This window comes from Streptomyces sp. NPDC052236 (genome assembly GCF_044548015.1).
Lineage (GTDB): Bacteria > Actinomycetota > Actinomycetes > Streptomycetales > Streptomycetaceae > Streptomyces.
Window position 1 is genome coordinate 1 of record NZ_JBIUBL010000036.1, and the last position, 56,047, is coordinate 56,047.

Here is a 56,047-nt window from a genome sequence, read left to right on the forward strand (position 1 = left end):
TTCGACCCGAGAACCCGCGTTCCCCTCCCGTGACGGGGCCCGGAGCACACCGCACACAGAAGAAGACCGGCTCGAACGGCCAGACCCAAACCCGAGCACTCACTCACGCTCACCAGAAGTCACCACCGCTCATTACTTCGGCAGCAGTCCACAACCCCCAGCAAACATGATGTAGACGTGTCTATGGGTTCAACCTTTTACTGGAAACCGCTTGCCAAATAATCACCCTGACCTAAGCTCGGTGCGGATCGTCCGGAGCTTCCCTCGGGCTGTTTTCGGCGGCCAGAGTCGGCGACGTCGTGCCGGCGAGCACCGATGCGACGGCCGCACCGGCCACAGCTATGCGAGCGAACGAATTGACCATCGGTTCCTCTTTCTGTGCAGGACTTCGAAGCGGGGGCAGTAACCCGCTCGCCGTGCTTCAACCGGCAGTCACCGAAACCGTCACCCCATGCGGCCACGCCGACACGTTTACGTGCGCGCACCGGATGGTCGGCGGCTATCGGGCCCAGAGGACGATCACGGTGGGGCGCGGGCTGCTCGGTCGGCACGGTCCGCACGGTCAGCAGCACGGAGTACTGCTCGCCGGCCAAGCTGCGCAGGCTCTCTTCCGAGCCGACGGCACCCCAACTCGGTTACCCCATTTACGACCCAATCTTCTCTCCCGTGGAGGTACGGCCATGAGACCCGATCAGTTCCGCGAGGCGCACAAGGAGACCGCGCAGGAAGTGCGGTCGCCCGGCGACTTCGCCAAGCGGGTGCCCCGGTCGCCGCGCCGCCGCAACGTACGCAAGCTTGTGGTGGCCGGTGTCGTCGCGGCGGGCGTCGCGGCGGGCGTCGCGGTGACGCTGGCCATGGACGGCGATGGCACACAAGCGCGGCCCGCGGGCGAGGTGGATACCCCGGACGCGGTGGCCCATCCGGATCAGTCGCCGCCGCGGGAGCTGATCGCCGCGGGGAAAGTTGCCCTCTCGGCGTACTACACGCAAAGGGCCGTGAAGCAACCGAACGGGGACGGGATCGTCACGTATGAGTGGAGCCTGCTCAACGCTGCCACCAAGCGGTACGAGCAGACCAACTGGGCCTGGCTCGATGTCGCCCCCGGGATGCAGACCGCCGCGGTGCTGGAGCGCGATCTGCCCGTCAACCGCATCGGGTTGCTGAACCTGACCACGGGCAAGGTGGGGCGCTGGATCGAGGTCGACAAGAGCGTCGGAAGTGTGGAGTTCTCGCCGGACGGCAAGCACCTGGTGGCAACGACGTACAGCCTCAACCCGGACGGCCTCTTCAAGGACGCGTTGCAGCAGGTGAACGATAAGAAGCTGCCAGGGCCGAAGCCGAGCCGCACCGGCTTCTACGTCATCGATGTCGCCTCCGGCCAGGCGGACTTCACCGTGCGGCCACGCAAGAAGGACGACCGTGGGATCACCGACGGCGGGCGTCAGGACTTCAGCTGGAACCATGACGGCGAGCTGCTGTGGGAGCCCTGGCGCAACCAGGCGGGCAAGATCTACTTCGACAGGAACGGCAAGGAGATGCCGGTCCCGAAGCAAGAGGCGTACCTGAGCTACCCGGAGGCGGGCCTGTCCCCCGACGGGGGCCTCGTCGCCGGCACCATGACAGGGGAGGACGGCCAGATCGTCTCCGAGGTACTGGATGCGAAGACCGGCGAGCGGGCCGCACTCGTACCCGGCCAGCAGCTGGTCGCCTGGGCTGACAACAACCACCTCATCGCCTGGCACTGCGACCCCGAGCAGTGCGCCCCTGGCAAGGGCGAGTTCCGCAACCAGTTGCTCCTGGTCGGCCTGGACAGCAAGAAGGTGACCCCGCTCTCCGGCTTCCGGGAGGCGGACCTCAACTACGACGGACGCTGGACCCCGGTGTTCACCGAGCGCTGACCGTCTCCGCAACACCACCGGGCTGACACCGAAGTGGTGGATGTTGTGACGCAGGATGCGGCACAGCACTACGACGGCCTTCCACAGTGGCAGCGCGTACGGTCGGCCCGTTGCCTTCGCCGAGTCGGGGATCTTCCGCTCGACGCGGGTGAATAGAACGTCAAATCGATGTGGCCTCAGGCCAGTTGTACGGTGCAGGCACATCGGCCCCCTCGCACGCTCGTGTCGGTATTGACAACGCGCACGCTGCGCCGAGGGGGCCGATCCCGCGTCTGGCGATCAGGCCGACAAGATCAACCGGTTCTGAATAGGCTTTCAGGGCGAAGTCACGCCCAGTACACCCCGTACAGCACCGTCGCCCACCTGATCGGACGCGTGCGGGAAGCTACCGCGAGGAGCGGAAATCGTCGTTCTGAGAAACGCGACATTCACACTCCGCGTGAATGTCAAATACCGCGCAGCGGTATTTGCGGCTCCGCTACAGCCTGACTGCCCGACTATTCGTTGAACCGCTCAGACTTCACAGTGGCGCCGCCGCCGTTCCACGAGAGCCACATCTCGTACTGCTCGTTGAACTGGTTGCCTATGTTATAGCCCTTCTTGTCGCAGCCGGAGTCGCCGCCATCGGTAACGGTGAGACGCACCTGATTGGCACCGGCGTCATAAATCTGCACCAGCTCACCTGTCATGCCATGGCCGTCCGCTTTGGTGTCGCAGACCTGAAACACGTCTCCGTCATCGATGAACGTCATCTTGCCGTGACTGTTGCTGATGGTCTTGTTGGAGACGAGGACGGCGGCCTGAGCCTGCGACGCCGTGACGGCGAGTACCGATACGACGGCCGCACCGGCCACAGCCATGCGGGTGAACGTTTTGACCATTGTTTTCTCTTTCTCTTTTCTCCGCAGGACTGCGGAGCAGCTCGATCGGCGCAGAGCCTATGTCAGGGTGATCAGTTGGCAAATAGCCCTAAGTGGAACTCGCCATCCCACTCTCACTGAACGTGACAGAAGCAGGGGAATTCAAATGGGGCACAAGTTGGCGATGGTGCGATACAGGACATCGGGAATGAGGAAAAAATGAGCCCACGAACACGGCGGGTGTCAAAAAATCGCCCCTATGTGATCTGTGTCACACCTATCGCTGGACTGGGGTAGTGCACCCATCCATCCGCCCATATCGCGGCCACAGTGGCCACGCCGTTGACCGTCTGGCCCAGCCGGCCCAGCCGCCGGCGGCCCGCAACGGGTCGGGGCGATGCCTCTCGAGGTCGGCGCGGATCGGCAGCTCGCATCCCGGCCGCCCAGGTCGACGAGGCGTTGGGTCAGGTGCGCCATTGCCTGCTCGTCATCCTCGTTGGAGTGGCAGCCCGCCACGGCAGATGAGCCCTCAAGACCCTTGTTGCCAAGGCAATCCACCGGTCCTGCCGCCCCGTCGAACGGGCGCCGGCATCGTGATCAATTCAGGCTCAGTGGCATTGGATCACGATGAACCGTCGGCTCGGCCGGGACTGTGAGGCCGAACCTGCGTACTCCGAGAGCGTGATCCGAGAGCGTGATCCGACTCGCGATGATGTCGTACCTCGCGAAGCGAGCGACCGGCGAACAGCGGGCGGAGTGCCGGTGATTGACGACTTCGGCGACCGCGGGGACGGCACGGCCACTGCGCATACGGGCCGCCGGCGGCTGGGCCGGCTGGGCAGGACCGCCAACGGCGTGGGTACCGTGACCAGCCGGTATGGGCGGATGGGTGGGTGCACTACCCCAGCTCAGTGGTAAACGTGACGCAGATCACATAGGGGCGATTTTTTGACACCCGCCGTGTTCGTGGGCTCATTTTTTGCTCATTCCCGATGTCCTGTATCGCACCATCGCCAACTTGTGCCCCATTTGAATTCCCCTGCTTCTGTCACGTTCAGTGAGAGTGGGATGGCGAGTTCCACTTAGGGCTATTTGCCAACTGATCACCCTGACATAGGCTCTGCGCCGATCGAGCTGCTCCGCAGTCCTGCGGAGAAAAGAGAAAGAGAAAACAATGGTCAAAACGTTCACCCGCATGGCTGTGGCCGGTGCGGCCGTCGTATCGGTACTCGCCGTCACGGCATCGCAGGCTCAGGCCGCCGTCCTCGACACCAACAGGACCATCAGCAACAGTCACGGCAAGTTTACCTTCACCGATGACGGAGACGTGTTCGAGGTCTGTGACACCAAAGCGGACGGCTATGGCATGACAGGAAGGCTGCAGGAGTCCGGCAGCAACGACTACGTTCTCACCGTTACTGATGGCGGCGACGCCGGCTGCGACAAGAAGGGCTATAACATAGGCAACCTGCGGGAGTACCAGATGTCTCTCTCGTGGAACGGCGGGGGCGCCACTGTTAGGTCTATATGGTTCAACGAATAGTCTGGCAGTCAGGGCTGTAGCGGAGCCGCAAATACCGCTGCGCGGTATTTGACATCCACGCGGAGTGTGAATGTCGCGTTTCTCAGAATGACGATTTCCGCTCCTCGCGGTAGCCTCCCGCACGCGTCCGGTCAGAACCGGTTGATCTTTGTCGGCCTGATCGCCAGAAACAGGATCGGCCCCCTCGGCGCAGCGTGCGAGGGGGCCGATGGGCCTCCGGACTCCGTCCTGCTGGACGGCACCCTCGCGGCGTGCGACCGCACCGGCGAAGTACGCGACGGGTCAACTACTCGGCCAGGCACCGTCGCCACGGCGTGAGTGACCCACGCCGTCAAACGCCGGCCCTCGCCTGCACCCTCACTTCTCAGGGCACTGTTGTTGGTCGCCGGCTTCGGCGAGATGGCGCAGGACAGCGGCCAGTACGGGGTCCTGCTCGGCACCGGCCCGGACCGCGGCGAAGACATTGCGTACCGGCGCATGGCCCGTGGTCGGGCGGAGGACCAGGCCCGGCCGGTGCAGCGGCTGGACGAGCCGGGGGACGAGTGCCACGCCCGCGCCCGCCTCGACCAGGGCCGCGAGGGACTGCCAGTCGTTGACCCGGTGCCGGATCTCAGGAGTGAAGCCGCCCGCCGCGCAGACGGACCGGGTGACCGCGCCGCAGCAACTGCCGGCGTCACCGACGATCCACAGGTCGGTGGCGAGGTCCCGCAGCGCGACCCGTTCCAGCCCGGCGAACCGGTGGGCGGCGGGCAGCGCCACGTCCAGAACGTCGGTGAGCAGATCGATACGGGTGTAACGGCGGTCGGTATGCGGCGGCGCCTGCTCGAAATCCACCGCCACGGCCACGTCGATCTCCCCGCCGTCGAGCCGGGTGAACAGATCGGGCGGCTGGGCCTCCACGACGGCCACGGCGAGGTCCGGCCGCTCCTCGGCGATGGCGCGCAGGGCAGCGGGCAACAGTCCGGACACGGCGCTGGAGAAGGCGCCGACGGTGACGGAGCCCCCGCGCCCGTCACCCCAGCCCGCGAGATCCACCCGGGCCCGCTCCAGCTGGGCCGCGATCAGATCGGCGTGCCGCAGCACCAACCGTGCCTGACCGGTGAGCCTGACCCCGCGGCCCTGCCGCTCGATCAGCGGCACGCCCAACTCGCGCGAGAGGGCCGCCAGCTGCTGGGACACAGCGGAAGGAGTGAGGTGGAGGGCTTCGGCCGTCCTGGCCAGGCTGCCGCGTCTGGCCAGCTCGCGCAGGGCGCCGAGCCGGCGCAGGTCGATCATAAAGGTTCCACTGATCGGATCCATGCGGAAAGATTAACTGGACCTGTTGGGTCGGCAGCCCTCACGATCATCTCCATGACGACCGAGAAGGCTTTCCTGATCCTGCACGGGTGGCAGAACCACCGGCCCGAGGGGCACTGGCAGCATTGGCTGGCCGGTGAACTGACCCGCCTGGGCCACCGCGTGGACTATCCGCAGCTGCCCGACCCCGACGACCCGGACCTGGAGAGCTGGCTCGAAGAGCTCCGCCGCCGCCTCGACGCCCTGGCCGCGCAGGGCGGGGAGCGGGTCGTCGTCTGCCACAGCCTCGCGGTACCGCTGTGGCTGCATGCGGTGGCCCGTGGCCCGGAGTCCATGCGCATCGACGTCGACCGGGTGCTGCTGGTCGCGCCGCCGTCGCGGGAGGTGCTCACGAAATACGAGGAGGTCGCCGGCTTCGCTCCCCCGGTCCTGCCCACGCTGCCCGCCCTGCCCGGGACCGTGCGGCTCGTCGGCACGGACGACGATCCGCACTGTGCGGGCGGTGCCGCCGAACACTACGGTCGCCCGCTCGCCCTCGACACCGACACCGTCCCCGGCGGCGCCCACCTCGACCTCGACGCGGGCTACGGTCCCTGGCCCGCGGTCCTCGCCTGGTGTCTCGACCCGTCCGTACGCATCGTGGGGAACTGATCAGGGGAATGAGCGGGCAGCGGCCAGCGCCCCCAGCCCGAACAGATCCGCCGCGTTGTGCCACAGCACCCGCTCCAGCTCCGCCGCTGTGAACCCCGCGTCCCGGATCACCCCCAGTGACACCGACGGGTCGATCAGCGTCGAGTCCGTCCCGAACAGCAACCGTTCCACCGGAACCCCCGCCTCCCGCGCGTACGCGACCCGGCCCGCGTCGGTGACCGTACGGCAGTGTTCGAGGTAGAGCCGGTCGCACGCCGCCGCCGCGTGTGCCGCCTCCCGCCACGCGTCGCCGCCCGCGTGGCCCATGATGATCCGCAGGCGGGGCCGGCTCGCCAACAGCTGGGGCAGCAGCGCGACCTCAGGACCCCAGGTGTGGAGCAGCAGCGGGACCCCCGCCTCGGCGACCAGGTCGAAGGCCTCCGTCAGCTGCGGGGAGCCGATCAGGCGGCCCGGATAGTGGGTGTGGATCTTCGCTCCGACGAATCTGCCGGTGTCCAGGCAGCGCCGCAGATCCTCGGCGCTCTCCTCGATGCGGTTCGGGTTGACCACCGCGTAACCCAGCAGCCGTGGGTGTACGGAGAGCACCTCCCGCAGCGCCGCGTTGCCCGCCACCGCGTCGTACACCACCGCCTCGGCGGACGACACCACCTGCAGATCGATGCCGTACCGGTCCATCAGCCGGAGGTTGAACGCGGCGTCGCCCGTGTCCATGTGGAACGGCCAGGGGCCCACATGCGCGTGCACATCGATGATCGGCATCAGCCCAGCAGCTCCTCGATGTTGCCCCCGGCGATCGCCGCGCGGTCGGCCTCCCCGATGGCCGCGTACCGCAGCCGCAGGGTCTGCGGCGAGATGTCCATGAACGGCGTGCGCGAGCCGAAAACCAGGTGGCGCGCCCCGGCCGTGTCAACGACCCGTTCGATCCCGTCGGGCGACGACAGGAGCCGGGTGGTGGCCCGGAAGCCGGGCTCGTCCCGCGTCAGGAGCAGGAAGTCGGCCAGTACATAGGAGTGCACATCCAGAAAGATGACCTCGGCGCCTCGGCCCGTCAGCGCCGGGCCGAAGCGGCGGGGGTCGCCGCCGTGGAGGAGTACGAGCCCCTGGGCGACGGCCTGCTCGATCACATGCCGGTAGCCGGGGAAGCCCGGCTCCACGTCCTGTTCCTCCGTGAACAGCCGCAGGAAGCGCACCCCCTCGGCGGCCAGCATCTCCAGCCGCTCGTCGGCGGCGAGCGCGTCGCGCAGATCCACGGTGCCGACCGGCAGCAGTTCGGCACAGCCGCTGAGGTCCTTGACCGTACGGGCGTTTCCCGCGGCGTCATCGAACAGCGCGCCCATGGTGGACATCGCCAGCGCGCGTGCCACGGGGGAGGCGGCGAGGCGGGCCCGGACCTCGGCGAGGCCGAGGTCGGCGTGGTGTCGGGGCCACGGCCCGTACAGCACGTCGACGTCCCAGCCGATGAGCTCCTCGGGCGCCGTCCGCAGCCAGTCGTAGCCGCTGTCGCCGGTCATCGGGTCTGGCCGCCCTGGTCGTGGACCGTACGGATCGCGCGCGCGATATGCGCGACATCGGCTTCGCTGTACGCCTCGTTCCAGGGCAGCGCCAGCAGCGTACGGCCGATCAGCCGCTCCGCCTGCGGGCACAGCCCCGGCGGATATCCCGGCAGCGCCGGATTGGCGTACAGCGGGCGCTCCAGATAGCCGGGCATCGCCGGTACGCCTTCGGCCTCCAGGCCCTTCGCCCAGCGGGCGTTGTCGTCCACCAGGAGTGGGAACAGCCACCAGGCATGGCCCGGCAGCGGCTCCGGTGCCGTGACCCCGTCGAGTCCGCCGAGTCCGCCGAGTCCGTCGAGTCCGTCGAGCGCGGCGATCAGCTGGACCGCCCGCTCGCGCCGTCGCCGTACGACCTCCGTCACCTTTGCGAGCTGCGCGCGCGCCACCGCCGCCGTGAGCTCGGTCATCCGGTAGTTGAGCCCCGGCTCGCGGTGGATCCGCCCCTCCGAGCGGTCCCAGCCCTTATCCATGAACAGCCGCATATGGCGCGCGAGAGCCGGGTCCGCGGTCAGCGCGAGGCCGCCGTCGCCCGCCGTGATGTGCTTGTACTGCTGAAGGCTGAAGCAGGCGATGTCCCCGACCGTGCCCAGCAACCGGCCCGATCCGTCCCGGCCGAGCCAGGCCTGCGCGCAGTCCTCGATCAGGACGAGCCCGTGCCGGTCGCAGATCGCTCTGAGCGCGTCGATGTCCGCGGCGGCGCCGAAGAGGTGTACGACGATGACGGCCTTCGTCCGCGGGGTCACGGCCGCTTCGACCGCGGCCGGGTCGAGATTGCCGTCCTGTGGTCGTACGTCGGCGAATACGACCCGCGCCCGCTGGGCGAGCACCGGAGCGACCGTACCGAAGTCCGAGAGCGGGGTCGTGATGACCTCGTCGCCGGGGCCGACCCCGGCCGCCGCCACCGCCAGATGCAGCGCGGCCGTGCCCGAACTGCACGCGACGCTCTTGACAACAGTGCCGTGCGGGTCCGGAAAGTAGAGCCGGGTCAGCTCCTCCTCCAGCGAACGTGCTTCACTGCCGAAGGCGCTGCACAGTACGGCCGAGTCCAGAACGCGCAGTACCGCGGCCCGTTCCTCGTCGCCGAACGTACGGCCGCGCGGACCGAGAACTGTGGGCAGCGGCATTTCCCGTTCGGGCATCGGGGCACTATCCTCTCCGCAAGTATGCGGTTATGGCCTGGGCCGAAATTAGGGCCGCGGTCGCCAGGCGTCAACCCTGCGTGTGTCGGGGCGCGTCACGGGGCCTCGGAGAACCGGGATTGTGGGCCCGTTCACAAATACCCCAGAAGCACCTCAGGAGAACGGAGACCGGCCGATGGCTCTCACGGTCGGCGTGATAGGGCCCGAGGACCTTGTGCACAAGGTCGTCGCGGTCGGCGGCTCAGCGGGGGCGGACCGGCTGCTGGCGCTCCCGTACCGGCATGAGGACGAGACCCTTGACGTGGTCGGCGGGGCGCAGTCCGAGGTGGACGCCCTGCTCTTCACCGGTGTCGTGCCCCATACGCTCGCCGCCGCCGCCGGTCTGCTCGACCGGCCCGCGATGTACGTCCCGTACAACGGCGCGACGCTGCTGCGGGCCCTGGTCGAGCTGCTCCGCCTCGGCCACGACGTCTCCCGTATCTCCATCGACACCCTGCGCCGCAGCGAGGTCATGGAGACCCTCACCGAGGCCAAGCTGCCCACCGAGCATGTGCACGTGCTGCCCTACCGGCCGGGGCTGACCTCGCAGGACCTGGCCGCGTTCCATCTCGGCGCGCGTGACAAGAAGGAGACCAGGGTCGCCCTCACCTGCCTCGGCTCGGCCTTCCACCTGCTCGACCACGAGATGCACGCCGTACGTCTGGCCCCGTCCCGGCACTCCATACGCTCCACGCTCCAGGCCCTGCTGCTTGCCACCGCCGGGCAGCGCAGCGGGGACGCGCAGGTCGCCCTCGGCATCATCGACCTCCCGGCTGCCGACCGGGAACTCGCCGCCGACCTGCGGGTACTGGGTGGCAGCCTCGCTGATCTGCACGATGGGCAGCGGCTGGTCGTCACCACGCGCGGCGTTCTGGAGAAGGTGAGCGAGCAGTTCACCCGGCTGCCGTTCCTCGATGACCTGGCCGCCCGCCACGGCACCGCCCATGTGGGCTTCGGCCTCGGCCGTACCGCCGCGGAGGCCGAAGCGCTGGCGAGGCGCGCGGTCAACCGCGCCCGGTCGGTCGGTCCGGTCGCCGGTGTCGTGTCGATGACCGACGATGTGGACATCGTGATCGACGGGGAACGGACGGCGGAGGCGTCGGCAGCGGCCGGCTCGGCGTCGGGTGGGGGCCCGGAGAGCAAGGTGACGCTCGCCCGCCGCGTCGGACTGAACCCCAGGACCCTGGACCAGCTGCGCGAACTGACAGCGCAGGACCCGGAGGCGGGCATAACCGCGCACCGCGTGGCCGAGCATCTGTCCGTTCAGCAGCGTACGGCCCGCCGCATTCTCAAGCGCCTCGAACGGGCGGGTGTGGCCGTGCCGACGGGCAGCCGTGAGGCGGGCCGGACGGGGCGTCCGCCGATCGTCTACCGCGTACGCCTCTGAGCCGGGGTTCTGAGCCCGTGGTTCCGTACTTACGGTCTGGGCCGTAAGTTGGCCGTTGAGTTGGCCGTGAATTGGAGGAGCCGCGTGCAGATCGCCTCGGTCCACACCCGTATCGTCAGGGCCCCTTACCGGCGCCCGTTCGTCATCAGCAGCGGCACCAGTCCCGAGCTCATCAGTCTGGTCGTCGAGGTACGTACCGCCGACGGCGAATCCGGCTTCGGCGAGGCGTCGCCGATGACCGCGTACACCGGCGAGACCCTCGCCGGGCTCGAAGCGGCCCTCACCGAACACGTCGCGCCCGCGCTCATCGGCCGCGACCCGCGCGATCTGGCGGGGGCGCACGCGGCCATGGACGCCGCCATTCGCGGGCAGCATCTCGCGAAGGCGGCGCTGGACATCGCACTGCACGACGTGGCGGCGCGGGCGGCGGGGTGGCCGGTGCATCTGCTGCTGGGGGGCTGCGTCCGGCCGCGCGTGCCGACGGCCTGGGTGGTCGGTCTCGGCACCCTGGAGGAGATGGTGGCCGAGGCCGCCGCGTACGCCGCACGGGGGTTCGTCCACATCAAGGTCAAGGGCGGGGAGGACCCGGAGCTGGATGTGCGGCTGGTCCGTTCCGTACGGGAGGCGGTCGCGGAGTCCGTTGAGCTCTCCCTGGACGCGAATGAGGGCTACGACCCGGGTACGGCGGGCCGGACCGTCTCGCGGCTGGCGGATGCGGGGCTCGATCTGATCGAACAGCCGCTGCCGAGGTGGGACTTGGCGGGGATGGCGATGCTGCGCAGCCGGGGTGGGGTGCGGGTCATGGCCGACGAGAGCGTGTACTCGCTGCACGACGCGCTGGAGATCGTGCGGCGGGGCGCGGCCGATGTCCTCAACATCAAGATTCTGAAGGTCGGGGGCCTGTACCGGGCGCGGCAGATCGCGGCGGTCGCGGAGGCGGCGGGGCTCGCCGTGAAGATCGGCACGATGCCGGAACTGGGGGTCGCGACGCTGGCGGCGGCGCATCTGGCTGCGGCGCTGCCGAACGCGACGGTGGCGGCGGATTTGGTGGGGCCGTTGCTGGTGGGGGAGGAGCCGTTGGCGGGGGCGGCGTTTGCGGGGGTGGGGGATGTGGGGTGGGTGGACGTGCCGGTGGGGGCGGGGCTGGGGCATGACCTGTAGGTGGGTGGGGGCCCTTCGGGGGGCGGGAGCGTTGGGGTGCTGCGCGGGGCCTTGTCGGGGCGCTGCCCCGAGCCCCGCGCCTCAATCGCCGGCGGGGCTGAGTTTTCCGCCGGAGGGGCTGAGTTTCCGCCTGCGGGGCTCGGTTTCCCGCTGGCGAGGCTGGTTGCTCCCAGGGGCGAAAGTTTCTTAAAGCAAGTGCGCCGCCTCGCTCACCATCGACGTGACCCGGCGCGCCAGCGCGCCCGCCGGGCCCGTTCGTTGTTCCAGCGTCAGCAAGTCCCTGACCGCCGCCGCCGTTTCCTCGTCCGTCGTCGCCGTCGCCACCAGCAGCGACACCAGGTGGTCCACCAGCCAGTCGCGCAGCTCATCCGCCGGAGGCTGCTTCCCCTCGTCCAGCCAGATCAGTGACGCCGCCTCCACCGCCGCGATCCATGTGCGCACCATCATCCGCAGTCGCGGTCCCGGCCGGTCCGGGCGCAGATGGACGAGGATCTGTTCGGCCGCCGCCCGCCTGACCTCGTCGACGATCGCCGTCGCCCGCGACGTCGCGACGACGCTCCCGCCCCGCAGCAGCGCGCTGAAACCCGCGTCGTGCTCGTCCACGAAGACGAGATAACGGCTCAGCACCCGCGCGAGCCGCTCCGTCGGCGGGCCCGCCGGGGGTTCGGCGAAGCACCGTTCCAGTTCGTCGGCGGCCGATCGCAGAGCCGCCTCGTACAGCTGCTGCTTGCCGCCGGGGAAGTAGCGGTAGACGAGGGGCCGGGAGACCCCGGCCGCCTCCGCCACGTCGTCCAGTGAGACCTCCTCCGGCGGCCGGTGCGCGAAGAGCGTGAGCGCGGCGGCGAGGAGCTGGGTACGGCGCTCCTCGACGCTGAGCCGTCGGTACGCACGGGTCGCCGGAGCGGGACTGGTCATGCTCCGCAGCGTAACCGCACTGTTCGGCAAGGGCGTGCGGAGAGTCACGGGGAGGATTACGCCAGCAGGCCGGAGCTTTTCCACAGCCTGCGGCCCGGCCCCCGCAGCATCCCGATGTCGTCCAGGAAGTCGGTGAGCCGCTTCGCGCCCGACCGCATCACCTCGCGCCGGTGGCCGCTCGCCCGTACCTGGGCGACGGCCTCCCGCCGGTCGAGCCCGACGTTCTCGTACACCCCCGGATTGACGAAGCAGATCGAGAAGACCCGCGCCGCCTCGCCGCAGCTGAGCCGGGTGAACTCCTGCTCCCAGCGCGGCGCGGTCACCATCTGGCGGCGCAACTCCTCGCGGGCGTAACGGACATGGCGGGCCTCTTCGATCACATGGATACGGGTGACGCCGCGTACCAGGGTCTGTACGCGCTCGTCAGGGAAGGTCAGCCGCTGCATCCAGTCGAGTATCTCCTCGCCGAGCAGCGTCGCCGCGAACGAACCGGGTGTGGTCGAGATGGTCTTCAGCAGGCGCGCCCTATTGTGGTAGCGCCGCTCCACCGGATACGCGGGGGCCCCGCCCTTCTGGATCATCCGGGCGAACATCATCGAGTGCCTGCACTCGTCCGCGATCTCGGTGAGTGCGTACCGCACATGTGCGCTGGTCACGGGCTTGTCGTAGATGTGCCTGACCAGCAGCTGCATCAGGATGATCTCGAACCAGATGCCGAGCGAGGCGAGCGACGCGGCCTCGTGCCGGGACAGGTCCATCCGCTGTTCCTCGGACATCGTGCGCCAGAGCGGGGTGTCGTAGAGGGAGACGAGTTCCGGCGGCCAGAACCACTTGCCCTCTTCGGGCGGTGACTCCCAGTCGAGTTCCTTGTCGGGATCGAAGGAGTGATTGGCAGAGGACGCGAGCAGCCGCTCGGCGACCTGTTCGCGGTCCCGGAGCGGGCCGAGTGCGTCGTGGAGCAGCTGTAAGTCGCGTTCGGTCGCGGTCGCTGGCGGGGTCGTCGTCATGCGGGGAGCACCTCGTCGCTGGGTTACCGGCGGTCATGCTTATGAGACCCCCTGTCAGTAAGGCCGTCAATCCCTTGTGCGCGGCTTGTTGACTCCGCGTCTACCAACGTGTGAGCTCGTCGGCGGCGGGAACGAGGTCCGCAGCGTGAACGCCTCCGCGTCGGGCCCTGCTTCCGCACATGCGGCAGGCGTTCCTCCGCCTCCGCCTCCAGCTCCACACACCACCGAGACCGCATGCCGCTCCGCCGCCACGGCCATTTCAAGGAGTGCGCTGTCCGCTCCCCGCGCCGCGACCAGCTGAAGGCCGACCGGGCAGCCGTCGCCCGTGAAACCGGCCGGGATGCTCGCCGCCGGATGCCCGCTGAGATTGAACGCCCAGGTCAGTGCCGTGGAGTAGGTCTCACCCGGCCCGTCGTGGCCGTGCGGGCGGTTCGGCGTTGCGGGGGTGAGCAGCAGGTCCGTGTCCGCGAAGAGCGCGTCGAGGCGCCGGTTGTTCTCCGCGCGCACCGCCGAGCCCGTGCCTGGCTCTCCGCCTCGGATCGCCTGCCACGCATCCCCCGGGTTGAGCAGCGCGAACGGCCGCTCCTCCAGTCGTACGACACCGGCCGCCGCCAAACGGTCCACCGCGCCCCGCGCGACCGCCGCCACCTCCGGGTCCGTCCGCGCGAAGCCCAGGTCGGCGGACCAGCGCGCCCGTACGGGAAGCGGCACCGGAACCTCCGCGTAACCGTCGAGCACACAGCGCAGATACGCCCGCGCCTCCGCCGCCGTGCGCGTCAGCACACCCCCCGAGGCCAGCCCCGTCCGGTCCGGCGACGGCAGCAGCCCGTTTGTCGTCTTCAGGCCGAACACCCCGCACCACGCCGCCGGTATCCGCACCGATCCCGCCCCGTCGCTGCCGGTCGCCAGGCCCACCATCCCCGCCGCGACCGCCACCGCCGCGCCCGCCGACGAACCCCCGGGCGTACGGTCCGCCCGCCACGGGTTGACCGTACGGCCGTGCGCGCCCAGGCCCCACGTCTGCCAGTACGTGCCGGGGCCGGGCACCGCCGTCGAGCCGACCGGGACCGCGCCCGCCGCGATCAGCCGCCGGGCCGCGTACGCGCGTATCCCGGACGGCCCCTTCACCGCGAACGGCACTCCCGCAAGGGGGAGTCCGGGGTCTGTCTCGCTGGTCAGAGCCTCCTCGGCCCATACCTCGATGAAGGCGCTCAGCCCCGGGTCCAGCCGCGCGATTCGCTCCAGCGCCTCAGCCACTGCTTCCGCCACCGTCATACCCGTCAGTCTCGCAGCGCCGCCTCCATCACCGCCCGCGCGATCGGAGCCGCGCTCCCGCCCCCGCTGACATCGGCGCGGTGCCCGTCCCCGTCCTCGATCACCACCGCGACGGCGACCGCCGGCTGTCCCGCGTCATCCGCCCGCGCCCAGGACACAAACCAGGCGTACGGCCTCTCCGCGTTGCCGATGCCGTGCTGCGCCGTGCCCGTCTTCCCGCCGACCGTCGCCCCCTTGATCGCCGCGTTCTTGCCGGTGCCGTCCTCGACCACCTTGACCATCAGCCGCTGGAGCTGCTGCGCCGTGGCGGGGTTCATCGCCTGGTGGTACGACTCCGGGGTGTGCTGGGAGACCGTGTCGCCGTCCGATGTGGTCACCCGCTCCACCAGATAGGGGCGTTGGAGGTCGCCGCTGTTGGCGACGGCAGCCGCCACCATCGCCATCTGGAGCGGCGTCGCCGTGGTGTTGAACTGCCCGATCGAGGAGAGCGCCAGCTGATCGACGCTCATACGCGTGTCGAAGTGGGACTCCGCCACCCCCGAAGGGATCCGCAGCCGACGGTCGTTGAAGCCGAACCTGCCCACCGTGTCCACCATGGCGGTCAGCCCCGTCTTCACCCCGAGGTGCGCCATGACGGTGTTGCACGACCACTGGATGGCGTACGTGAGCGAGGCGTTTCCACAGTTCCGCGCCTCATTGGGGAGCCTGGTCGCGGTCCCGGGCAGGACATACGGATCGGGCGTGCCGGTCGGCGCGTCGACATCGCTCACGACCCCCGCGTCCAGCGCCGCCGCCGCCGTCACGATCTTGAAGGCCGAGCCGGGCGGATAGCTCTGCCGGAGCGCCCGGTTGAGCATGGGCTGATGGGGTACGGCGTTCAGCCTGGTCCAGGCGTCCGTGACCCGCCGCCCGGTGCCGGAGAGCAGCCCGGGGTCGTACGACGGGCTGCTGACCAGCGCCAGGATCCGGCCGGTCGTCGGCTCGACGGCGGCGACCGCGCCCCGTCTGCCGCCGAGCCCGTCGTACGCGACGCGCTGCATCGACGGCCTGATGGTGGTGACCACCTTGCCGCCGGGCCGTCGGCTGCGGCTGATGTCGTTCCAGAAGGGAATCGGGGTGAGCAGAGGATGCGTACCGGAGAGGAAGGAGTCCTCGGTGTTCTCGATGAGGCTTGTGCCGTACGTCTGCGAGGCGTAACCGGTCACCGGCGCGTACAGCGGACCCTCGGTGTAGGTGCGCTCGTAACGCAGCTGCTGGCCGGTGTCCTTGGAGCCGGTGACGGGTCTGCCGCCGACCAGGATGTCGCCGCGAGGCTCGGCGTAACGGGCGATGACGGGGCGGCGGTTGGCCGGGTTCGTGTCGAGTGACGTGGCCTCGATCACCTGTACGCGGGCGGCGTTGAGCAGCAGCGCGATCAGCAGCAGCAGACTCAGCGCGGCGGTCTGCTGGATGCAGCGGATCACCGTCTGTCCTCCAGGCTCTCCTCCAGGCTCCCCTCCACGTTCTCCGCCACGTTCTCCGCCACGCTCTCCTTCACGCTCTCCTTCAGGAACGGGGCGATGATTCCCGGCTCGACCGGGTCGGGGTGGGGCGCGCGGGCGGAGTCGCTGACCCGGATGAGCAGCGCCACGATGATCCAGTTGGTGACGACGGACGAGCCGCCCTGCGCGAGGAACGGCATCGCCATGCCGGTGAGCGGGATCAGGCCCATCACGCCGCCCGCGATGACGAAGACCTGGAGGGCGAGGATCGAGGCGAGGCCGGTGGCGAGCAGCCGTCCGAAGGGGTCGCGCAGGGCGAGCCCGGCGCGGTAGCCGCGGGTCACCAGCAGCGCGTAGAGCAGGAAGATCCCGCTGAGGCCGATCAGCCCGAGTTCCTCACCCGCGGTGGCGAGGATGAAGTCTGACTTGGCGGCGAAGCCGATGAGGATGGAGTGGCCGAGGCCCAGTCCGGCGCCGAGCATCCCGCCCGCGGCGAAGGCGAAGAGGGACTGGGCGAGCTGGCCGGGGCCCTGGCCCGCCTCGATGCTGGCAAAGGGGTTGAGCCAGTCCTCGACCCGGCTGTGCACATGCGGTTCGAGGGAACCGACGGCGAACGCCCCGGCCGCCGCGAGCAGCAGGCCGACGGCGATCCAGCCGGTCCGGCCCGTCGCCACGTACAGCATGATCACGAAGAGTCCGAAGAAGAGCAGCGAAGTGCCGAGGTCCCGCTCCAGGATCAGTACGCAGACGCTGAGCAGCCAGATGGCGACGATGGGGCCCAGTACCCGGCCGGTGGGGAACTGCAGTCTCCACATCCTGCGGCCCGCGTACGCGAGCGCGTTGCGGTTGGCGGCGAGGTACGCGGCGAAGAAGACGGCGAGCAGGATCTTGGCGAATTCGCCGGGCTGGAAGGAGAAGCCGCTGACCCGGATCCAGATCTTCGCGCCGTTCACGGCGGGGAAGAGGATCGGCACGAGCATCAGGGCGAGCGCGGCGGCGACCGAGAGATACGCGTACCGCTGGAGGAGCCGGTGGTCGCGCAGCAGGACGACAGCCGCGATGAACAGCGCGACGCCGAGCGTGGACCAGACGAGCTGGGCGGGCGCGGCCCGGTCGCCCGGGGTTTCCAGGTCGAGGCGGTAGATCAGGACCAGGCCGAGGCCGTTGAGGAGGAGGGCGATGGGGAGGAAGAGCGGGTCGGCGTAGGGGGCGCGGAAGCGGACGGCGAGATGGGCGAGGAGCGCCAGGACGCCGAGGCCCGCTCCATAGCCCGCGGCGTCCGGGGGGACGGCTCCGTTTTTTGCCAGGCCGACGTCGATGTAGCCGTAGACGGAGATGAGGACGGCGCAGACGAGGAGCGAGAACTCGACACCCCGGCGCTTGGGGAGGCGGAGCTCGGGCGGGGGAGCGTCCGCCGTCATTGCGGTCATGCCACGCAACGTAGCAAGTGGTATGACCTTAGTTGCGCTTATCGCACCTTATGTCCCCGTGGCCTCTGTCCTTGCGGCCTCGGCTGTCCTTGTGGCCTCAGCGCTGGTACGGGTTTCCCTGGCCGGGCTGCGGCTGCTGCTGCGGCTGCTGCTGTCCGTACCCCTGGCCGCCCTGGCCGTCCTGCCCGCCCGCGGCCTGCAGCTGGAGCTGCTCGCCCTGCTCCTTGGTGATGTTCTGCTCCGCCCCGCAGAACGTGCACTGCGTCGCGTACTTCGTGGAGAAAGGGAACAGCGGAATGAAGAACAGCGTGAACTTCGTGACCCGCTTCCTGAGCGTGTGTGCGGAGGGGTTGCCGCAGTGTCCGCAGACCAGTGTCAGTATCGCGAGCTGGTACAGGTATCCCTTGGTGCCAAAGATGATCATGTTTTTGGTCCCTCCCGGGTCAGTGCCTGCCGGCACAGGGCCAGCAGCTTCTCGTCCGTAAAGATGTCATGGCTGCCGTACCCGCCGTCTATCGCGTTATGACGCCGTACGGAGGCGAGCTCGGCGCGCAGGACCCGCTCGGCCCCTTCGGCCACGTCGTCGGCGGAGGCGGCCAGGCGCTGCGCGGTCGCCACGCGGGTGTGCGGCAGCTCCTCCCAGGCAGCGAGCAGCACCGGCCACGCCCGCTCCGGATCGCCCGTCACCCGCCACAGCGCGATCGCCGCGTCCACCCGGGTCCACGGCTCGGCCGCCCCCAGCATGCGGCTCAGCGCGGGAGCCGCCGGTGCGCCCGCCGGGCCCAGCGCGCCGAGCGCCGTCGCCGCCGACCGGCGGGCCGCGGAGTCCGCCGCCCCCAGCGCCGTACGCAGCACGGGCAGTACGGCCCCGACGTCACCGTCGATCGCCCACAGTGCCCCGGCCGTACGCGCCATGAGCGCCACCGATGAGCCCCGGCTCCGCAACAGCGCCCGCAGCTCGGGCACGGCTTCCCGCGCGTCGGGACCGAAGGCGGCGAGGGTCCGCAGCACCGACTCGGTCACCCACTCCCTGCGGTACTCGGGCGCGCCCCGCAGTATGCGCAGCACCTCCGGCACCGCGTCGGCGGCGTGCAGCGCGGTCAGCCCGTACAGCAACGGCACGGCCCGGTCGTAGAGCTGCGCGTCCAGCGGTATCCCGCCGAGCGCGCGGCGCAGGGCGGGCGCGAGCGGCGCGGCGACCGCGCCCAGGTGGTCCAGCGCGTACCCCAGGTTGTGCGGGGCCTCGGGGCGCTCCAGCACCAGCGCGAGCACCGGCACCGCGCGCCGGTCGCCCGTCCGCGCCAGCGCCGTGAGGGCACTGCCGAGCGTGGGCGGCCCGCTCGCCCATGTGCGCACCCAGGCGGCGGGGTCCGCCGCCACCCGATCCGCGAGCGCGTCCGCGGCGGGTCCGGCCAGCGTGAACAGCTCCTCCAGAGCGTCGGCGGCGGCCTCGGCCAGCCGGGGCTCCGGGTCGGCGAGCTGCTCCCCGATCAGCCCGACCAGCTCTTCGTACGCGCCGCGCCAGGTCCGCAGCAGCCCGCCGCTCATCCGTACGGCGTCGATGCGCTGGCCCCAGTCGGGGCTGCACAACTGGTCGGTCAGCAGGGCTATTCGGTCGTCGACGCGATCGCTCAGACCGGAGTGGAGCGTACGCAGCAGGTCGGCTGTCCAAGGGGCGGGACGGCTGCCCTTCTCGACGTCCGTGTCGGTGTCGCGCCGCTCACGCAGCTGCCCCACGAGGGTCGGCGCCGACGGCCGGTCGGCGGCCGGAGCCGTCACCACGGGCTCGGCGCGCAGCTCGCGCAGCAGGCTCGTCACCACCGGTACGACATCGATGGGCAGTTCCTCCGGCACACAGCGGGCGAGCTGCGCGAGCGCGGCCAGCCGCAGCCCGGCGCCGTACGACACCCGGGTCAGCCCGGAGAGCCATTGCACCGCCTGGGGTGCGAGCCGCCCGTGCCGCAGCGCTATCCGGCCCGCGGCCTCGACGCACGCGAACCGCACCTCCGAGTCCGGCTCGGCGCGCAGCCGCTCCCGCAGCAGGTCGAGCACCAGCTCGGGATCGTCGTGCAGCGTAGCCAGGGCGAGGGGCGCGGCGAGCCGCACTCCGCGGTCCTCGGCGTCGAGCAGCCCGAGGAAGACGTCGGCGCCCTCGGTGACGGCGGACGCGGCCATCGCGTAGTTCGCGGCGTACTCGAACTCCTCGTCCTCGGGGTTCAGCTCGTCGTCGCCGTCCAGATCGATGCCGCCGATGCTGGTCAGGAGCTCGACTATGCCGCCGCGGTCCTGGACCGCGGGATTCGCCACGAGTTCGAAGAGGAACGGAATGCAGGCGAGCGTGGAGTCGTACACATCGCCCTGGTGGTGCACCGCGCCGTACATCCCGTCGAGCGCCGACTCGCGCTCGGCCGGGTCCGCGGAGGCCAGTCCGCGCAGTAATGCCGGCACGTTGTTCGCCTGTCCGTAGGCGTGCCTCAATACAGTCCAGTCGACCTCGTCGATCCCCCCGAACACGCCTGCCTCCTTTCAGAATCAAGAACGGTGCGCTAGGGGAGAGTGTGCACCACAGCTCCGACATCGCGGGGTTATTGCCTCGAAGCCTGTGGACTGTTCCCATGGTCGGGGGTGAGGCATATGACAGGACTCCGCGTCACACCGGCGCACATTCAGGGCCGGGACCGGCTGTACGTCAGTCTGCCGAACGGCCGGAAGGTCGCCTGGTACGACCACAGGGAAGACGGAGGCAGCGGGCGCGTCAGCCTCGTCTCGGAACGCCATCGCGACGATGTGCTGGCGGCCCTCGCCCCGTATCTCACCGGCGAGGTCACGATCGGCCCGCCGCCCGTCCCGGGCGCCGACGACCTTGCCAGGCTCTCCCTCCACCCCGACGACGATCTGGCGCCCAACCGCCCCGGCGAGGCGCTGCACGCCGAACTGGACGACCTTCCGGACCGGCGCGGCTTCGGGTTCGCGTCCGGGCTCGCGTCCGGGTTCGGCTTCCGGACGGACCCGCGCCGCGCCGAGCTGGCCGCGCAGGAGCTGCTGGGCGACGCGCTCGACCAGCTGGAGGGCGCGGGCTGGCGGCTCCTGCACTCCGTAGCCCTGCCGGGTGCCGAGCGCATCGACCATCTCGCCATCGGACCGGCCGGTGTGCTGGCCGTGCACACCCTCGCGGCCCGCCGCCTGCGCGTACGGATCGCCGACCCCATGGTCCGGGTCGGCCATGGCGAGCCGAGCCCCCGGCTGCGGCTGGCCCGCCGCTGCGCGGGCCGCGCCGCGCTCGCGCTGACGGCCGGAGTGAGCCCGCTGCTGGCCGTGGTCGGCGCGGCGCGGGTGGAGGTGGAGGGGGCGCCCCCGGAGGACGTACGGATACTGCGGGAGGACGAGGTGCCCGAGCAGCTGGGCAGGCTGGGCGGGGTGCTCAAACCGGCGGACATCGAGGCGCTGTACGCGACGGCGCGGGACCGCCGCACCTGGCTGCGGGTATAGCGGGTATAGCGGGTATAGCAGGTATAAGCGGGTATAACGGCGCGCTCAGTGGTCCTCGGGGAGCCTCAGCCGCAGCACCGTGGTCACGCTGTGCCGCGTGGTGCGCTGCTCCACCTCGGCCATCAGCAGCCCCGGTTCCACGGCCCGGTACTCGACCTCGCCGACGCCGACCGCCATCGCTGTCCCACTGCCGGTACTGGTCGCCGCGGCCAGTGCGGCGGCGGCCTCGGCCCGTAGGGCCGGTGGGAGCGGGCTCGACACCACGGGGGTGTCGTCGTCCGGCACCACCAGTACCAGCGCGTTCGGCCGCGTCTGCGGCCCGGTGAAGCCGACCACCGCTCCGTCGCGGGCGTTGGTGTGCCGAAGCTTCCGCCACGCGCGCGTGCCGCCCCGATACGTCTGGTCGACGCGCTTGACGACCAGCCCCTCGACCCCGAGCGCGGGCAGGGACTCGAACCAGGTGACCGCCTCATCGGCGTCCCGCGTCATCGGCACGGGTTGCAGCGGCGGCCCGAGCGGGCTGAGCAGCGCGACCAGCCGCTCACGCCGTTTCCCGTACGCCGAGAGCCGTAGATCCTTGCCGCCCTCGGAGAGGAGATCGAAGGCGGCGTAGGAGGCGGGCAGCCGGCGCGCGAGGGCGGGCGCCCGGCCGGGGGTGGCTGCCGCGCGCTTCTGTACGGCGGCGAAGTCGGTACGGCCCTCGGTCCAGACGACCACCTCGCCGTCGAGGACCGTGCCGTCCGGCAGCTGCCGTGCCGCGTCCGCGAGATCGGGAAAGGCGGCGGTGACGATCCGCCCGGAGCGGGCCTGGAGCAGCACCTTGGCGCCGATCCGGAAGATCACCATCCGGTGGCCGTCGAACTTCGGCTCGTACGCCAGGCCCGCCCCGCGCGGCAGCACATTCACCGACTCGGCGAGCGCGACCTTCACCGGCGGCCGGAGCGGGACATTCATGGCGCACTCACGGCAGGGGCCTGGCCCGGTTGAGATTGATGAGCGGGCCGAACAGGTCCCCGTACCGGGCGAGCCGCGGCGCGATGTCGCCGAGCCGGAAGACGAGATTCTGCCGCGCCGTGACGTCTTCGACCTCTTCCCAGGTCACGGGCGTGGATACGGTCGGTTCGGTGCGGGCGCGCAGGGTGTAGGGCGCGGCGGTGGTTTTCGCGGCGGCGTTCTGGCTGTGGTCGACGAAGACCTTCCCGGGCCGCAGGGAGCGGGTCATCCGGTGCAGGATCAGCCCTGGCAGCGAGGCCTGGCCCTCGACGGCCAGACTCTTCGCGTACGCGGACACCCGCTCGGAGGGTGTGGGCTCCAGTGGCACAAGGAGATGCATGCCCTTGGCGCCCGAGGTCTTGGCGTACGCGTACAGTCCGTCCGCCGCCAGCCGGTCGCGCAGCCAGAGCGCCACGTCGCAGCACTCGGCGATGGTCGCGGGTGCGCCGGGGTCGAGGTCGAAGACCATCCGGTCGGCGATGGCGGGCTCGTCCACGCGCCACTGCGGCACATGGAACTCCACCACCAGGTTTGCCGCCCAGATCAGCGTCGGCAGATCCTGTACGACGACCTGGCGCGCGTTCTTGTCCTCCGAGCGGGGCACGGAGACGGTCCGTACCCAGGAGGGGGTCCCGGGCGGCGGGTTCTTGGTGAAGAACAGCTGGCCGTCCGGCCCGTCCGGATACCTCAGGAAGGACACCGGGCGGTCGCAGATGTGCGCGAGGAGCGCGCCCGCGGTGGTGGCGTAGTAGTGCAGTATCTCGCCCTTGGTGGTTCCGGTGGCGGGGTGGAGGACCTTGTCGAGATTGGTGAGCGCGAGGCGTCGCCCCTCCACCTCCGTGATCGGTGTCATACGATGAGAATCCCACTATTCCGGGCGAATCGGATGAAAGGGATGGATGGAACGTGCGATCCATTTGGAACGGCGCGATCTCGTTCGGCCTGGTCAGCATCCCGGTCAAGTTGGTGAACGCCACCGAGAGCCACGCCGTTTCCTTCCGCCAGATCCACACCGCCGACGGCGGCCGGATCCGCTACCGCAAGGTGTGCGAGGTGGAGGAGAAGGAGGTGCCGTCGGCGGAGATCGGCAAGGGGTATGAGGACGCCGATGGATCGATCATCCCGATCACCGACGAGGACCTCGCGCAGCTGCCGCTGCCCACGGCGAAGACGATCGAGATCGTCTCCTTCGTACCGGCGTCGAGGATCGACCCGCTCCAGATGGACGCGGCGTACTACCTGGCGGCCAATGGCGTCCCGGCCGCCAAGCCGTACACGCTCCTGCGGGAGGCACTGAAGCGCAGCGACAAGGTCGCGGTCGCGAAGTTCGCTCTGCGCGGCAAGGAGCGGCTGGGGATGCTGCGCGTCGTCGGCGATGTGATCGCCATGCACGGCCTGCTCTGGCCGGACGAGATCCGCAGCCCGGAGGAGGTCGCCCCGGACACCGAGGTGAGTGTGCGGGACGCGGAACTCGACCTGGCGGACGCCCTGATGAACACGCTCGGCGAAGTGGACCTGGAGTCGCTGCACGACGACTACCGGGAGGCGGTCGAGGCCCTGATCACGGCAAAGGTGGAGGGCGGCGAGGTGGCCCCGGAAACGGCGCCGGCCGAGCGCGCGGGCGGCAAGGTCATCGACCTGATGGCCGCGCTGGAGAAGAGCGTGCGGGCGGCGCAGGAGGCGCGCGGCGAGGAGGGGGAGGCGGCGGCCGAAGGGGAGGGTGCCGAGGTCAGACCGATCAAGGGGCGCAAGCGGGCGGCGCCGAAGGCCCCGGCGAAGAAGACGGCCGCGGCCAAGTCCACGGAGAAGAAGGCCACCAAGGGCACGAAGGACACGACGGCGGACGCGAAGACGGACGCGAAGACGGACACGAAGACCGGTGCCGCCAAGAAGGCCACCCAGAAGAAGGCCGCCCCCAAGAAGCGCACCTCGGCCTAATTCGCTTCGTCGCGCCGCAGGAGGCTGTCGACCACAGCCTCCAGATAGCTGTCGCGCTCCGCCCCGACGGGCAGCGCCTCCGGTACGGCATGGCTGAGCTGCGTGTGCCCGAGATAGCTGGTGTACGCGAGCAGCCCGCGCTGCCGCGCCTGCTCCGCCGGGAAGCCGAGCTCCTCGAAGGCGTGCGCCACGTACCCCACGCGGCGTTCGGTCACCCGCCGCAGTACGACGGCGACCTGGGGGTGGTCGGCGGTGGCGAGCAGGGTGACCTCAAGGGGATCGCGCGCGGCGGAGGCGGTCGCCCCGGCGAAGAGGCTGCGAAGCCGCGTCTCGGGGTCCGGCTCGGACTCCATGGCGGTGATGATCTCTTCGGTGCGGAGCTCCTCCCACCGGGCGAGGGCGGCGTCGATGAGCGCGTCGCGGTTGGTGAAGTGCCAGTAGAAGCTGCCCTTGGTGGTCCCGAGCCGCGCGGCGAGCGGCTCCACGGCGACGGCGGCGAGCCCGCGCTCCCTGATGGCGGCGAGCGCGGCGTCGGCCCAGTCGCGCGCCGTCAGCCTCGTACGCCTCTGCGCTGCCTGCGCCTGTCCCGCCCGCTCTTGCGCCATGTCCGTACGCTACCGTACGGTCCAGGTCAAACATACGCCACCGTACGGAGGTACGGAATGCGCACGCCACGCCCGGCCGCGACGGACATCCCTCCCGGAGCCACACTGGCCCACCAGGCATTCGACCGCCGCCCAGACTTCGCGGACGCCTGGCAACTCCCGCTGCACCCCGGGATGGACCGCGCCCCCGAGGCATGGCGGAACGTCCTGCCGTTCCCGGTCATGGCGAGGTCCCCCACCGAACTCCTCCTCGGCGAGGACGCGGGCCACCTGGACTTCCGCGCGTCGATCCTGATCGAGAACGACACAGTGACGCTCTCGACGGTGGTACGGATCCACAACCGGCGCGGCAGGCTCTACTTCGCGGTGATCCGCCGCGTCCACCCGCCGATGGCCCGTCTGATGCTGCGGCGCACCCACCGCCGCATGGCGCTCGGGACGCTCAGGAACTGAGTGCGCGCGCCACCAGTGGCATCCCGGGCGTCTGATGTCCACCACTGGCCAGCATGCGCACCTCGCCGCGTGCGCTGATCTCCGCTCGTACGATCCCGGTCTCGTCCTCGTAGATCGGGTACCCGCCGGCTCCCGACCGTTCGGTACGCCGGACGACCACGACGTCGTCCTCCCCGGCGAACCCTCGAAATACCAGCTCGTAGCTTTCCGGGTAATGCATGGGAGCCTCCCGCAAGGCTCTGCAGAGGCCTGAAGCGCCGCTTCACCTTTCGCCGCTGCCAACTCCTCCCATGGTGGCGCAGGCATGCCTGTAGCGCCTCATGGGGACGCGGGCCTTTGGGAATCGTCCCGGATCACCCTTCACACCTGGCACTTCATGCCGCGCCGACCACCTCAGGCAGTCTTCGGCTTGGCGAAGGTCCACAGCGCGCTGTCACTGTCCGTGCAGGGGTGGATCTTGAGGGGCGCGTCGGTCGCGCCGTCGAGGTAGTTGCCCGGGCCGGAGAGCACCAGGCACAGGTTGTTGCTGGAGTAGCTGCGGATCCAGTACTGGTTGCCGGCCGCGTCGTCGACCTGTTTGTCGAGCCACCACAGCTGGTTGTCACTGGTGGTGCCGTCACAGACGAACTCACTGACGAAGGTACCGGCGGGCTCACCCTCGTAGTTGGGCAGGTCCATGCAGAATCCGTCCGTGGTGTTCCGCATCTGGAACAGACTGCTCTCGTTGGGAGCCTTCTTCGTGTAGCGGACCTCCAGATTCCACAGCTGGTTGTCCTCGTCGGGCGGAAGGCACGCGGAGTCGTTGACCGGACCGGTCACGGCGCCCTTCTCCCTGCCCAGGATGTCGGCGCAGTGGCCGGTCTTCACGTTCATGATCTGCACATGGGCGAGGCTCGCCGGGTCCGGGGGCGTCTTGGCTTTCGGCTTCTCCGACGCCCCGCCTCCGCCGTTGCCTGCGGACTGTTTCTCGTTCTGTTTGTCGTTCTGCCCGAAATACTGGGGGGCGATCAGGACTGCTGCCGCGATGACAGCCACTCCTGCGGCCCCCATCAGAATGAAACGGCCGCGGCGCTGTCTGGTGTTACCGGGAACGGCTCCGGGCGCAGGCAGGGGGAAATGCACGGTTTCTTGGACGTGGAGGAGGGGGGCTGCGGCTGCCGGTGCTGGTGCTGGTGCTGGTGTGCCGGTGGGTGCGGTAGGTGCGGTGGGGAGCACCATGGTCGGCTGGTACTGGCCCGCGGGAGTGACGGCCTGTACCACCGGTGGCGTGGGCAGGCCCATGGTGGCCGAGGCTGAGGTCAGGGCGTGGCGGTAGGCCGGGTGATCCACGAGGGACGCCTGCGGCTGGCAGCGCGCGACGATCTCATCGGGACGCAGACGTACTCGCGGATCGCGGGTGACGCACGCGGAGATCAGCTCCGCGAGGGCGGGCTCCACACCGTTGAGATCCACGCTCTCGTGAACAGCGCGGTAGGAGATGGCGGCGAAGAGACCTTCGCCGTAGGGTGCCCGCCCGGTGGCCGCGAAGGCGATGGTCGCGCCGAGGGCGAAGACGTCACCGGCCGGTCCGACGTTGTTGTGGGTGAGTATCTCGGGCGCGGTGTAGCCCGGGGTGCCCATGGAACCGACCTGGGTCAGAGCGGTCTGTTCCGAACCGCGGGCTATGCCGAAGTCGATGAGCTGCGGACCGGTCGCGGAAAGTATGACGTTCTGCGGCTTGATGTCGCGGTGCCACACCCCATGGGTGTGGATGTCGCCCAGCCCCTCGGCCAGGGCAGCCAGCAGCGCCCGGCACAGATCCGCAGGCAGCGGGCCGTCCGCGGCGACCGCCGTGTCGAGAGTCGGCCCGGGGACGTACTCGGTGGCCAGCCAGTACGGCGGAGCGGATATCTCGGAGTCGATGAGGGCCGCCGTGTACGCACTGCGCAGCGTCCGGAGTGTCTCCACCTCACGACGAAATCGCTCTAACGCCTGCGGGTTGTTCCGGAACTGATCGCTGATCACCTTGACGGCGGCCGGGCGCCCTCCGGGGGACCGGCCGAGATACACACTGCCCATCCCGCCGGAGCCCAGACGGCCGGCGAGACGGTAGCGGCCGATCTCCATCGGATCAGATTCATCAAGCGGTTGCACGGAATGGTCTCCAAGGAGCTACAGCAGGCCGCCCAGCTCAAAACATGCCACAGCCCGACAATCAACCCAATCGACGTTGCCGCACCGCACGGTTCACCGGCCAACTCGTACCGACGCCGCCACCGTCAGCACGACAGCTGACACAGTATTACGACGGCCAACTCCACGGCGAACTGGTCCGTTTGGTGATCCGCCGTGCCGGGGGGCGCCGGATCCACGTCGTCCCGCACGGGGCTCAGGACGCGGCACAGCCCTACGGCACCCGTACGGGCACCAGGTTTCCCGGATTGTCGAGCCATATCTGCCGGCCTTGCGGCGACACAGCCAGGCCGTACCGATCGAACCCTGGCTCGCCCTGTTGCTTGTACCAGCGCATGACGGCCTCGGCCTCATTCCACAGCCGACGCGGGCCGGACTGCACGATGTCGTACTCGGTGCGGTCCTTCTCGAAGTCGGCAGTAGCCCATGACGTTGCGGCCATGTCGAACAGCCACAGCCGGTAGGCGCCCTTCTTTCCCCACACGGGACGACAGAACAGGTCCGGCACCTGCACGCCGAGCGTGAACATGTGGACCCAGTCGCCCATGTCGTCGGGCGACAGGGCCGACACGCTCTGGTCGCCCCGCGCCGGCCACTCCTCCCCGTCGAGATAGGCACTCGTCGGCGGGAACGTCTCGCGCTGGTCCCTCAGGCGCATGAACGCCGAGGACATCAGGAACGGGCCGGACGCCGTACCGACGCGCCCGATGCTGCTGTACTGGCCTTACTCCCACGGCGCACCTTCGCGCGCGCCGTGCGGCCGGGGCGTACCACCGACCAGCGGCAGGAAGAGGACCGGACGAGCGGTCCACTCGAACCGGACGTCGCCGCATGACACAGCGAACACGTACGCCGAGACCGGTTCCTCGAACGCGGACCCGATCAGGCGAAGCGACAGGGCAGGACTGCATGCGGTGAGGTGTCGGCGAGCTGGGATCGAGCGCCCACCACTCGCACAGATAGCCTGCGATCACCTTCCCGACCATGGCCGTCGCCGTCAGCTATTTCCGGCGCGGGCCCGAACGGGGCCGGTATCCACGACCTGAAGAAAACTGCCCCACTTCTCGACCTGTCGCGCTACCTCGTCGTACTCCTGCGCAATGGGCGAGATCATTGAGCGCCAAGGGTGTGAGCAGCGCGCTCGCTTTGGGCGCCGGGCGCCACCACCAGCCCCTGGGCCCGATCCGACACCGCGATAACTGATGACTGTGCCGTTCGCGTTCAACAGCCTCGGCAGCCATAGACCTGCGCACGGTACGCGCAACGAGCGCCAGCCGATTGAGGCTGCTGGGAGCCCACGCGACGGAGACGCGCTGACCCGGCTTTCCGATCTTCCCCGGCGTGGCATTGAACGGCGGCCCCCTCCGCTCCGTATGCACCGTAGCGGGCGCGAATATAGGGAGCAGCCGTGACGATGATGCAGAATGGTCGGGCCGCCAGACGGCAGACCATGCGCGCGATCCAGCCCCGGCGTTCGCCGGCGGCCCTGCTGCTCGTGCTCTGCTGGGGCGGTGCGGCGGCCGTGATGGCGCTGTGGTGGCAGAACACGGCGACCGTACAGATGACCACCGCCGAGTGGCTCATCGGCGCGGGCCGGATCACCGGGTTGCTCGGCGGGTACACGATCGCGATCGTGGTCCTCCTGATGGCCCGCGTTCCCGCGCTCGAACGCCGCGTGGGCTCCGACCGGGTCGCCCGCTGGCACGCTATGAGCGGGCGGTACGCCGTCAGCCTGATCGTCGTGCATGTCGTGCTCACCATCTGGGGTTACTCCGTTCAGGGCGGCACCCCCCTCGTGGAGCAGACCGTCACCGTCGTGGTCGACTTCCCGGAGATGATCAAGGCGACCGTCGGCACCACGCTGCTGCTGTTCATCGGCTTCATCTCCGCCGGGGCGGTGCGCCGGCGGATGCGTTACGAAGTCTGGTACTACCTGCATCTCACCACCTACGTGGCGGTCTACCTGACCTTCTGGCACCAGCTCGCCAACGGCTCCGAGTTCGTCGCCAATGCCACCGCGCGCACCGTCTGGTACGTGCTGTACCTGGCGGTCGGCGGCCTGCTCCTCTGGTACCGCGTGCTGGCCCCCATCCGTCTCAACATCTGGCACCGCATGCGGGTCGACTCCGTCGTGGACGAGGCCCCCGGCGTCGTATCCGTACTGATCAGCGGGCGGCGGCTGCACCGGCTCGGGGCCGAGTCCGGGCAGTTCTTCCGGTGGCGGTTCCTCGCCAAGGGGCTGCGCTGGAGCGCCAATCCGTACTCCCTGTCCGCCCCGCCCCGGCCGGACCGGCTGCGGATCACCGTCAAGGCCGTCGGCGGGCACAGCATGGCGCTGTCCAACCTGGAGTCGGGGACGCGGGTCTGGGCGGAAGGGCCCTACGGGGCCATGACCGCCGCCCGGCGCAGCCGGGGCAAGGTGCTGCTGATCGCCGGCGGGGCCGGGATCACCCCGCTACGGGCGCTCTTCGAGACGCTGCCCGGCAACCCCGGCGATCTGACGCTGCTCTACCGGGCCAGCAAGGTCGAGGATCTGGCCCTGTGGGGCGAACTGCGGGAGATCGCGGAGAGCCGCGGGACCCGGCTGATGTACGCCGTCAACAGCCCCGGCGGCATACGGCCCGAGATCACCCCGCAGCGGCTCAAGGAACTGCTGCCCGACATCGAGGAACACGACGTCTACCTGTGCGGCCCACCCGGGCTCGCCGAGGAGTCGTACGAAGCCCTGCGCACGGCGGGTGTGCCCGCACGCCGTATCCACCACGAGTCCTTCGAGATGTGAGGCAGCCGCCGTGAAGAGGAAACACCCACTGCGCCGGATCATGATCGGTGCCGCCGCCACCGTGTCCGGGGTCGTACTGCTGCTCGCCCTGAAGATGCCGATGTCCGAGATATCCGGCTCGTCATCGGTCCAGGCGGGCGGCGCGCTGCCGCCCGCCGCCGCGGCCGGTGCGCAGACCGTCCTCGGGGACGTCGCCAAGACGCAGTACGGCGAGGTGCAGGTACGGCTCACCCTCGGCGGTGGCCGGATCACGGCCGCCGAAGCGGTCAAGGCGCCCAACTCCGAAGCGCGCAGCCAGCAGATCAGCGCCGATGCGATTCCCAAGCTCAACGCGGCGGCGGTCGCGGCGCAGAGTGCGCAGCTCGACGCCGTGTCCGGGGCGAGCTATACGAGCAAGGGCTACCTGGAGTCCTTGCAGAGCGCCCTGGACAAGGCCGGTGTCGGCGGTGGGGGAGGAGCAGGTGCCGGGGACGTTGAGGCCGGAGGGGCGGCTACGCCTCCTCCTGTCGCCGCGCCTGAGCCTGAGCCCGAACCTGTTGTTACTCAGCCTCCTCCTCCCGTGGAGGAGGAGGCCGAGGCTGAGCCTGAGGCGGACGGGGGGAATCAGACCGTCCTCGGCGACGTCGCCGACACCCAGTACGGGCCCGTCCAGGTCCAGATCACCCTCAGCGGCGGAAAGATCACCGCCGCCGAGGCCGTCAAGACCCCGAATTCCGACGCCAACAGCCGCTCCATCGCCGCCAACGCCGTGCCCCAGCTCAACCAGGCGGCGGTCGCGGCGCAGAGCGCGCAGCTCGACGCCGTCTCCGGCGCGAGCTATACGAGCCAGGGCTATATGGAGTCCCTGCAGAGCGCATTGGACAAGGCCGGTGTCTGAGCCCGCGCAGTTGACGCGGCTGCGTCACGTCGAGCACACCATGGGCACGGTGTTCTCGTTCGATGTCCGCTTCCCGGCGGACGGCGGCGGCGAGGCACGCGTACGGGCCGGGCTCGACGCCGCCGTGGCCTCCCTCAACGATGTGGACGAGGTCTTCTCCACCTACCGCCCCGACAGCCAGATCAGCCGCCTGGGCAAAGGCGAACTCACCGTGCCGGACTGCGCCGCCGAGGTCGCCGAGGTCCTTGGCCTGTGCGAGGACGCCGAGCGCGAGAGCGACGGCTGGTTCACCGCCTACTACGCGGGCGCCACCGACCCCACCGGCCTGGTCAAGGGGTGGGCCGTCGAGCGCGCGGTGCGCATGCTCGCATCGGCCGGGGCCAGTGCCGTCTGCCTCAACGGCGGCGGCGACATCCAACTGCACGGCGGGCCTTGGCGGGTGGGTATCTCCGACCCGCTGCACGCCGGCGGGCTCGCCGCGGTGGTAGAGGCCCACGGGGCACACGAGGCCTACGACAGTCTCGCCGTGGCCACCTCCGGCCCGGCCGAGCGCGGCTGCCACATCATCGACCCCCGTACGGGCACTCCCACCGGCGCGCCCGGCACCGGGCTCGCCTCGGTCACCGTCGTGTGCCAGGGGCTGACACAGGCGGACGCGCGGGCGACAGCCGCGTACGCCATGGGGAGCGATGCGGCGCGCGGCTGGCTGGAGGAGCTGCCGGGGGCGGAGGGGTTCGCGGTCACTGTGGACGGTTCCACCTGGCAGACCAGTGGTTTCGCCCGGCACACCGCGAAGTTGAGGGTATGACCCCCACCCCCGGCCGCTCGGTTGTCAGCCCGCCAGACCGTTGATGCGGTACTGCATGACCCGGTAGTTCTGGTTGTCGTACCACTGGCTGACCGCGATGTGGAAGTTGGCGAACGTCGAGCCGGGGTAGATGAATCCGCCGTACGGGCTCGCGACGGCGTTCCCGGTCTCGTTGCCCGGTGTCGTCGGGACGATCATCGTCTGCTCCGGGATGATCGTCAGATTGCTGGTGGGCAGCGGGAAGACCTGGGCCCGCATGGACAGGACGTCCATGTTCAGCCAGGTGAAGGCGTACTTGCCGCCCATCGCCCGGAAGCAGATCTCGCCCCACTTGCGCCGCGCGCTGATCGAGGTCGGGTAGTTGCCCCACGCCCAGACGCCGTTCGCCCAGCCCCAGGGCTGATACGCGGCCGGGTTGCCGACCTGGTCATGGCGGACCCGGTGCAGCAGCAGGTCCGATGCGATGTCCCGGTTGAAGACGGTGGACAGGACGTAGCAGTAGCCGTCGTCGGCGACCGCGTACGTCTTCTGCTGGTACTGGCCGCCGTACTGGTCACCCGGCCACTGGCACAGGTACTCCCACGTCTCACCGTTGTTGGTCGAGCGCCAGAAGTCGGAGTGGTGGGTCTGGTAGAGCACGCCCCGCAGCAGATGCATATACATCGTATTGCCGATGGTGAACACGTCCGAGGGTATGGCCGTGGTGCCGCCCGTGTGCGGTTCGGGGACGAGGCCGACCGCGTGCGATCCGCCGACGCTGCCGTTGATCACGAGCCGGTTCAAGTCGGTGGTGCCGCTGGCGCGCAGGGCGACCGGGGCGCGCCAGTCCGGGCCGCCGACGCCCTCTCCGTCGAAGGTGTCCCCGCAGACGAAGAGGGTCGTGCCGTTGGGGCAGCGGACGGGTATGCCGAGGTCGGTCCAGGGCGAGGCGTACGCGCCCGTCTCGGCCGGGCCGGTGACGTTCCTGATTTTCGTGCCGGTGATGGCGGCGGCGCCCGCCCGCGCGGGTGTGGCGGACAGGCCGACCGCCGCCGCTGTGGTGACGCCCAGACCGGCCGTCAGGAGCGTACGGCGGCTCGGGCCTACCGCGTTCTGAATCGGTGGAACTGTCATGCAGACTCCTCTGTCGGTCGGTCGGATGACTACAGCGCTACGTCTCCACACAGGTGGACGGCGACGCCCAGCTCCGCGAACAGCGCCGCTTTGGCGCGCAGTGCCTTGTCCGCGGTCTCCGCGTCCGGCGCGTACGCCACATTCAGATGGTTGGCGCGGTGCCGCGCCATGAGCTGGTCACGGCTCACCCCGTGCAGCTCCGCGTGCATGATCGGCCACTGCGGTGTCGTCGCGTCGAGCCGTCGCCGCGTCTCCTCTGCCGGCAGCTCCACCGCTGTCGCCCGCCCCAGATCGACATGGAGCACACCGTCCATCAGGAACACCCGCGACCACACCAGTTCGCCGGGCTTGGAGACGCCGCTGAGTGTGCCGCCGCCGAGCGGGAAGAACATGGGGGGCTGGCGCATGCTCCACGACTTGTCGTAGCCGCCGTGGTGGGAGGCGGGGACGGCGCCGGAGATCTCGAAGACCCAGATGAACCGGCCTTCGTACTCCTCGCCCCAGCGGATGTCGTGCAGCGTGGTGGCCGGGTCCAGGCCCATGGCCGTCCAGATGCGGTTCGTGACGAGCGAGTCGACCGCCACACCCTCGTCCACCTCGTTGAAGTGCGGCAGCGGGACACCCGCGTACAACTCCCGTACGCCGTCACGGCTGCGCACCGGCGGACGCTCGACGTTGTTGAGCAGACCCTCCGCCAGATCGCTCGCCGGGACGGTGTCCTTGAGGCCCTGCTGATACTGGATGCCTACGGCGTCGAGCCCGAAGTCGTCGGCGATCCGCAGCGCCGCTGTGTACATCTTGAACTGGCTGTGCAGCTGTGCGTCGGTGAGCTCGGTGGCCTCGTCCGTGCCGGTGTGGAAGGTCATGCCCGCCGCGTCGAGCCACGCCCGTACGGCGCTCGCCTCCTCGTCCGAGACCCGCTCCATCTCCGCCACCAGGGCGCTCTGCGACAGGCGCTCCTTGTAGATGCCGAGCGGGTTGAGCAGCTCGTCGTCGAAGATGGCGTTGTACATGCCCATGCAGCCCTCGTCGAAGACGCCGATGATGGCCTTCTCGGTACGCAACTGCCGGGCGAGGGCCACGCCGAGCTCGGTCTCGGTGTCGTCGGGGAGTGTGGTGAGAGGGCGTACATGGCTGGTGTCGTGCGTGAGGACGCCCGTCTCCAGCCAGGTGCGCAGGCCGTCGCGCGCCCAGTCGTCGGTGAAGTCGACGCTCCACAGCACGGAGTACGCGCGGCCCGCCTTGGTCAGGCTGCCCGCGAGGTTCAACAGGCCCACCAGGCCTGGGAATTCGCCGCTCCAGTTGGCGACGATCAGGATCGGGCCGCGGTGGTCGCGCAGCCCGGCGAGCACATGGTGGCTGTACTGCCAGACCCCCTCCACAACGATCAACGGGGCGTCGGGCGGCACGTTCTTGAAGACCTCGATGCCGAGGCGCTGGCTGTCGATGAAGCCGTGGCCCTTGACCAGGTCCAGGTTGTGGGCGCGGTGGACCTTCCGGCCGAGGGTGGCGAGCGCCGCGGTGAGGTCGGTCTCCAGTTTTTCCTGCGTCGGCCAGCAGGTGATGTTGGCGCTGGGGCGCAGGTCGCCGCTGGCGACGGTGTAGACGGTGCCGGGCTCGGCGGCGGGGGGCCGGTGCGGTTCGGGCAGGGTGTAGGGGGTCGTCATGCCAGTCTCCGTAGGTGTGCCTGGATGTGCGTGTGCCTGGGTGCGGCCTGGTGTGGGGGAGTGGGTGGTGGTGGCGGGCGTCAGCGGTCCTGCATCGCCGCCAGCGCGTGTACGGCCTCCCGGGTCTGCGGGTACAGCCGCCGGTAGAGCCCGTACAACTCCTCGTAGCGCCCGGTGTGCGCGGGCCGGGGCATCACCGTTTCGCGCACCGGGTTCCACGCGTCGATCGAGGCGTCGCCGACGAGTTGCGCCGCCAGCAGCGCGCCGCCGTAGCTCGCGCCGATGGTCGTGGAGCGCAACTCCTGCTCCCGGCCCGTGATGTCGGAGATGATCTGCGTCCACAGCGGTCCCTGCGTACCGCCGCCGACGGCCACCACCCGGCGGATGTCGCCGCCGACGGCCTCTATGACCTCGATGTTGTGGCGTACTCCGTACCCGGTGGCTTCGAGCGCGGCCCGGTACAGATCGCCGCGGGTGTGGGACAGGGTGAGCCCGGCGATGACGCCGCGCGCCTCCGGGTCCATGACGGGTGTGCGCTCGCCCGAGAAGTACGGGAGCATCAGCAGGCCGTTCGCCCCCGGTCCCGATGCCTCCGCCAGCCGCAGGAGGCCGGTGTGGTCGGCGGCGCCGAACAGGTCGCGCAGCCAGTTCGTCACCGCGCCGGAGGTGGCCATGCCGCCCGCCAGGTTGCTGGTGCCGGGCAGCGCGCCGACCGTGCCCCACAGGGACGGGCTGGTGAGCGGCTTCTCCACGGTGTGGATCAGGAACATGGTGGTGCCATACATCAGCATCAGATCGCCGGTGTGCTGGGCGCCTACGCTCAGCGCCTCCGCCCAGGCGTCGATGGTGCCGGTGGTGACGGGGATGCCGGCCGGCAGATTCGTCTCCCGCGCCGCCTCGGCGGTGACCGTGCCCGCCGCCTCGCCGGACCAGCGCAGCGGCGGCAGTTCGATGCCGGGGGCCACCTCGCGGGCCCAGGGGGCGTACCAGTCGCGCGCGGCCGTGTCGTACAGCGGAGTGCACTGGCTGGCGGAGTGGTGGTCGAGCACATAGGCGCCCGTCAGCCCGCGGACCAGCCAGGAGCTCGGCATATAGAGGCGGCGCGCGCGGGCGTAGAGGTCCGGTTCCTCCTCGGCGACCCAGGCGATCTTCGGCCCCGCCGCCTGGGTGGTCAGCCGTGAGCCTGCCCGCGCGGTGATGGCCTCGGGGCCGAGCCGCCGTTCCAGCCGTTCGATCTGGGGGACGGAGCGGGTGTCGACGCCGTAGAGGATCGCGGGGCGCAGCGGTACGTCGTCCTCGTCCGTCAGCAGTACGCAGGGGCCCATGCCACTCACGCCGACCGCCACCACGGCGGCGTCCCCCGGCGAGGTCAACTCGCGGGTGAGCTCGGTGAATTCCTGCCACCAGAGGGAGGCGTCCATCTCGAAGCGGCCGGGGCCCGGCCGGGAGGGGGTGTGTTCCCGTACGGCCGAGCGGAGCAGTACGCCGTCCAGACCGACGAGTACGCCCTTGCTGCTGGAGGTGCCGATATCCACACCGATGACTGCGTTGCGAGGCATGAGTGGCACCGTTGCAGAAATCGATTTCACGGTCAAGAGGGCGCCCCAGAATGGCCCCAGTCTGCGGCTGATGCCGTCTCGACCCTTGACACCCTGAGGGCTCGCTCCTACCTTTCGCTGAAATGGATTTCAGAGCGGTTTCGACGCGGAGCGCTCCCGTACTTCACCCCTGAGGGCAGACAGAACGATGACAACGTTTGGACTCGACGGCATCTCCCGCGGGAGCCGCGCCGTAAGCCGATCCATCAGCGCCGAGAACCCCACCGGCGCCAAGTCGGCCGGCGGAAGGGCCACCGAGGGTACGGGCGCGGTCGCGGCGAGCAGGCTCGGTCCCGGCTGGAAGATCTCGCCCAGCATCGACATCCCCGCAGGCCGGACCGTTACGCTCGCCGACATCGAGGGCCCCGGCACGCTGCGCCACCTGTGGTGCACCACCGCGCCCCACCAGGCCTGGCGCTCCACGCTGTTGCGCATGTACTGGGAGGGCGAGGAGAACCCGGCCGTCGAGGTGCCGCTCGGCGACTTCTTCTGCAATGGCTGGAACACCTTCAGCCAGGTCTCCTCCGTGCCCGTCGCGGCCAACCCCAGCGGCGGCTTCAACGCGTACTGGCCCATGCCGTTCCGCCGCGCGGCGCGCATCACGCTGGAGAACCTGTCCGCCGAGACCGTCACGCTCTACTACCAGATCGACTACGAGCTCGACGAAGTCCCCGACGACGCCACGTACTTCCACGCGCAGTGGCGGCGCAGCCATCCCGTGCCGTTCGGTGAGGAGCACACGCTGCTCGACGGCGTCACCGGCGCCGGGAGTTACGTCGGCACCTACCTGGCGTGGGGCGTCAACAGCCCCGGCTGGTGGGGTGAGGGCGAGGTCAAGTTCTTCCTGGACGGGGACGAGGAGTTCCCCACGATCTGCGGCACCGGAACCGAGGACTACTTCGGCGGCGCGTGGAACTTCGACGTACCGGGCCAGGGCTACACCGCGTACACCACGCCCTATCTCGGGCTGAACCAGATCCTGCGGCCGGACGGGCTGTACTCCAGCCAGCAGCGCTTCGGGATGTACCGCTGGCACATCCTCGACCCGGTCCGCTTCTCCGAGGACCTGCGGATCACGGTCCAGAGCCTGGGCATCGGGCCCGGCCAGGGCAACGGACTGCCGCACCGCTACCGCCACACCAGCGACGACATCGCGAGCACCGCGCTGTTCTACCTGGACGCGCCGAGCTCCACGTCACGCCCGGCCACGCCGGACCTGCTCACCCTCGAAGTCGACTGACCTCTCCCACTCCGTCCCCTCCCACCACTCCGAACAGGAGCGCACAACCATGCTCCAGCACGGCAATGACGCCGAGCGCCCGGCACCGTCCCGCCGACGTTTCCTCACCAGCATGGCGGCGGCCGGAGCAGCCGCTGCCTCCCCGGCCCTGCTCACCGGCTGCGGCACCGCCCAGGCGAAGGGAGGCACCCTGCGGTTCTGGAACTTCTACGGACCGCAGCGGTCGCCCGACCCCGCCGTCAACGCGCAGTCCAAGTGGTTCACCGACATGGTCGCCCAGTGGAACGACACCCACCCGACCAAGATCGAACTGGTCTACCTTCCCCAGCCCACCTACCTCAACGGCTTCAAACTGCCCTCCGCCTTCGCCACCGGAGACGGCCCGGACATCTTCCTGCTCAGCCCCGGCGACTTCCTGCGCTACTACAACGGCGGCGTCCTGGCGGACCTCACCCCGCACATGGACAAGGAGGCCATCGCCGACTTCGGCTCGTCCCTCGACAGCCGCATGGTCGACGGCAAGGTCTACGCCCTCCCCATGGAGGTCGAGCCGCTGGCCATGTTCTACGCCGCCGACGTATGGGAGAAGGCCGGACTGTCCGAGGCGGACATCCCCACCACGTGGGACCAGATGCTCGACATCGGCGACAAGCTGCGCACCAAGACGCGTGCGGGCCTCGCCTTCGAGACCAACCCCGGCTATTACCAGAACTTCACCTGGTACCCGTGGATGTGGCAGGGCGGCGGCGATGTCCTGGACAAGCAGGGCAATGTCGCCTTCGACTCCCCGGCCGCGCGCCAGGCGCTCCAGCTGTGGCAGGACGCCGTACGTCAGGGCATCGCTCCGCGTACCAACCCCGCCGCCGGCGACGTCATCAGCGGTTTCAAGGCGGGCAACGTCGCCATGTGGCAGCAGGGCATCTGGAACGTATCCAGCTTCAAGGCGTACGCGCCGGACTACCGCTACGGGGTGTTCAAGCTCCCCGTGCCGCAGGGCGGGAAATACACCACGGCGCTGGGCGGCTGGACCTTCTGCGCCAACGCGCAGGGCCGCAACCCCGAGGCGGCGGCGGAGTTCTGCGCCTGGGCGCTGGGCTCGATGAAGGATGACTCGATCGACCGGATGGTCGACTGGTGCACCCGCGCCAAGTCCGATGTGGCGCCCCGCGCCAGCGCACTGGAGCGCGGTGCGGCCAAGGGCGGCTACGACTCCATGGCGATGAAGAAGTTCAAGGACGAGGTCTTCCCCGGAGCCGTCGCCGAGCCGCGCTACCCCCCGGTCGTCTACAAGGCGATCTCCGACGCCATCCAGGGCAGCATGCTCGCCGGTCACGACGTGGCCGAAGCGGCCGGCCGGGCCCACCGGTCCATCGAGGCCTACACCAAGAGCTACAAGGGGGCGAGCCTGATATGAGCCTGAGCCCTGAAATGAGCGCTGAAATGGGCGCCGGCGTCACCGCACAGGACCGTCCGGCCGGACCCGCGCCGACGGCCGCGGGGCCGTCCGCGCCACCCCGTACGGGACTCAGCCGCAAGCACCGCGAGTGGCTCGCGGCCGGGCTGTTCCTCGCCCCCGACGCCATCGGTCTGCTGATCTTCGTCGGCGTCCCGATGGTGCTCTCCATCGTGCTGAGCTTCTTCCAGGTCAGCGGCTTCGGCAGCTACGAGTGGATCGGCCTCGGCAACTACGAGCGCATGATGCAGGACCCGCTGTTTTGGCAGTCGATGAAACTGACCGGCGTCTATGTGCTGATCCTCGTCCCGGTCCTGTTCTGTGTGAGCCTCGGGCTCGGGCTGCTGGTCAAGCAGAAGCTGCCCGGCATGAGCGCGTACCGCACCGCGCTCTTCCTGCCGTACGTCATCAGCCTCGTCGTCGTCGGCGTGCTGTGGAAGTTCCTGCTCGACGAGCAGGTCGGCGTGGTCAACCGCGCCATGAGGGCGGCCGGGTTCGACGGGGAGTCCTGGCTGGGCAGCCCCACGCTCGCGCTCGGCTGCGTCATCGCCGTCATGGTGTGGGTGATGATGGGCTACTACATGATCATCTTCCTGGCGGGTCTGCAGGAGATCCCCAAGGAGTACTACGAGGCGGCGCGGCTCGACGGCGCGGGGCCGTGGACCACCTTCCGCTCCATCACCTGGCCGCTGCTGCGCCCCACCAGCTTCTTCGTGCTGCTGATGTCCACGGTCGCCGCCATCACCGGGGGCCTCGACCTCATCTTCGTACTGACCAACGGAGGGCCCGCCAACGGCACTTCGCTGGCGATCTACTACATCTACCAGCAGGCCTTCGGCTTCGGCGAGTACGGCTACGCCTCCGCCATGGGCTCGTTCCTGGTGCTGATCATGGTCATCTGCTCCGCGGTGATCTTCAAGGTGACGAAGGGCGGGAGGTTCGATGATGGCGAGTGAAACCTATGACATGGGAGCGGGGGCCGTACGGCGGCAGCGCTCCGGACGTATCGGACTGACCGCACTGGCCGTCGTCCTGTCGGCGGTAAGCGTCTTCCCCGTCCTGTGGATGGTCTCGTCCGCCTTCAAGACCCGCTCCACAGTCACCGACGGCAATCTGATCCCCAAAGAATTCACGATCCAGAACTTCGTCTACGTCTTCACCGAGGTTCCGTTCGTCCGCTACCTGTGGAACAGCTTCTTCATCTCGGCCGTGATCACCATCGCCGCGCTGCTGTTCCACTCGATGGCCGCCTACGCGCTGGCGCGGCTGCGCTTTCCCGGCCGCGAGAAGATCTTCATGGTGATCTTCTCGACGCTGCTGGTCACCGCGCCCGTGGTACTGATCCCGCTGTTCCTCGTGGCCCGTGAGTTGAATCTGCTCGACAGCTACGCGGGGCTGATCATCCCGGCGATCTTCAACGCCTTCGGCATCTTCCTGCTGCGCCAGTTTTATCTGGGGCTGCCGAAGGAGCTGGAGGAGGCGGCGGTCATCGACGGCTGCGGCCACTGGCGCGTCTACTGGGACATCGTCCTGCCGATGTCCCGGCCGGTGCTCTCCGCGCTGGCGGTGTTCTTCTTCCTCGCGAACTGGAACGCCTTCGTCTGGCCGCTGGTCGTCACCAGCGACCAGAGTCTGACGGTGGTTCAGCTGGGGATCGCCTCGTTCTCGACGCAGTACGGCTCGAACTGGAACTACATCCTGGCCGCGGCGACGGTGGCGGCGCTGCCGATGCTGGCGCTGTTCTTCGCCTTCCAGCGGCAGATCGTGGAGTCCATCAAGACCTCCGGACTCAAGTAGTACCGAGACCCCCCACGGGAAGCGCCGTCGGATCAGTCGCCTCAGTCTTCGACCGGTCCGGCGGTGCTCTCGCGCGCCCGCAGTGTGGTGCGCAGTACGACGGTCTGGAGCGAGCCCCCGCCGCCCGCCATGCGCTGGAGCAGTAGGTCGGCGGCGGTGCGCCCCAGATCGTACGCGGGCAGCTCGACCGTCGTCAGCGACGGCCGGATCAGGGACGCCCACGGTACGTCGCCGAACGACAGCACCCCCAGCTCCGGCGGCGTACGCCCCGCCTCGCGCAACGCTTCGAGCACGCCGATCGTCATCAGGTTGTTCGCGACGAACACCGCGTCCGGCGGCTCGGGCAGCGCCAGCAGCTCGCGCATCGCGAGCCGCCCGCCCGCCACCCGGAAGTCCGCGTGCCGGACCAGGGACTGCGCGAGCGACGCGCGCGCCGGGTCGCCGCTCAGGGCGGAGCGGTATCCCGCGAGGCGCTCCTCCGAGGTGGACGCGCCCTCGGGACCGGTGATGCAGGCGATCCTGCGGTAACCGGCCCGCAGGAGATGGCGGGTGGCGACCTCTCCGCCGTGGTGGTTGTCCACCATGACGGCGTCGACGTCCGCGTCGTGCGGCCTGCGGTCCACGGCCACCACGGGCATGCCCCGGGCGATCAGCGGCCCCAGATCTGTTTCGTCGCGCGAGGCCGCCGCGACGATCACCCCGGCCATCTGCTCACCGAGGGCGATCTCCAGATAGCGGCGCTCCTTGTCGGTGTCCTCGTCGGAGTTGCACAGCACGACGGAGAGACTTGTGCGCTGCGCGGCGTCCTCGACACCGCGGGCCAGCGAGGTGAAGAAAGGATTCCCGATATCGGGGATGATCAGGCCGATCACACTCGACTGCTGCTTGCGCAACGACCGGGCGATCCGGTTGGGCGCGAACCCCAGCGCCGCCGCGGCCTGTTGGACGGATTTGACGCGCGCGGCTGTGACATTGCCGCCGTTGAAGACGCGGGAGACGGTCGCCGGGGACACTCCGGCCTTTCGCGCCACGTCGTGGATCGTCACCACTTGTCTGCGCACCCTTTCCTGTGCCACACGTCTCCTCTGCCGCACGTCCAGCCTCACCGACGGAGTCGAACGCTCCAGCTGAGCGGTCACCGTGTGTACTGCTCACCCTACCTTGCCCTCCAGGCACCCGTGAAAAGGATTTCACCCCGGTGCGCCAAGGGAAACGCCAAAGCAAACCGCCTACGAAATCCGGTGCAGTCGTACGTCGCTCAGCTCGCTGTCCGCCGCGACGGCCGTCAGGTACGTCCGGTGGGGCTGACGCCGCCGGTCGGTCGGCGAACCGGGGTTCAGCAGCCGCAGCCCGTTGCCGGCCCGCGAGTCCCACGGAATATGGCTGTGCCCGAAGACAAGTACGTCCAGGTCGGGAAAGCGCGCGGCACAGCGCCGCTCCCGCCCCTGCGCCGGGCCGGTCTCGTGCACCACACCGAAGCGGAGCCCGCCCAGCTCGGCGTACGCGACCTCGGGCAGACGCGCCCGGAGCTCGCCGCCGTCGTTGTTTCCGTACACCCCGATCAGCCGGCGCGCCGTGGCCTCCAGCAGATCGAGCGTGGCGGTGTCCACCCAGTCACCGGCGTGGATCACCACATCGGCGCGTGGAACCTCCGCCAGCAGTTCGTCGGGGAGCCGCTTGGCGCGCTTGGGTACATGGGTGTCGGACATGAGCAGCAGCCGCATAGGCGCACACCTTAGACGTCAGCCGGCGCGCCGGGGCCGCGAACGGCGGTGCCGACAGGATTGGGCGTCCTCGCTGCGCGGGGCCTTGTTCCCCACCCGCCCATCCCGTGGCTGGGGTCTCACGCCCCGTTTCGCCGAGCCAGAGGGTTCAAAACGCCTCCTCCGCCTATCGAGCTCACCGTGGACGCCGACAAGCGGGTGCCGTCGGTGTCAAGCCGCTTCCTGTCGGCCCGGCAATACGGCCTACGCCGACGACAAGTGCATCGCCGTGGTCGATATCCAGGCACCACTGTGGGTGAAGCCGCTAAGAACCGTGACTGGGATTGCGATGTTTGCCTTGATGCGTAGAGATGTGATCGATGGTCGTGGACGGTCCCACTCCGGCCTCGTGGCCAGCATCGCCAAATACGGGAAGGGCCGCATCTCGGAGTAGACAATTCGGATGATTCGGGCTGCGTGGGCCAACGGGAGGGCACTCCGTGAGACTGAAAAGCCAGAAACGGCGTGAGACACCGCAAGTAGCCACAGCTCACAGCCACGCCACGGGACGCGAGCTGCGATATCGGTTGAGGGGCCTCAAGATTCGTGGCCCAATCTCACGGTCTTGCCCGCTCGCCTCAGCCTCTTTGAGACATCAGAGGCCAGACGAGTTGCAGCGTCGGCCGGCCGTCGAGGAAATGCCGCGGATCTGAGACTGATGCCGCATGACATGGGTGAGACCGGGGCGCAAAAGCCCAGTTCACAGCGTCGGCTTATGAGAACGAAGTTGAGAACCTGCAGCCGATGTGGATCTCAGATTGCGTGGTTACGTAACTCACGACGACAATCCGAGTTCAAGATCAGTAAGGGCTTCAGTGTTCGGCTGGCGAAATTCTGTGACGGCCACCGGGCATCCGTTCGATCAGCGGGGTGACTGTCAGAGCTCTGCACACTCCGATTTGAGTGCCGCCCAAACAGGAAGAGAGTGGTGCTCATCGAGAAAGGATTCCGTTTTGCCACAAGGTACTCACGCGATCGGGTACCCAGCTCAGACTATCGCCTCCAGGCGGCGGGTTCTTTTCACGGATTCCAGTGCATCGACTCAGATACTCGCTCGAAGCGCCGGGCGGCCAGCTCCTGCCTCCGGATCGCCCAGTGAAGTGAAAAGCCTTCCCTGCCCTCGATGCTGGGATTCCAGTCCGCCAACAGCACCCAGTCCTCGAGGTCCCAGGTCTCGTCCGAGGACATCGCAGCCGACTCTACGGGGTTCACGTCCATGCATTCCTCCAGGGCGTACCCGCCCACTTGCACCCACCCGCCGCGGGGGAAGTCACGGCCGTCCACGTTCCACAAATCCGAGTGGATGCTCGCGTAGGGAGCCCAGGGAAGGTCCTCGCCCCGCCAACCATGGTCCGTGGCCTTCGCCTTCGAGCTGTGGAACGGCAGGGACACATCGGCGGCCATGCGCAGTTCACCCTGCGAATATTGCTCTGATATCTCCAGGCAATCCGGATCCTCGTCGTAGTACTCGAAGGTAATTACCCGTTTTTCGACGGCCGCCCCCTCGGGGACGTACATCACTTGACCGCCACCGTCCAGGTCGGGGAACGCGAATAGCAGCAGACGACCGTCGGGCGGCAGTAGAAGTCCCGTCACCTTTTCGGGCAGGTCTGCACAATTGAGCGAGGCGACGAACGGAAACTCGGGGTCTGGGGCGCCGGGGGGAAGCAGCAGGGGTCCGCCATAGCGGCCCACGACGGGCCCGTCCCCGTCCAGCGTCAGGGTCGCACAAGGGAGGGCGGCACCTATCCACTGTTCCACGACGCCGGAGGGGATATTCCGCCTCACCATCTCCGCACGGTACCGGTCCAGCTTGTCCAACATCTCAGGCGTCATGCGGGAACTATAGTGTGTCAGCTCACGCCATACACGCGGTGCCCAAACCCTGCGATCACCGACGCCCTGGCCGAAGCAGCACACGCCCAGATACGCGCTCCACCTCGAACACCCCGACAACGCCCTCACGCTGAGCGCCAGTTGCTGCGACGGCTCGCTTCCTATGCGCGGTGTCGACAACGCCTGCCGTACTCAGCGGCCATTCACCTATGCGGTGATGTCTTTTGCGTGATCAGCAAGCCATGACGGAGCGTCCCGTTCAATGATCCGGAGTGTGCCTTTAAGCCTCATACGGCTACGTCCCGATGTGACGTTCTGGAGAATCGGGGCAAGCCGCGTAAGCGTGTGCTCCGCATCCCGCCATGCTTGAGCGGTAGCAAGTGCAGTAAGTTCTGCTACGCCGTAATAGAGCGCTCCGCGACCGATAGGACTTGGTAGTAGTTCGATAGTGTGTTGTAGAAAGGGGATGGCTGCGGCAGGTTCGCCGAGAGAGATCAATACCTCTGCCTCATGCCCGGTCACTTCTATTTCGTCAACCCACCACGTCCAGTGCGGCGCGCGTTCGTCAATGGAGTCCTGTAGTTGGCTCTTGGCTTTGCCGACTTCCGCAATGGCCCGGGTGCGGTCGCCAGCCTGTGCAAGAGCGCGGGCCCGACGTACGCGGGCCAACAATACGACCCGCTTAGGGATCTTGGGCTGTGTTAGCAGTTCATCCGCGATGCGGAGCGCCTCACCCAGTAGCTCACTATTGATATCTTGCATTGCAAGCATGTCCATCGAAAACCAAGTCATTGACTTGTCCCCGGCGTGCCGGGCAAGCATTTGTGACTCAATGAATGCCTGTCGCGCCTCTTCCTGGCGATTGGCATCAAAGAGGATCCAGCCTGCAACTTGGGCGATCTCAGCAACGGCGGCAAGATACTCTTTATGAGGATCAGTTGTGCTGTTCAACTTTCGCTGCTCGGACTTCCACACTTGCATGGCTGCGTCCGCGACGTGATCGCCACCGTAGCGACGGTCGTGATCCAATAAATGGGCAACGGTCGAGCGGACATACGCGGGTCCGTCCAGTGTGTCAGTAGGCTCGTCCACCGGTTCCGCAAACTCAGTACCGAGTAATTCATCCAGCGCTTGGATCAGTTCGGCTGACGGCGACTGTTTCCCATTGAGGGCGCGACTCAAATATGCAGGGTCGTAGTGCAACGCCTTGGCAGCACCGCGCATGCTCATGCCCTGTGCGGAGAGTGCTTCTCGTACGCGTGATCCGAAGTCGTCCATGCCTGCGCTCCGAGCCGTTGACTGTTCCAGTCAACGCTACGTCAACGCTGGTCAACTCCCCAGCGCATACGCCAAATCGGTTGGTTGGTACAGACGCAAAGGCCCCCGCACCGCTGGAACGGCCGGGGGCATGGACCACCTGAAGAGAGCAGGCAGCCAATGCACTTGCTATCACGACTACTCGAATGGGTGACACCAGCCCTGGTCGGGCGACGCACCCCCGGCAAGCACAGCCGCACCCCCGCACCCCCCGCCGCACCGCTGGCGGTGCGCGGCAGGCACGCCCGGACCGCCGGGCCGCCCGTCGCGCCGCGCGTGGTGCGCGACCGGCCGTTCGCCGGACGTGTGGGGCGCTCGAATGGCCGCCCCCAGCAATAGGCACACCCCCGCACTCGTCCCGCAGTCGCACCCCTGGGAGGACACCGGGGAGATCGTAGGGCTGTACGTCGCCCAACTCGGCAGCACGCCGCGGACCGCCCGCACGGGGGTCCACGTGGACCCGTGGGTGGATGTCCGGTGAACCCCCTCAGAACGCAGCCGACAGCATCACCGTGGGCATTGAATACCCCGCGTTTCAGGCGATGTTGAAGCACGTCGCCGGGTGTCAGTTCTGTGCGGAAGGCGGCGGCGAGTGCGTCACTTTCCGCGTCCTGGTCAAGACGCTGCGCGAGGCGACCGGAAAGGACACGTGATCACGTGGCTATGACGATCGCGGTCTACAGGATCAATCGCGAGACGGGCGAGCGGACGGACGTCCGGAGCAAGCAGACATTCCTGCCCGGCACGACGCCGGAACCCTCTCTGGCGTACACCCGCTGCAAGTGTCCGCGCTGCACCACAAACCGCCGAACCGGGGAGGCGCTGTGACACGTTCGATCATCAGGGCAGCCGACTGGACGCTAGGACCGGAAACCGGCAGGGGAGCGCCGGAAGCGATCTTCTCTGCGCTCTGCCTGTCGTGCGGGGACGAGTCGCAGCCGACAGGCGAGGACCGCTTGCCCGCGGAGATCTGGGCGCTCAAGCACACGGGACGCAACCCCGCTCACCGGCAGTTCAAGGCCACGGCAGAGACGTTCTGGCGCGTGACCCCGGCGGAGGGCAACCCCTACCGCGAGAGCGACGCACAGGGCGCGTGAGCGCCTGCACGACCAGCACCACAACCGGATGGCTGCCGCTTCCTGGGCGCTGCGACGCGCAAGGGCAGCACCGCGAGACACCCGTACTGCGCCCCCCCCGGACGGTACGGGCCGCGCCCCCCACCTGTCCCCGTGCTCTGGCGGGTGGGGGGCGCTTCGCTGCGCCGGGGTCCCCCCAGTACTGCCGGGCGGTGTCCTCAAGCGACGGAACGGGCTTGAGTTGCCGGTGGCCCGGCAATTCAAGCCTCGTCGGCGATTGAGGCGCTGGGGGTCCCCCCACGCCCGCAGGGCGTAGGGGGCGGGTTCGGGGGCAGCGCCCCCGACAAGGGCCCGAGCGCGTCACCAGGGGTGCGCCGCCACATACGACTCCAGCCGCGCGCGGTCCCACTCCCCGTCCGCGACAACGACCCGGTAGCGCAGCCGCAGCGTGTCCCCCGGAGCCAGTTCCACCTCCTGCGAGAAGGCGATCGAGGGGTTGACCGCGGCGAAGGGCTCCTCCCGTACGAACCAGCGGGTCGGTGCCTGCTTGTCGTTGCCCGGGTGGTCGATGAAGAGCAGCGTGGAGGCACGGTCCACCTCGTCGTGCCGACCGGTGTACGCCAGCCAGGGCGCCGCCCTGCCCATCAGCTCCGGGCCGCCGCTCTGACCGTTCCCGGCCAGGACCCGGCCGTCGGTGAACGCCCGCGGCCCGCGCCAGAACAGGCCGCTGTACCCGGCCTGCGGGCGGCCGTTCGTGGTCGGGCTGCCGAAGACGAGAGGCTCACCCCGTACGTTCGTCAGCTCGGTGGCGAACTCCAGCGCCCACGACGTCTCGTCGGCGTCGCGCACGGTCAGCTCGCGCTGCTCGTCCACCCAGTGTTCCCCGGCGCTGGTGTGCCAGGTCAGCCGCTGCGCGACATGGACGCGGTCACCGGCGGCCCCGGTCTCGGACGCGGTGAACTCCTCGTGCCGCATCGTGCCGATATTGGGCAGGTCCACATAGCCCTGGTCGCGGACATAGCTGCCGCCGCCCCAGAAGTTCTGGCCGGACACATGGGACGCGGTCATCTGGATGCCCTTGTGCCAGCGGTGGTCGTGCGGCCGGTAGGCCGTGACCACGTCACCCGCGAGGGTGCGCACCGGGTGGAGATACGGCTTCGGCCCCTCGAACTGCGGCATGTCGGGCCGGTGGACGTACCGCAGGAGTTCCACGTCGTCGGCGTACACCGACACCGCGTCGTCGGCGGTGGTGTCCAGTCGCAGCGTACGAAGCGTCATACGAGTACCTCGATTCCGGGCCCGGACGGCTGAGACGGCGGCCAGGGCGCGCCACTCCCGTCCATCCGGTGGTAGAAGGGCGAGTCCGGGCCTATCTCCCCGCTCCTGATCCGCTCGCCGGTGAAGGCCGACGCGTAGATCGCCGCGACGAGTTCGAGCGTCGCGCGCGCGTCGGCCGGTGTCACCGGCGGCGGCGCGCCCGTGTCGAGGGCGTCGAAGACGGCCCCGAACTGGGCGGCGTGACCGCTCGGTTGGCCCATCGGCCCCGCGAGCCAGGCGGCCGTGACGGCCTCCTCGTGGCCGTCCGCGCCGGTGACCGTCCAGGCCGCGTCGTCGTACCCGTACAAGTGCTCCAGCTCGACGGTGGCGTACTCGTAGTCGAACCGCAGATAGCTGGACTGGCGGGGTGAGAGCAGGCTGTTCAGCACCGTGGCAATGGTTCCGTCGGCGAAGGTGACGAGCGCCGCCGACACATCCTCGGTCGCGGTGGGCCGCGCGCGGCGGCCGGCGACCGCCACGACCTCCCGCCACGGGCCGAGCACCGACAGCAGCAGATCCATCTGGTGGATGCCGTGGCCCATGGTGGGGCCGCCGCCCTCCACCTCCCACACGCCGCGCCATTCCGGTGCGAAGTAGTCGTCCGGGCGGAACCACAGCGTGTTGCACACGGCCGCCATCGGGCGGCCGAGCGGCGGCGTGCCGGTGAGCGCGCGCAGCCTGCGGGCCCCGCTGCCGAACCGGTGCTGGAACACCGTCGCGAAGCGCCCGCCGCCCGCCGCCTGCGCGGCGGTGATCTCGTCGAGTTCCGCGAGGCTCAGCGCGGGCGGCTTCTCGCACACCACCGTCACCCCGGCCGCCAGGCAGACCAGTGCCTGGGCATGGTGCAGCCCCGGCGGTGTGCACAGGTTGACCACGTCGGGCCGGGCCGTCGCGAGCATCTCGGCGAGCCCGCTGAAGGTGTACGGCACGGACCACCGCTCCGCGAAGGCGTCCAGGCGCGCGCCATCGACGTCGACCACGGCGACGAGCTGCGCGCGGTCGCCGAGCAGCGCCAGATCCTGGGCGTGGAACTCCGCGATGCCGCCGGTGCCGACGACGGCGACCCGGATCACCGCAGCACCACAGTGGTCAGCGAACGCGGCGCGAGTCGCGCGGACAGCTTGTCGCCGCGCACGCTCACCACACCGGCCGTCGGCGTCAGCGAGCGGGTGGTGTCGGTGACGTACGCCGTGGCCCTGCCGGGATCGTCGACGGCGAGGTTCGTGGAGACGGGCGACTGCGAGGTGTTGAGGATCTCCAGGACCCGGCTGCCGTCCTTGTTGCGGTACGCGGAGATCTTCAGCGCTTCGTTCGAGGACTGCGCGGGCACGCGCACGGCGTCGGGCCGGATGAACCTGCTGTACGCGGCCAGCGCCCACAGCCGCTTGGACACGTGGTAGCTGTCGCCCGCGAGCTGGATCAGGCCGCGGGTGGTGCCGAGGGAAGCGCCGAACCAGTACACATAGCCGTTCGCGTCGCCCGCCGTCATCGTTTCGTGGATGTTGGCGGCCACGGCGAAGCCGTCGTAGCCGCTGCCGTCGTCCCACGCCTCGTTCCATGTGGTGCCGTTGGGCGACCACTCCGACATCCAGGTGCGCTTGTCGGTCGGCAGCGGTGAGTCGGACATATTGCGGTACGGATGGCCGGTGTGGGTGGCGATCTCCTTGCGCGCCTTCGGATCGGCCTCGATCGCCTCGGTGTACTCCCTCTGCTCCGCCCAGCCCGCCGCGTCGCAGCAGGCGAGCTTCATGGGCAGCCTGGACTTGCGGACCGTCGGGCCGAGGACCTTGGTGAACTCGGCCGCCTGCGCGGGGGTGAACCGCATGGAGGCGTACGAGGTGGTCAGGTCCGGCTCATTGGTGAAGCCGAGGTCGGTGATCTTCACGCCCTCCTGGGCGTAGAACCGCGCGTACTGGACGAGATAGTCCGCGTACGCCTGACGCCAGTCGTCGCCGTCGGCGCAGGCAGTGCCCTCCAGGCCGCACAGTGTCCCGCCGTTGGCGTCGTCGCCGTTGTCCTTCATATAGCCGGGCGCGCTCCACGCGTCGGCGAAGAACCGCTTCACTCCGTACGCCTTCGCCTGCTGGGCCAGCCACACCTGGCCGCCGTCGTCGCCGTCCCACACATACTTCGGGGTCGCGCCGGGGCCGCCGGGGTCGGTCGGCTGGATGGACTTCATGAGGTCGTACGGAGCGTCGGCGGACGAGCCGATGCCGAGCCGCAGAATGGAGAACCCGGCCCCCTTCGTACGGCTCAGCAGCAGGTCGAGCACCTCCTTCTGGCGGGCGGGGGACAGGCCCTGGGAGCCGTGCATGACGGCGGCGCGCTGGAACGCCTGAGAGAAACCGAAACCGTCGATGGGCTGGAGGTTCCGGTCGAACGCCACACTGCCGTCCGCAGGCGCCCGTGTCTCCGCCTGGGCGGCGGGCACGGTGGCGAGAGCGGAAACGGTGCACAGAGAGAGCAGTAAGGCGAGGGAACGGCCCCGCCAGGACAAGGAAGACGAAGACAAGGAAGACGAAGACGAGTAAGAGGAAGAAGAGGAAGAGGAAGAGGGGAGTGCGGACATGATGGACCTACTTTCCGCCGACACCGGCCAGCCCTGCGATGAGCCACCGGCGCGCGCATAGATAGAGGACGAACACGGGAAGCGCCGACAGCAGCACCGCTGCCATCAGGCCCGGCACGTTGGATCCGAACTCGTTCTGGAAGCTCCACAGGCCCATCGTCTGGACCCGGTTCTCCTCCGACTGCGTCAGGATCAGCGGGAAGATGAACCCGTTCCAGGCGTGCAGCGCGCTGTAGATCGACACGGTCATCAGCGAGGCGCGGCTGAGCGGCAGCGCCAGACTCCACATCAGGCGCACCGAGCCGCCGCCGTCGAGCGTCATCGCCTCGTACTGCTCCCGGGGCACGTCCCGCAGCGCCGAGGTGAGCACGAGCACGCTGAGCGGCAGCCCGAAGGCGACGGTCGGCAGGATGACGGCGGTGAGCGAGTCGTACAGCTCCATCCGCGTGATCATCAGATAGACGGGGATGATCGTCGCCTGGGCCGGGACCGCGAGACCGGCCAGGAACACTCGGAAGGTCGCGGAGACGACGCGGCTGCGCGACCGTACGATCGCGTACGCCGCCGGGAAGGCCAGCAGCACGGTCAGTGCGACGCTGGCGAGGGTGACGATCGCGGTGTTGATCAGGTAGCGCGTGTACCCGCTGTCGAAGACCTCGGCGAAGTTGTCGAGCGTGAAGGCTTTGGGCAGCGACAGCGGACTGCCGTCCAGGTAACTGTCCTGGGTCTGCACGCTGGCCTTGACGATGACGTAGAGCGGTATGCCGACGAACGCCAGCCAGACCAGGGAGGCAACGCCGGCCGCCCAGTGGGGGCGCCTGCGGGCCCCTGGCTTTTCTTGGAGGACAGCCACGGGTCCTACATCCCTTCCAGCGTGCTGCGCATTTTCGTGTAGCCGGAGAAGCGGACGATGAGCAGCGACAGCGCGGTGCCGAGCAGCACCAGCGCCAGGGCGATCACGCTCGCGTACCCCATCTCGTAGTTGTTGAAGGCGTTGACGTACATGCGCTGGGGCAACACGGTCGTCGCGGTGCCGGGGCCGCCGTTGGTGAGGATGAGGACGGTCTCGAAGTACGTCAGCGAGCCGACGAGCATCAGCACCGAGGAGATGACGATGGTGTTCTTCAGCTGCGGCAGCGTGATGTGCCAGAACTGCTGGTAGCGGCCCGCCCCGTCGATGAGGGCGGCGTCGTAGAGCATGCGCGGCACCTGGCGCGCGGCCGACTGGAACAGCAGGGTGTGGAACGGCACGAACTGCCAGGCCACGACCGCGACGATGGCGGACATCGCGCCGTTCGCGCTGCCGAGGAAATTGCCGTCCGGGAAGCCGAACCAGGGGCCGATCGTCGCGGCGAGACCGAAGTTGGGGTCGAGCAGCGTCCGCCAGGTGATGGCGATCGCCGCCGTCGACATCAGCAGCGGCACGAAGAAGATGGCGGACAGCACCGCGCGGTTGAACTGGTGCCCGGCCGCCCAGACGCCGAGCAGCAGGGCGAGCGGTGTCTGCACGGCCCAGCACAGCACCATCAGTAGGAGGCTGATGCGCAGCGATTCCCAGACGGCGCTGTCCGAGAGCACGCGGGTCCAGTTCTCGAGACCGTTGAACTCGGGCGTGCCGAGGCCGTCCCAGGAGGTGAAGGACAGCACGGCGACCAGGATCAGCGGCAGCCCGGCGAACAGCGCGAAGAACAGCCCGGCGGGCAGGATCCAGAGGAGACCCGGGCGGGCGGCCTTGTCCACGCTGCTCTCGGCCGAAGCCGCGGCTTCGGCCGGGCCGAGACCGTGCCGCTTTCGTTTCGCCACCCGGGTCGGTCGTTCCTGCCCCAGGAGACCTGTCACTTGATCTTCTCCATGGCGTCGATGAACTGGTCCGGTGTCATCTGCTTGAGGAAGACCTTCTGCAGGCTGGTCAGCAGGGGGTTCTTGTACTTGGGGGAGAGCGCCTGGTCCCAGGAGAGCGTGAAGCTCGGCGCCTTCTGCACCATCTGGTAGACGTACGTCCCGAATTCGGGGTTGGGGGCGGTGCCCAGTTTCGACTCCAGGCCCGCGACGGCCGGCACGTCCCCCGCCTTGATGAGCGCGTCGACGTAGGTGGCGCTGGCCATCTCGTCCTTGAGGAACTTGACCGCGGCGTCGACGTCGGCGGACTTCTTGTTGACCGAGAAGTAGTTGGTCGGGTTGCCGACCACCGAGGCCGGATCGCCCTTGCCTCCGGCGACCGACGGGAACGGCGCGAACGCCAGGTCCTTCTTCGCGAACTCCGGGTGCTTGTCGAGCTGGTTGGTGTACTCCCAGGTGCCCATCACATGCATGGCCGCCTTGCCCCGGGCGAACAGCAGCCCCGCGCCGTCGTTGACGTAGTTGACCGAGGCGAAGTTGGTGCCGAACGCGCCGCGTTCGACGAGCTCCTGGATCTTCTCCAGGGCCTGCTTGACCGCCGGGTCCCGCCAGGCCCCTTCCTTGCCCGCGGCGATGTTCTCGAAGACCGACGCGCCTCCGATGCGGTCCACGAGGTACTCGATCCACACCAGGTTGGGCCACTGGTCCACGGCGCCCAGCGCGAACGGCTGGATCTTCTTCGACTTGAAGAAGTCGACCAGGGCCAGTATGTCGTCGTAGGTCTTCGGGGCCTCCTTGCCGAACCCCTCGAACATCGTCTTGTTGTAGAAGACCAGGACGGTCTGCATGCCGCGCAGCGGTATGCCGTAGTACTTGCCGTCGATCTTCCCGGCGTCGAGGACGGAGGGCAGGAAGGACTGCTTCCAGGTGGCGTCCGCTTCCAGCTGCGCGGTCAGGTCGGCGATCTGGCCGGCCTCGACGTACGGGCGGAGGCTGCCGGCGCCCCAGTTGAAGATCAGGTCCGGCGCGTTGGACGAGCCCATGCCGACGCGGAGCTTGTCGGAGTAGCCGGAGCTGCCGGAGCTGGCGAACGGCACCAGCTTCAGCTTCGACTCCGAGGACTTGTTGAAGTGTGTGATCGCCGCTCTCTGGATGGGGTTCTGGGCCTCGTCCTGCAACGCCCACACCTGGAGGGTCTTGGAGCCGCCCTTCGACCCTCCGGGTCCGGAACTGCCGCAGGCGCTGAGAAGCGGCACGGACACGGCGACGGCTCCGGCGGCTGCGGTGGTGAGGAAGAAACGGCGTGAGAGGGGTTGGGTGGACAACGGGGCCTCCTGGGATTGGGTGGGGCGGTACCACGTGGTGAGGAGGTGGTGGGGGTACCTCCCACGCCGCTAGGGCGTAGGGGGAGTTACGACGGATAGTCGATACTTTTTCGAAAAGATGTCGGCAAGGTGTTGCTGACGTACCCTAGGAATGTGGTTTTGCCGGGTCAAGAGCCCGGACGAATGTTCTGCAAAATCGATCGAAGCCGTTATCGAGGCGGGCTGGGCCAGGCTCAAGGCCGGTGAGGATCTTTCTCTTCCTGCCTCTGGGAGCGGCCGAAAGCTTGCGATACTATTCGCAACCTCAGGCAGTGAAGGAGCACCGTGGGACGCGACGTTCAGACACAACAGGAGACGGGTGAGCAGCCCACCCGCCCCACGCTCGCGTTCATCGCGGCCGAGGGCCGGGTATCCCAGGCCACGGTCTCGAAGGTCCTCAATGGACGTACCGACGTCGCCCCGGCGACCAGGGAACGCATCGAGCGACTGCTCAAGGCGTACAACTACCTCCCGCCGGGTGGCCGCAGAGCCCGTCGCTCCGGACTGATCGACCTCGTCATCGGGGGTCTCGACTCCCCCTGGGCGGTGGAGATCCTGCGCGGTGTGGAGTCCGAGTGCGCCGCACGCGGCGTAGGCACGGTCGTCTCCTGTGTCCGCGGCGACGACGCCCGGCCCTCCAGTTGGACTTCGCTGCCCGCGCTGCACCACAGCGACGGCGTGATCCTGGTGACCGGGCGCATGACCCCGCAGCAGCGCGCCCAGCTCGAACAGGCGGGCGTCGCGCTCGTCGTCATCGACCCGGTCGACCTGCCCGACAGTGATCTCGCCAGCGTGGGAGCGACCAACTGGGCGGGCGGCCTGGCCGCGACCGAGCACCTGCTCTCGCTGGGGCACCGCAGGATCGCCGCGATCGGCGGCCCGCGCGAGATGCTCTGCACCCAGGCGCGCCTCGACGGCTACCGCGCGGCGCTGGAGCGCGCGGGCGTCCCGCTCGACCCGCGGCTGATCCGCTACGCGGACTTCCGGTACGAGGGCGCCTTCGAGCAGTCCCAGGCGCTGCTGGCCCTGGACGACGCGCCGACCGCGATCTTCGCGGGCAGCGACCAGCAGGCCATGGGCACCTACGAGGCGGCCCGCCAGGCGGGTCTGCGCATCCCCGAAGACCTCAGTGTCGTCGGTTTCGACGACCTGCCGCTGTGCGACTGGCTCTCCCCGCCGCTGACGACGGTCCGGCAACCGCTGGAGGAGATGGGGCGGGTCGCGGCCCGCACGCTGTTCCAGCTGCTCGACGGCGAGCCGCTGGTCAGTCCGCGGGTCGAGCTCGCCACCGAACTCCGCGTCAGGCTCTCCGCCGCTCCGCCGCGCGGCGCCTGAGCGTGTTACGTACCGCCCAAGTCTGCTTGCCAGCCCGCTTGCCAGAAGGATGGTGTCTCTGTGACCGAAGCGCTTCCGCAGACCGTACGTGAGAGCGAGGCCGCCACCGACCCGTGGCGGGACACGACGCTGCCCGTGGCCGACCGCGTCGCCGACCTGGTGGACCGTATGACGCTCCGGGAGAAGGTCGCCCAGCTCGGCGCGTTCTGGGCCGCGCCACCGACCACCGGGGACCCGGTGGCACCCATGCCCGACGACCTCGGCGGTACGGCGCTGACGCTCGGCGAGGTGGCGAAGGACGGCCTGGGACACCTGACCCGGATATTCGGCACGGCGCCGATCGGCCCGGCCGAGGGCGCGGCCCGGCTGCGCGAGGTCCAGTCCGAGGTGGCGCGGGCCAACCGTTTCGCCATCCCGGCGATCGCGCACGAGGAGTGCCTGACCGGGTTCATGACGTGGAAAGCCACGGTCTTCCCCGCCCCGCTGGCCTGGGGCGCGTCCTTCGATCCCGCGCTGGTGGAGGAGATGGCCACGGCGGTCGCCGCGAGCCTGCGGCGGGCGGGCGTCCACCAGGGCCTCGCGCCGGTCCTCGATGTGACCCGCGACTACCGGTGGGGCCGGACGGAGGAGACCATCGGCGAGGACCCGTATCTCGTCGGGGTCATCGGGGCCGCGTATGTCCGCGGCCTGGAGCGGTCCGGGGTGGTGGCGACACTCAAACACTTCGCCGGGTACGCCTCGTCGCGGGGCGGACGGAACCTGGCCCCGGCGGCGGTCGGCCCGCGCGAGTTCGCCGACATCATCATCGAGCCCTTCGCCATCGCGCTGCGCGAGGGCAGCCCACGGTCGGTCATGCACTCGTACGCGGATGTCGACGGCGTCCCGGCCGCGGCGGACCGGCGGCTGCTCACCGGACTGCTCCGTGAGGAGCTGGGGTTCACCGGGGTCGTGGTGGCCGACTACTTCGGCGTCTCGTTCCTGGAGACGATGCACGGCGTCGCGGGCTCGCGG

51 protein-coding genes (1 of these 51 cut by a window edge) are annotated in these 56,047 nt (G+C 69.1%); 20 read left to right on the plus strand and 31 right to left on the minus strand.

The window, feature by feature from the left end; genetic code table 11:
- The first annotated feature begins 680 nt into the window (after positions 1–680).
- Positions 681–1,898: a hypothetical protein gene (locus ACIHCQ_RS38920; protein WP_399673373.1), complete on the plus strand. Its 1,218-nt coding sequence runs from the start codon at positions 681–683 to the stop codon at positions 1,896–1,898.
- Between the two features lie 497 nt (positions 1,899–2,395).
- On the opposite strand, the gene ACIHCQ_RS38925 is transcribed toward ACIHCQ_RS38920, so the two are convergent.
- A complete protein-coding gene (locus tag ACIHCQ_RS38925) occupies positions 2,396–2,779 on the minus strand; it encodes a hypothetical protein (protein ID WP_399673375.1) in 384 nt (127 codons plus the stop codon).
- A gap of 1,153 nt (positions 2,780–3,932) precedes the next feature.
- On the opposite strand from ACIHCQ_RS38925, the gene ACIHCQ_RS38930 reads away from it, so the two are divergent.
- Positions 3,933–4,301: a hypothetical protein gene (locus ACIHCQ_RS38930; RefSeq protein WP_399673377.1), complete on the plus strand. Its 369-nt coding sequence runs from the start codon at positions 3,933–3,935 to the stop codon at positions 4,299–4,301.
- Positions 4,302–4,658: 357 nt separating this feature from the next.
- On the opposite strand, the gene ACIHCQ_RS38935 is transcribed toward ACIHCQ_RS38930, so the two are convergent.
- Complete coding sequence (locus tag ACIHCQ_RS38935; RefSeq protein WP_399673379.1) at positions 4,659–5,600, minus strand: LysR family transcriptional regulator; 942 nt, start codon at positions 5,598–5,600, stop codon at positions 4,659–4,661.
- 51 nt (positions 5,601–5,651) lie between these two features.
- Between ACIHCQ_RS38935 and ACIHCQ_RS38940 the strand changes: the two genes are divergently transcribed.
- Positions 5,652–6,248 carry an RBBP9/YdeN family alpha/beta hydrolase gene (locus ACIHCQ_RS38940; RefSeq protein ID WP_399673381.1) on the plus strand — a complete coding sequence of 199 codons (597 nt, stop codon included), beginning with the start codon at positions 5,652–5,654 and terminating at the stop codon, positions 6,246–6,248.
- On the opposite strand, the gene ACIHCQ_RS38945 is transcribed toward ACIHCQ_RS38940, so the two are convergent.
- Genes ACIHCQ_RS38945 through ACIHCQ_RS38955 form a run of 3 tightly spaced genes read right to left on the minus strand, consistent with a single transcriptional unit; the run spans position 6,249 to position 8,940 of the window.
- The gene (locus ACIHCQ_RS38945; RefSeq protein WP_399673383.1) at positions 6,249–7,007 is read right to left on the minus strand and encodes an amidohydrolase family protein; all 759 of its coding nucleotides are present in this window, start codon (positions 7,005–7,007) and stop codon (positions 6,249–6,251) included.
- Positions 7,007–7,759: an amidohydrolase family protein gene (locus tag ACIHCQ_RS38950; protein ID WP_399673385.1), complete on the minus strand. Its 753-nt coding sequence runs from the start codon at positions 7,757–7,759 to the stop codon at positions 7,007–7,009. Before ACIHCQ_RS38950 ends, ACIHCQ_RS38945 begins: the two co-directional genes overlap by 1 nt.
- A complete protein-coding gene (locus ACIHCQ_RS38955) occupies positions 7,756–8,940 on the minus strand; it encodes a DegT/DnrJ/EryC1/StrS family aminotransferase (protein ID WP_399673387.1) in 1,185 nt (394 codons plus the stop codon). The genes ACIHCQ_RS38950 and ACIHCQ_RS38955 overlap by 4 nt, the downstream gene beginning before the upstream one ends.
- A 175-nt stretch (positions 8,941–9,115) precedes the next feature.
- On the opposite strand from ACIHCQ_RS38955, the gene ACIHCQ_RS38960 reads away from it, so the two are divergent.
- A complete protein-coding gene (locus ACIHCQ_RS38960; RefSeq protein ID WP_399673389.1) occupies positions 9,116–10,366 on the plus strand; it encodes a hypothetical protein in 1,251 nt (416 codons plus the stop codon).
- 84 nt (positions 10,367–10,450) lie between these two features.
- The gene (locus ACIHCQ_RS38965) at positions 10,451–11,527 is read left to right on the plus strand and encodes a mandelate racemase/muconate lactonizing enzyme family protein (protein WP_399673391.1); all 1,077 of its coding nucleotides are present in this window, start codon (positions 10,451–10,453) and stop codon (positions 11,525–11,527) included.
- Positions 11,528–11,713: 186 nt separating this feature from the next.
- On the opposite strand, the gene ACIHCQ_RS38970 is transcribed toward ACIHCQ_RS38965, so the two are convergent.
- From ACIHCQ_RS38970 to ACIHCQ_RS39000, 7 genes are all read right to left on the minus strand, one after another.
- Positions 11,714–12,442, minus strand: a complete 729-nt coding sequence (locus ACIHCQ_RS38970) for a TetR/AcrR family transcriptional regulator (RefSeq protein WP_399673393.1) — start codon at positions 12,440–12,442, stop codon at positions 11,714–11,716.
- 56 nt (positions 12,443–12,498) lie between these two features.
- Complete coding sequence (locus tag ACIHCQ_RS38975; protein WP_399673395.1) at positions 12,499–13,449, minus strand: diiron oxygenase; 951 nt, start codon at positions 13,447–13,449, stop codon at positions 12,499–12,501.
- A gap of 66 nt (positions 13,450–13,515) precedes the next feature.
- Complete coding sequence (locus tag ACIHCQ_RS38980; RefSeq protein WP_399673397.1) at positions 13,516–14,724, minus strand: amidase family protein; 1,209 nt, start codon at positions 14,722–14,724, stop codon at positions 13,516–13,518.
- Between the two features lie 5 nt (positions 14,725–14,729).
- A complete protein-coding gene (locus tag ACIHCQ_RS38985; RefSeq protein WP_399673399.1) occupies positions 14,730–16,187 on the minus strand; it encodes a penicillin-binding transpeptidase domain-containing protein in 1,458 nt (485 codons plus the stop codon).
- A complete protein-coding gene (locus tag ACIHCQ_RS38990; protein ID WP_399673401.1) occupies positions 16,184–17,635 on the minus strand; it encodes an FtsW/RodA/SpoVE family cell cycle protein in 1,452 nt (483 codons plus the stop codon). Before ACIHCQ_RS38990 ends, ACIHCQ_RS38985 begins: the two co-directional genes overlap by 4 nt.
- Positions 17,636–17,732: 97 nt before the next feature.
- Positions 17,733–18,059, minus strand: a complete 327-nt coding sequence (locus ACIHCQ_RS38995) for a zinc-ribbon domain-containing protein (RefSeq protein WP_399673403.1) — start codon at positions 18,057–18,059, stop codon at positions 17,733–17,735.
- Positions 18,056–20,149: a HEAT repeat domain-containing protein gene (locus ACIHCQ_RS39000; RefSeq protein ID WP_399673405.1), complete on the minus strand. Its 2,094-nt coding sequence runs from the start codon at positions 20,147–20,149 to the stop codon at positions 18,056–18,058. The genes ACIHCQ_RS38995 and ACIHCQ_RS39000 overlap by 4 nt, the downstream gene beginning before the upstream one ends.
- Before the next feature lie 120 nt (positions 20,150–20,269).
- On the opposite strand from ACIHCQ_RS39000, the gene ACIHCQ_RS39005 reads away from it, so the two are divergent.
- Positions 20,270–21,124, plus strand: a complete 855-nt coding sequence (locus tag ACIHCQ_RS39005) for a nuclease-related domain-containing protein (RefSeq protein WP_399673407.1) — start codon at positions 20,270–20,272, stop codon at positions 21,122–21,124.
- Between the two features lie 45 nt (positions 21,125–21,169).
- Here the strand turns inward: ACIHCQ_RS39005 and ACIHCQ_RS39010 are convergent, their stop codons facing one another.
- Together ACIHCQ_RS39010 and ligD are read right to left on the minus strand one after the other, a co-directional pair.
- Positions 21,170–22,078, minus strand: a complete 909-nt coding sequence (locus ACIHCQ_RS39010) for an ATP-dependent DNA ligase (RefSeq protein WP_399673409.1) — start codon at positions 22,076–22,078, stop codon at positions 21,170–21,172.
- A 7-nt stretch (positions 22,079–22,085) separates the two neighbouring features.
- The gene (gene ligD / locus ACIHCQ_RS39015; protein ID WP_399673411.1) at positions 22,086–22,970 is read right to left on the minus strand and encodes a non-homologous end-joining DNA ligase; all 885 of its coding nucleotides are present in this window, start codon (positions 22,968–22,970) and stop codon (positions 22,086–22,088) included.
- A gap of 53 nt (positions 22,971–23,023) precedes the next feature.
- Between ligD and ACIHCQ_RS39020 the strand changes: the two genes are divergently transcribed.
- Positions 23,024–24,055, plus strand: a complete 1,032-nt coding sequence (locus tag ACIHCQ_RS39020) for a Ku protein (RefSeq protein WP_399673413.1) — start codon at positions 23,024–23,026, stop codon at positions 24,053–24,055.
- Here the strand turns inward: ACIHCQ_RS39020 and ACIHCQ_RS39025 are convergent.
- Positions 24,052–24,660 (minus strand): TetR/AcrR family transcriptional regulator, encoded by a 609-nt coding sequence (locus tag ACIHCQ_RS39025; protein ID WP_399673415.1) that lies wholly within the window; start codon positions 24,658–24,660, stop codon positions 24,052–24,054. The genes ACIHCQ_RS39020 and ACIHCQ_RS39025 overlap by 4 nt on opposite strands.
- A 57-nt stretch (positions 24,661–24,717) precedes the next feature.
- Here ACIHCQ_RS39025 and ACIHCQ_RS39030 point away from each other — a divergent pair, with 57 nt between their 5' ends.
- Positions 24,718–25,113 carry a DUF2867 domain-containing protein gene (locus tag ACIHCQ_RS39030; protein ID WP_399673417.1) on the plus strand — a complete coding sequence of 132 codons (396 nt, stop codon included), beginning with the start codon at positions 24,718–24,720 and terminating at the stop codon, positions 25,111–25,113.
- Here ACIHCQ_RS39030 and ACIHCQ_RS39035 read toward each other — a convergent pair.
- The 3 genes from ACIHCQ_RS39035 to ACIHCQ_RS39045 all read right to left on the minus strand — a co-directional run bounded on the left by ACIHCQ_RS39035 (position 25,103) and on the right by ACIHCQ_RS39045 (position 27,943).
- A complete protein-coding gene (locus tag ACIHCQ_RS39035) occupies positions 25,103–25,333 on the minus strand; it encodes a DUF6296 family protein (RefSeq protein ID WP_399673419.1) in 231 nt (76 codons plus the stop codon). The genes ACIHCQ_RS39030 and ACIHCQ_RS39035 overlap by 11 nt on opposite strands.
- Before the next feature lie 173 nt (positions 25,334–25,506).
- Positions 25,507–27,246 carry a serine/threonine protein kinase gene (locus tag ACIHCQ_RS39040; protein ID WP_399673421.1) on the minus strand — a complete coding sequence of 580 codons (1,740 nt, stop codon included), beginning with the start codon at positions 27,244–27,246 and terminating at the stop codon, positions 25,507–25,509.
- A gap of 253 nt (positions 27,247–27,499) precedes the next feature.
- Entirely contained in the window at positions 27,500–27,943 is a 444-nt protein-coding gene (locus tag ACIHCQ_RS39045) for a hypothetical protein (RefSeq protein WP_399673423.1), read from the minus strand.
- A 756-nt stretch (positions 27,944–28,699) separates the two neighbouring features.
- On the opposite strand from ACIHCQ_RS39045, the gene ACIHCQ_RS39050 reads away from it, so the two are divergent.
- Genes ACIHCQ_RS39050 through ACIHCQ_RS39060 form a run of 3 tightly spaced genes read left to right on the plus strand, consistent with a single transcriptional unit; the run spans position 28,700 to position 31,752 of the window.
- Positions 28,700–30,067 carry a ferric reductase-like transmembrane domain-containing protein gene (locus ACIHCQ_RS39050; protein ID WP_399673513.1) on the plus strand — a complete coding sequence of 456 codons (1,368 nt, stop codon included), beginning with the start codon at positions 28,700–28,702 and terminating at the stop codon, positions 30,065–30,067.
- A 10-nt stretch (positions 30,068–30,077) separates the two neighbouring features.
- A complete protein-coding gene (locus ACIHCQ_RS39055) occupies positions 30,078–30,944 on the plus strand; it encodes an FMN-binding protein (protein WP_399673425.1) in 867 nt (288 codons plus the stop codon).
- Positions 30,945–30,984: 40 nt separating this feature from the next.
- Positions 30,985–31,752, plus strand: a complete 768-nt coding sequence (locus ACIHCQ_RS39060) for an FAD:protein FMN transferase (RefSeq protein WP_399673515.1) — start codon at positions 30,985–30,987, stop codon at positions 31,750–31,752.
- Between the two features lie 24 nt (positions 31,753–31,776).
- On the opposite strand, the gene ACIHCQ_RS39065 is transcribed toward ACIHCQ_RS39060, so the two are convergent.
- The 3 genes from ACIHCQ_RS39065 to ACIHCQ_RS39075 form a co-directional block, all read right to left on the minus strand.
- Positions 31,777–32,865: a DUF4185 domain-containing protein gene (locus tag ACIHCQ_RS39065; RefSeq protein ID WP_399673427.1), complete on the minus strand. Its 1,089-nt coding sequence runs from the start codon at positions 32,863–32,865 to the stop codon at positions 31,777–31,779.
- 29 nt (positions 32,866–32,894) lie between these two features.
- The gene (locus tag ACIHCQ_RS39070) at positions 32,895–34,532 is read right to left on the minus strand and encodes a fucose isomerase (protein WP_399673429.1); all 1,638 of its coding nucleotides are present in this window, start codon (positions 34,530–34,532) and stop codon (positions 32,895–32,897) included.
- Between the two features lie 80 nt (positions 34,533–34,612).
- On the minus strand, positions 34,613–36,091 hold the full coding sequence (locus tag ACIHCQ_RS39075) for an FGGY-family carbohydrate kinase (protein WP_399673431.1): 1,479 nt from the start codon (positions 36,089–36,091) through the stop codon (positions 34,613–34,615).
- A 187-nt stretch (positions 36,092–36,278) separates the two neighbouring features.
- Here ACIHCQ_RS39075 and ACIHCQ_RS39080 point away from each other — a divergent pair, with 187 nt between their 5' ends.
- The 4 genes from ACIHCQ_RS39080 to ACIHCQ_RS39095 are packed head-to-tail and all read left to right on the plus strand — an operon-like array spanning position 36,279 to position 40,620.
- The gene (locus tag ACIHCQ_RS39080; protein WP_399673433.1) at positions 36,279–37,370 is read left to right on the plus strand and encodes a glycoside hydrolase family 172 protein; all 1,092 of its coding nucleotides are present in this window, start codon (positions 36,279–36,281) and stop codon (positions 37,368–37,370) included.
- Positions 37,371–37,419: 49 nt separating this feature from the next.
- Complete coding sequence (locus ACIHCQ_RS39085) at positions 37,420–38,784, plus strand: ABC transporter substrate-binding protein (protein ID WP_399673435.1); 1,365 nt, start codon at positions 37,420–37,422, stop codon at positions 38,782–38,784.
- Between the two features lie 14 nt (positions 38,785–38,798).
- Positions 38,799–39,779, plus strand: coding sequence for a carbohydrate ABC transporter permease (locus ACIHCQ_RS39090; RefSeq protein ID WP_399673438.1), 981 nt, complete (start codon positions 38,799–38,801; stop codon positions 39,777–39,779).
- Positions 39,766–40,620 carry a carbohydrate ABC transporter permease gene (locus ACIHCQ_RS39095; protein ID WP_399673440.1) on the plus strand — a complete coding sequence of 285 codons (855 nt, stop codon included), beginning with the start codon at positions 39,766–39,768 and terminating at the stop codon, positions 40,618–40,620. The genes ACIHCQ_RS39090 and ACIHCQ_RS39095 overlap by 14 nt, the downstream gene beginning before the upstream one ends.
- Positions 40,621–40,661: 41 nt before the next feature.
- Here ACIHCQ_RS39095 and ACIHCQ_RS39100 read toward each other — a convergent pair whose 3' ends face one another.
- The 4 genes from ACIHCQ_RS39100 to ACIHCQ_RS39115 all read right to left on the minus strand — a co-directional run bounded on the left by ACIHCQ_RS39100 (position 40,662) and on the right by ACIHCQ_RS39115 (position 45,497).
- On the minus strand, positions 40,662–41,696 hold the full coding sequence (locus ACIHCQ_RS39100) for a LacI family DNA-binding transcriptional regulator (protein WP_399673442.1): 1,035 nt from the start codon (positions 41,694–41,696) through the stop codon (positions 40,662–40,664).
- A 153-nt stretch (positions 41,697–41,849) separates the two neighbouring features.
- Positions 41,850–42,344, minus strand: a complete 495-nt coding sequence (locus tag ACIHCQ_RS39105) for a metallophosphoesterase family protein (protein ID WP_399673444.1) — start codon at positions 42,342–42,344, stop codon at positions 41,850–41,852.
- A 1,059-nt stretch (positions 42,345–43,403) separates the two neighbouring features.
- Complete coding sequence (locus ACIHCQ_RS39110) at positions 43,404–44,219, minus strand: DUF1963 domain-containing protein (protein WP_399673446.1); 816 nt, start codon at positions 44,217–44,219, stop codon at positions 43,404–43,406.
- 207 nt (positions 44,220–44,426) lie between these two features.
- Positions 44,427–45,497, minus strand: a complete 1,071-nt coding sequence (locus ACIHCQ_RS39115; protein ID WP_399673448.1) for a helix-turn-helix domain-containing protein — start codon at positions 45,495–45,497, stop codon at positions 44,427–44,429.
- A gap of 358 nt (positions 45,498–45,855) precedes the next feature.
- Here ACIHCQ_RS39115 and ACIHCQ_RS39120 point away from each other — a divergent pair, with 358 nt between their 5' ends.
- The 3 genes from ACIHCQ_RS39120 (at position 45,856) to ACIHCQ_RS39130 (ending at position 46,633) form a co-directional block, all read left to right on the plus strand.
- On the plus strand, positions 45,856–46,017 hold the full coding sequence (locus ACIHCQ_RS39120; protein ID WP_399673450.1) for a hypothetical protein: 162 nt from the start codon (positions 45,856–45,858) through the stop codon (positions 46,015–46,017).
- A complete protein-coding gene (locus ACIHCQ_RS39125) occupies positions 46,007–46,189 on the plus strand; it encodes a hypothetical protein (protein WP_399673452.1) in 183 nt (60 codons plus the stop codon). Before ACIHCQ_RS39120 ends, ACIHCQ_RS39125 begins: the two co-directional genes overlap by 11 nt.
- 171 nt (positions 46,190–46,360) lie before the next feature.
- Complete coding sequence (locus tag ACIHCQ_RS39130) at positions 46,361–46,633, plus strand: hypothetical protein (RefSeq protein WP_399673454.1); 273 nt, start codon at positions 46,361–46,363, stop codon at positions 46,631–46,633.
- A 339-nt stretch (positions 46,634–46,972) separates the two neighbouring features.
- Here the strand turns inward: ACIHCQ_RS39130 and ACIHCQ_RS39135 are convergent, their stop codons facing one another.
- The 6 genes from ACIHCQ_RS39135 to ACIHCQ_RS39160 form a co-directional block, all read right to left on the minus strand.
- A complete protein-coding gene (locus ACIHCQ_RS39135; protein WP_399673456.1) occupies positions 46,973–47,890 on the minus strand; it encodes a PmoA family protein in 918 nt (305 codons plus the stop codon).
- Positions 47,887–49,002, minus strand: coding sequence for a Gfo/Idh/MocA family protein (locus tag ACIHCQ_RS39140; RefSeq protein WP_399673458.1), 1,116 nt, complete (start codon positions 49,000–49,002; stop codon positions 47,887–47,889). Before ACIHCQ_RS39140 ends, ACIHCQ_RS39135 begins: the two co-directional genes overlap by 4 nt.
- Positions 48,999–50,360, minus strand: a complete 1,362-nt coding sequence (locus tag ACIHCQ_RS39145) for a glycoside hydrolase (RefSeq protein ID WP_399673460.1) — start codon at positions 50,358–50,360, stop codon at positions 48,999–49,001. The genes ACIHCQ_RS39140 and ACIHCQ_RS39145 overlap by 4 nt, the downstream gene beginning before the upstream one ends.
- A 145-nt stretch (positions 50,361–50,505) precedes the next feature.
- Positions 50,506–51,351, minus strand: coding sequence for a carbohydrate ABC transporter permease (locus tag ACIHCQ_RS39150; protein WP_399673461.1), 846 nt, complete (start codon positions 51,349–51,351; stop codon positions 50,506–50,508).
- A gap of 5 nt (positions 51,352–51,356) precedes the next feature.
- Positions 51,357–52,301, minus strand: a complete 945-nt coding sequence (locus ACIHCQ_RS39155; protein ID WP_399673463.1) for a carbohydrate ABC transporter permease — start codon at positions 52,299–52,301, stop codon at positions 51,357–51,359.
- Between the two features lie 32 nt (positions 52,302–52,333).
- Complete coding sequence (locus ACIHCQ_RS39160; RefSeq protein WP_399673465.1) at positions 52,334–53,662, minus strand: extracellular solute-binding protein; 1,329 nt, start codon at positions 53,660–53,662, stop codon at positions 52,334–52,336.
- Positions 53,663–53,986: 324 nt separating this feature from the next.
- Here ACIHCQ_RS39160 and ACIHCQ_RS39165 point away from each other — a divergent pair, with 324 nt between their 5' ends.
- Positions 53,987–55,036, plus strand: coding sequence for a LacI family DNA-binding transcriptional regulator (locus tag ACIHCQ_RS39165; protein WP_399673468.1), 1,050 nt, complete (start codon positions 53,987–53,989; stop codon positions 55,034–55,036).
- Positions 55,037–55,096: 60 nt separating this feature from the next.
- Positions 55,097–56,047: the start of a glycoside hydrolase family 3 N-terminal domain-containing protein gene (locus tag ACIHCQ_RS39170; protein WP_399673470.1), read on the plus strand. The gene runs 1,476 nt beyond the window's last position; only the first 951 of its 2,427 coding nucleotides appear in the window; it begins with the start codon at positions 55,097–55,099; its stop codon lies off the right edge, out of view.

What these genes read in the sequence shown, in the direction of transcription:
- ACIHCQ_RS38920 (WP_399673373.1), top strand. Translation starts at nt 681, where the DNA reads ATGAGACCCGATCAGTTCCGCGAGGCGCACAAGGAGACCGCGCAGGAA.
- ACIHCQ_RS38925 (WP_399673375.1), bottom strand. Translation starts at nt 2,779, where the DNA reads ATGGTCAAAACGTTCACCCGCATGGCTGTGGCCGGTGCGGCCGTCGTA.
- ACIHCQ_RS38930 (WP_399673377.1), top strand. Translation starts at nt 3,933, where the DNA reads ATGGTCAAAACGTTCACCCGCATGGCTGTGGCCGGTGCGGCCGTCGTA.
- ACIHCQ_RS38935 (WP_399673379.1), bottom strand. Translation starts at nt 5,600, where the DNA reads ATGGATCCGATCAGTGGAACCTTTATGATCGACCTGCGCCGGCTCGGC.
- ACIHCQ_RS38940 (WP_399673381.1), top strand. Translation starts at nt 5,652, where the DNA reads ATGACGACCGAGAAGGCTTTCCTGATCCTGCACGGGTGGCAGAACCAC.
- ACIHCQ_RS38945 (WP_399673383.1), bottom strand. Translation starts at nt 7,007, where the DNA reads ATGCCGATCATCGATGTGCACGCGCATGTGGGCCCCTGGCCGTTCCAC.
- ACIHCQ_RS38950 (WP_399673385.1), bottom strand. Translation starts at nt 7,759, where the DNA reads ATGACCGGCGACAGCGGCTACGACTGGCTGCGGACGGCGCCCGAGGAG.
- ACIHCQ_RS38955 (WP_399673387.1), bottom strand. Translation starts at nt 8,940, where the DNA reads ATGCCCGAACGGGAAATGCCGCTGCCCACAGTTCTCGGTCCGCGCGGC.
- ACIHCQ_RS38960 (WP_399673389.1), top strand. Translation starts at nt 9,116, where the DNA reads ATGGCTCTCACGGTCGGCGTGATAGGGCCCGAGGACCTTGTGCACAAG.
- ACIHCQ_RS38970 (WP_399673393.1), bottom strand. Translation starts at nt 12,442, where the DNA reads ATGACCAGTCCCGCTCCGGCGACCCGTGCGTACCGACGGCTCAGCGTC.
- ACIHCQ_RS38975 (WP_399673395.1), bottom strand. Translation starts at nt 13,449, where the DNA reads ATGACGACGACCCCGCCAGCGACCGCGACCGAACGCGACTTACAGCTG.
- ACIHCQ_RS38980 (WP_399673397.1), bottom strand. Translation starts at nt 14,724, where the DNA reads ATGACGGTGGCGGAAGCAGTGGCTGAGGCGCTGGAGCGAATCGCGCGG.
- ACIHCQ_RS38990 (WP_399673401.1), bottom strand. Translation starts at nt 17,635, where the DNA reads ATGACCGCAATGACGGCGGACGCTCCCCCGCCCGAGCTCCGCCTCCCC.
- ACIHCQ_RS38995 (WP_399673403.1), bottom strand. Translation starts at nt 18,059, where the DNA reads ATGATCATCTTTGGCACCAAGGGATACCTGTACCAGCTCGCGATACTG.
- ACIHCQ_RS39005 (WP_399673407.1), top strand. Translation starts at nt 20,270, where the DNA reads ATGACAGGACTCCGCGTCACACCGGCGCACATTCAGGGCCGGGACCGG.
- ACIHCQ_RS39010 (WP_399673409.1), bottom strand. Translation starts at nt 22,078, where the DNA reads ATGAATGTCCCGCTCCGGCCGCCGGTGAAGGTCGCGCTCGCCGAGTCG.
- ligD (WP_399673411.1), bottom strand. Translation starts at nt 22,970, where the DNA reads ATGACACCGATCACGGAGGTGGAGGGGCGACGCCTCGCGCTCACCAAT.
- ACIHCQ_RS39025 (WP_399673415.1), bottom strand. Translation starts at nt 24,660, where the DNA reads ATGGCGCAAGAGCGGGCGGGACAGGCGCAGGCAGCGCAGAGGCGTACG.
- ACIHCQ_RS39030 (WP_399673417.1), top strand. Translation starts at nt 24,718, where the DNA reads ATGCGCACGCCACGCCCGGCCGCGACGGACATCCCTCCCGGAGCCACA.
- ACIHCQ_RS39035 (WP_399673419.1), bottom strand. Translation starts at nt 25,333, where the DNA reads ATGCATTACCCGGAAAGCTACGAGCTGGTATTTCGAGGGTTCGCCGGG.
- ACIHCQ_RS39045 (WP_399673423.1), bottom strand. Translation starts at nt 27,943, where the DNA reads ATGCGCCTGAGGGACCAGCGCGAGACGTTCCCGCCGACGAGTGCCTAT.
- ACIHCQ_RS39050 (WP_399673513.1), top strand. Translation starts at nt 28,700, where the DNA reads ATGATGCAGAATGGTCGGGCCGCCAGACGGCAGACCATGCGCGCGATC.
- ACIHCQ_RS39060 (WP_399673515.1), top strand. Translation starts at nt 30,985, where the DNA reads ATGGGCACGGTGTTCTCGTTCGATGTCCGCTTCCCGGCGGACGGCGGC.
- ACIHCQ_RS39065 (WP_399673427.1), bottom strand. Translation starts at nt 32,865, where the DNA reads ATGACAGTTCCACCGATTCAGAACGCGGTAGGCCCGAGCCGCCGTACG.
- ACIHCQ_RS39070 (WP_399673429.1), bottom strand. Translation starts at nt 34,532, where the DNA reads ATGACGACCCCCTACACCCTGCCCGAACCGCACCGGCCCCCCGCCGCC.
- ACIHCQ_RS39075 (WP_399673431.1), bottom strand. Translation starts at nt 36,091, where the DNA reads ATGCCTCGCAACGCAGTCATCGGTGTGGATATCGGCACCTCCAGCAGC.
- ACIHCQ_RS39080 (WP_399673433.1), top strand. Translation starts at nt 36,279, where the DNA reads ATGACAACGTTTGGACTCGACGGCATCTCCCGCGGGAGCCGCGCCGTA.
- ACIHCQ_RS39085 (WP_399673435.1), top strand. Translation starts at nt 37,420, where the DNA reads ATGCTCCAGCACGGCAATGACGCCGAGCGCCCGGCACCGTCCCGCCGA.
- ACIHCQ_RS39090 (WP_399673438.1), top strand. Translation starts at nt 38,799, where the DNA reads ATGAGCGCTGAAATGGGCGCCGGCGTCACCGCACAGGACCGTCCGGCC.
- ACIHCQ_RS39095 (WP_399673440.1), top strand. Translation starts at nt 39,766, where the DNA reads ATGATGGCGAGTGAAACCTATGACATGGGAGCGGGGGCCGTACGGCGG.
- ACIHCQ_RS39105 (WP_399673444.1), bottom strand. Translation starts at nt 42,344, where the DNA reads ATGCGGCTGCTGCTCATGTCCGACACCCATGTACCCAAGCGCGCCAAG.
- ACIHCQ_RS39110 (WP_399673446.1), bottom strand. Translation starts at nt 44,219, where the DNA reads ATGACGCCTGAGATGTTGGACAAGCTGGACCGGTACCGTGCGGAGATG.
- ACIHCQ_RS39115 (WP_399673448.1), bottom strand. Translation starts at nt 45,497, where the DNA reads ATGGACGACTTCGGATCACGCGTACGAGAAGCACTCTCCGCACAGGGC.
- ACIHCQ_RS39120 (WP_399673450.1), top strand. Translation starts at nt 45,856, where the DNA reads ATGGCCGCCCCCAGCAATAGGCACACCCCCGCACTCGTCCCGCAGTCG.
- ACIHCQ_RS39125 (WP_399673452.1), top strand. Translation starts at nt 46,007, where the DNA reads ATGTCCGGTGAACCCCCTCAGAACGCAGCCGACAGCATCACCGTGGGC.
- ACIHCQ_RS39135 (WP_399673456.1), bottom strand. Translation starts at nt 47,890, where the DNA reads ATGACGCTTCGTACGCTGCGACTGGACACCACCGCCGACGACGCGGTG.